The sequence below is a fragment of the Pseudarthrobacter sp. J1738 genome, assembly GCF_050490315.1.
In the GTDB taxonomy this organism is placed as follows: domain Bacteria; phylum Actinomycetota; class Actinomycetes; order Actinomycetales; family Micrococcaceae; genus JBNPEO01.
The window spans coordinates 1-54,530 of the sequence record NZ_JBNPEO010000014.1 but is presented as its reverse complement, the minus strand read 5'-3'; the positions used below and the strand labels follow the sequence as shown (position 1 = coordinate 54,530).

General features: G+C 62.7%; 62 protein-coding genes and 4 pseudogenes (1 of these 66 running past the window's edge). 31 read left to right on the top strand and 35 right to left on the bottom strand.

What is annotated here, in order from left to right; all coding sequences use genetic code 11:
• On the top strand, positions 1-10 hold the end of the coding sequence (locus ACQR35_RS13740) for a DUF1801 domain-containing protein (RefSeq protein WP_430267564.1). 413 nt of this gene lie to the left of the window's left edge; 10 of the gene's 423 nt are visible here — the last part of the coding sequence; the start codon falls outside the window, past its left edge; it ends in the stop codon at positions 8-10.
• A 146-nt stretch (positions 11-156) separates the two neighbouring features.
• On the opposite strand, the gene rplI is transcribed toward ACQR35_RS13740, so the two are convergent.
• The 4 genes from rplI to rpsF all read right to left on the bottom strand — a co-directional run bounded on the left by rplI (position 157) and on the right by rpsF (position 1,920).
• On the bottom strand, positions 157-609 hold the full coding sequence (gene rplI, locus ACQR35_RS13735; protein WP_430267565.1) for a 50S ribosomal protein L9: 453 nt from the start codon (positions 607-609) through the stop codon (positions 157-159).
• 17 nt (positions 610-626) lie between these two features.
• Positions 627-866 carry a 30S ribosomal protein S18 gene (rpsR, locus tag ACQR35_RS13730; protein ID WP_003800144.1) on the bottom strand — a complete coding sequence of 80 codons (240 nt, stop codon included), beginning with the start codon at positions 864-866 and terminating at the stop codon, positions 627-629.
• Between the two features lie 103 nt (positions 867-969).
• Positions 970-1,563: a single-stranded DNA-binding protein gene (locus ACQR35_RS13725; RefSeq protein WP_430270358.1), complete on the bottom strand. Its 594-nt coding sequence runs from the start codon at positions 1,561-1,563 to the stop codon at positions 970-972.
• A gap of 51 nt (positions 1,564-1,614) precedes the next feature.
• Complete coding sequence (rpsF, locus tag ACQR35_RS13720; RefSeq protein WP_430267567.1) at positions 1,615-1,920, bottom strand: 30S ribosomal protein S6; 306 nt, start codon at positions 1,918-1,920, stop codon at positions 1,615-1,617.
• Between the two features lie 233 nt (positions 1,921-2,153).
• Here rpsF and ACQR35_RS13715 point away from each other — a divergent pair, with 233 nt between their 5' ends.
• A complete protein-coding gene (locus ACQR35_RS13715; RefSeq protein ID WP_430267568.1) occupies positions 2,154-2,828 on the top strand; it encodes a DUF1345 domain-containing protein in 675 nt (224 codons plus the stop codon).
• Here the strand turns inward: ACQR35_RS13715 and ACQR35_RS13710 are convergent.
• Together ACQR35_RS13710 and ACQR35_RS13705 are read right to left on the bottom strand one after the other, a co-directional pair.
• Positions 2,817-4,370: a purine-cytosine permease family protein gene (locus ACQR35_RS13710; RefSeq protein WP_430267569.1), complete on the bottom strand. Its 1,554-nt coding sequence runs from the start codon at positions 4,368-4,370 to the stop codon at positions 2,817-2,819. The two genes, ACQR35_RS13715 and ACQR35_RS13710, sit on opposite strands and share 12 nt — an antisense overlap.
• A gap of 1 nt (position 4,371) precedes the next feature.
• Positions 4,372-4,809: a YybH family protein gene (locus ACQR35_RS13705; RefSeq protein WP_430267570.1), complete on the bottom strand. Its 438-nt coding sequence runs from the start codon at positions 4,807-4,809 to the stop codon at positions 4,372-4,374.
• A 163-nt stretch (positions 4,810-4,972) separates the two neighbouring features.
• On the opposite strand from ACQR35_RS13705, the gene ACQR35_RS13700 reads away from it, so the two are divergent.
• Positions 4,973-5,344, top strand: a complete 372-nt coding sequence (locus ACQR35_RS13700) for a DoxX family protein (RefSeq protein ID WP_430270357.1) — start codon at positions 4,973-4,975, stop codon at positions 5,342-5,344.
• A gap of 44 nt (positions 5,345-5,388) precedes the next feature.
• Here the strand turns inward: ACQR35_RS13700 and ACQR35_RS13695 are convergent, their stop codons facing one another.
• The 9 genes from ACQR35_RS13695 to ACQR35_RS13655 form a co-directional block, all read right to left on the bottom strand.
• Positions 5,389-6,696: a M18 family aminopeptidase gene (locus tag ACQR35_RS13695; RefSeq protein ID WP_430270356.1), complete on the bottom strand. Its 1,308-nt coding sequence runs from the start codon at positions 6,694-6,696 to the stop codon at positions 5,389-5,391.
• Between the two features lie 10 nt (positions 6,697-6,706).
• Complete coding sequence (locus ACQR35_RS13690; RefSeq protein WP_430267573.1) at positions 6,707-8,104, bottom strand: amino acid permease; 1,398 nt, start codon at positions 8,102-8,104, stop codon at positions 6,707-6,709.
• A gap of 332 nt (positions 8,105-8,436) precedes the next feature.
• Positions 8,437-8,859, bottom strand: a complete 423-nt coding sequence (locus ACQR35_RS13685) for a VOC family protein (RefSeq protein ID WP_430267574.1) — start codon at positions 8,857-8,859, stop codon at positions 8,437-8,439.
• Between the two features lie 132 nt (positions 8,860-8,991).
• Positions 8,992-9,708, bottom strand: coding sequence for a response regulator (locus tag ACQR35_RS13680; RefSeq protein ID WP_430267575.1), 717 nt, complete (start codon positions 9,706-9,708; stop codon positions 8,992-8,994).
• Positions 9,705-11,021, bottom strand: a complete 1,317-nt coding sequence (locus tag ACQR35_RS13675; RefSeq protein ID WP_430270355.1) for a sensor histidine kinase — start codon at positions 11,019-11,021, stop codon at positions 9,705-9,707. The genes ACQR35_RS13680 and ACQR35_RS13675 overlap by 4 nt, the downstream gene beginning before the upstream one ends.
• Before the next feature lie 14 nt (positions 11,022-11,035).
• Complete coding sequence (locus ACQR35_RS13670; protein WP_430267577.1) at positions 11,036-11,938, bottom strand: ABC transporter permease; 903 nt, start codon at positions 11,936-11,938, stop codon at positions 11,036-11,038.
• A 4-nt stretch (positions 11,939-11,942) separates the two neighbouring features.
• A complete protein-coding gene (locus ACQR35_RS13665; protein ID WP_430267578.1) occupies positions 11,943-12,869 on the bottom strand; it encodes an ABC transporter ATP-binding protein in 927 nt (308 codons plus the stop codon).
• A gap of 167 nt (positions 12,870-13,036) precedes the next feature.
• Complete coding sequence (locus ACQR35_RS13660; protein ID WP_430267579.1) at positions 13,037-14,233, bottom strand: MFS transporter; 1,197 nt, start codon at positions 14,231-14,233, stop codon at positions 13,037-13,039.
• Between the two features lie 49 nt (positions 14,234-14,282).
• Positions 14,283-15,965 carry an ATP-binding cassette domain-containing protein gene (locus ACQR35_RS13655; protein WP_430267580.1) on the bottom strand — a complete coding sequence of 561 codons (1,683 nt, stop codon included), beginning with the start codon at positions 15,963-15,965 and terminating at the stop codon, positions 14,283-14,285.
• A 187-nt stretch (positions 15,966-16,152) separates the two neighbouring features.
• Between ACQR35_RS13655 and ACQR35_RS13650 the strand changes: the two genes are divergently transcribed.
• From ACQR35_RS13650 to ACQR35_RS13615, 8 genes are all read left to right on the top strand, one after another.
• Entirely contained in the window at positions 16,153-16,671 is a 519-nt protein-coding gene (locus tag ACQR35_RS13650) for an Asp23/Gls24 family envelope stress response protein (RefSeq protein ID WP_430267581.1), read from the top strand.
• A complete protein-coding gene (locus ACQR35_RS13645) occupies positions 16,668-16,859 on the top strand; it encodes a DUF2273 domain-containing protein (protein ID WP_430270354.1) in 192 nt (63 codons plus the stop codon). Before ACQR35_RS13650 ends, ACQR35_RS13645 begins: the two co-directional genes overlap by 4 nt.
• A complete protein-coding gene (locus ACQR35_RS13640) occupies positions 16,856-17,209 on the top strand; it encodes a hypothetical protein (RefSeq protein WP_430270353.1) in 354 nt (117 codons plus the stop codon). Before ACQR35_RS13645 ends, ACQR35_RS13640 begins: the two co-directional genes overlap by 4 nt.
• Positions 17,206-17,787 (top strand): hypothetical protein, encoded by a 582-nt coding sequence (locus ACQR35_RS13635; protein WP_430270352.1) that lies wholly within the window; start codon positions 17,206-17,208, stop codon positions 17,785-17,787. The genes ACQR35_RS13640 and ACQR35_RS13635 overlap by 4 nt, the downstream gene beginning before the upstream one ends.
• Positions 17,784-18,422 carry a hypothetical protein gene (locus ACQR35_RS13630; RefSeq protein ID WP_430267585.1) on the top strand — a complete coding sequence of 213 codons (639 nt, stop codon included), beginning with the start codon at positions 17,784-17,786 and terminating at the stop codon, positions 18,420-18,422. The genes ACQR35_RS13635 and ACQR35_RS13630 overlap by 4 nt, the downstream gene beginning before the upstream one ends.
• 159 nt (positions 18,423-18,581) lie before the next feature.
• Positions 18,582-19,055 carry an RNA polymerase sigma factor gene (locus tag ACQR35_RS13625; protein ID WP_430270351.1) on the top strand — a complete coding sequence of 158 codons (474 nt, stop codon included), beginning with the start codon at positions 18,582-18,584 and terminating at the stop codon, positions 19,053-19,055.
• Between the two features lie 8 nt (positions 19,056-19,063).
• Positions 19,064-19,684 (top strand): Asp23/Gls24 family envelope stress response protein, encoded by a 621-nt coding sequence (locus tag ACQR35_RS13620; RefSeq protein WP_430270350.1) that lies wholly within the window; start codon positions 19,064-19,066, stop codon positions 19,682-19,684.
• Positions 19,665-20,039: a hypothetical protein gene (locus ACQR35_RS13615; protein WP_430270349.1), complete on the top strand. Its 375-nt coding sequence runs from the start codon at positions 19,665-19,667 to the stop codon at positions 20,037-20,039. Before ACQR35_RS13620 ends, ACQR35_RS13615 begins: the two co-directional genes overlap by 20 nt.
• On the opposite strand, the gene ACQR35_RS13610 is transcribed toward ACQR35_RS13615, so the two are convergent.
• From ACQR35_RS13610 to ACQR35_RS13590, 5 genes and pseudogenes are all read right to left on the bottom strand, one after another.
• Positions 20,023-22,038, bottom strand: a complete 2,016-nt coding sequence (locus tag ACQR35_RS13610) for a penicillin-binding transpeptidase domain-containing protein (protein ID WP_430267589.1) — start codon at positions 22,036-22,038, stop codon at positions 20,023-20,025. The two genes, ACQR35_RS13615 and ACQR35_RS13610, sit on opposite strands and share 17 nt — an antisense overlap.
• A gap of 109 nt (positions 22,039-22,147) precedes the next feature.
• Positions 22,148-23,488 (bottom strand): NPCBM/NEW2 domain-containing protein, encoded by a 1,341-nt coding sequence (locus ACQR35_RS13605; RefSeq protein WP_430270367.1) that lies wholly within the window; start codon positions 23,486-23,488, stop codon positions 22,148-22,150.
• Positions 23,485-23,877, bottom strand: a pseudogene (locus ACQR35_RS13600) (transposase); the annotation flags it as partial. The gene ACQR35_RS13605 and the pseudogene ACQR35_RS13600, both read right to left, overlap by 4 nt.
• Positions 23,878-24,467: 590 nt before the next feature.
• Positions 24,468-24,572: pseudogene (locus ACQR35_RS13595) on the bottom strand (DNA-processing protein DprA); the annotation flags it as partial.
• Positions 24,572-24,917: pseudogene (locus ACQR35_RS13590) on the bottom strand (recombinase family protein); the annotation flags it as partial. The pseudogenes ACQR35_RS13595 and ACQR35_RS13590, both read right to left, overlap by 1 nt.
• A gap of 7 nt (positions 24,918-24,924) precedes the next feature.
• Between ACQR35_RS13590 and ACQR35_RS13585 the strand changes: the two are divergent.
• The 3 genes from ACQR35_RS13585 (at position 24,925) to ACQR35_RS13575 (ending at position 27,489) form a co-directional block, all read left to right on the top strand.
• Positions 24,925-25,779: a hypothetical protein gene (locus ACQR35_RS13585; RefSeq protein ID WP_430267770.1), complete on the top strand. Its 855-nt coding sequence runs from the start codon at positions 24,925-24,927 to the stop codon at positions 25,777-25,779.
• A 139-nt stretch (positions 25,780-25,918) separates the two neighbouring features.
• On the top strand, positions 25,919-26,530 hold the full coding sequence (locus tag ACQR35_RS13580; RefSeq protein ID WP_430267590.1) for a DUF305 domain-containing protein: 612 nt from the start codon (positions 25,919-25,921) through the stop codon (positions 26,528-26,530).
• A gap of 80 nt (positions 26,531-26,610) precedes the next feature.
• A complete protein-coding gene (locus tag ACQR35_RS13575; protein WP_430267591.1) occupies positions 26,611-27,489 on the top strand; it encodes a F510_1955 family glycosylhydrolase in 879 nt (292 codons plus the stop codon).
• A 131-nt stretch (positions 27,490-27,620) separates the two neighbouring features.
• Here ACQR35_RS13575 and ACQR35_RS13570 read toward each other — a convergent pair whose 3' ends face one another.
• The 8 genes from ACQR35_RS13570 to ACQR35_RS13535 form a co-directional block, all read right to left on the bottom strand.
• The gene (locus tag ACQR35_RS13570) at positions 27,621-27,935 is read right to left on the bottom strand and encodes a hypothetical protein (protein ID WP_430267592.1); all 315 of its coding nucleotides are present in this window, start codon (positions 27,933-27,935) and stop codon (positions 27,621-27,623) included.
• Positions 27,936-27,938: 3 nt separating this feature from the next.
• Complete coding sequence (locus ACQR35_RS13565; RefSeq protein ID WP_430267763.1) at positions 27,939-28,787, bottom strand: cation diffusion facilitator family transporter; 849 nt, start codon at positions 28,785-28,787, stop codon at positions 27,939-27,941.
• Positions 28,784-29,110 (bottom strand): ArsR/SmtB family transcription factor, encoded by a 327-nt coding sequence (locus ACQR35_RS13560; protein WP_400599940.1) that lies wholly within the window; start codon positions 29,108-29,110, stop codon positions 28,784-28,786. The genes ACQR35_RS13565 and ACQR35_RS13560 overlap by 4 nt, the downstream gene beginning before the upstream one ends.
• A 55-nt stretch (positions 29,111-29,165) precedes the next feature.
• Entirely contained in the window at positions 29,166-29,504 is a 339-nt protein-coding gene (locus tag ACQR35_RS13555) for a YnfA family protein (protein WP_430267593.1), read from the bottom strand.
• Positions 29,501-30,739 (bottom strand): MFS transporter, encoded by a 1,239-nt coding sequence (locus tag ACQR35_RS13550; RefSeq protein ID WP_430270348.1) that lies wholly within the window; start codon positions 30,737-30,739, stop codon positions 29,501-29,503. Before ACQR35_RS13550 ends, ACQR35_RS13555 begins: the two co-directional genes overlap by 4 nt.
• A complete protein-coding gene (locus tag ACQR35_RS13545; RefSeq protein WP_430267595.1) occupies positions 30,736-31,278 on the bottom strand; it encodes a Chromate resistance protein ChrB in 543 nt (180 codons plus the stop codon). Before ACQR35_RS13545 ends, ACQR35_RS13550 begins: the two co-directional genes overlap by 4 nt.
• A 171-nt stretch (positions 31,279-31,449) precedes the next feature.
• Positions 31,450-31,827: an ArsR/SmtB family transcription factor gene (locus tag ACQR35_RS13540; protein WP_430270347.1), complete on the bottom strand. Its 378-nt coding sequence runs from the start codon at positions 31,825-31,827 to the stop codon at positions 31,450-31,452.
• Complete coding sequence (locus tag ACQR35_RS13535; RefSeq protein ID WP_430270346.1) at positions 31,811-33,073, bottom strand: MFS transporter; 1,263 nt, start codon at positions 33,071-33,073, stop codon at positions 31,811-31,813. Before ACQR35_RS13535 ends, ACQR35_RS13540 begins: the two co-directional genes overlap by 17 nt.
• 349 nt (positions 33,074-33,422) lie before the next feature.
• On the opposite strand from ACQR35_RS13535, the gene ACQR35_RS13530 reads away from it, so the two are divergent.
• On the top strand, positions 33,423-34,004 hold the full coding sequence (locus ACQR35_RS13530; RefSeq protein WP_430267598.1) for a recombinase family protein: 582 nt from the start codon (positions 33,423-33,425) through the stop codon (positions 34,002-34,004).
• A gap of 594 nt (positions 34,005-34,598) precedes the next feature.
• Here ACQR35_RS13530 and ACQR35_RS13525 read toward each other — a convergent pair.
• Together ACQR35_RS13525 and ACQR35_RS13520 are read right to left on the bottom strand one after the other, a co-directional pair.
• Complete coding sequence (locus ACQR35_RS13525) at positions 34,599-34,967, bottom strand: hypothetical protein (protein ID WP_430267599.1); 369 nt, start codon at positions 34,965-34,967, stop codon at positions 34,599-34,601.
• Positions 34,968-35,089: 122 nt separating this feature from the next.
• Positions 35,090-35,389, bottom strand: a complete 300-nt coding sequence (locus tag ACQR35_RS13520; protein WP_430270345.1) for a hypothetical protein — start codon at positions 35,387-35,389, stop codon at positions 35,090-35,092.
• 530 nt (positions 35,390-35,919) lie between these two features.
• Between ACQR35_RS13520 and ACQR35_RS13515 the strand changes: the two genes are divergently transcribed.
• The 3 genes from ACQR35_RS13515 to ACQR35_RS13505 all read left to right on the top strand — a co-directional run bounded on the left by ACQR35_RS13515 (position 35,920) and on the right by ACQR35_RS13505 (position 38,491).
• Positions 35,920-36,405, top strand: a complete 486-nt coding sequence (locus ACQR35_RS13515; protein ID WP_430270344.1) for a Chromate resistance protein ChrB — start codon at positions 35,920-35,922, stop codon at positions 36,403-36,405.
• 208 nt (positions 36,406-36,613) lie between these two features.
• On the top strand, positions 36,614-37,189 hold the full coding sequence (locus tag ACQR35_RS13510) for a VTT domain-containing protein (protein WP_430267600.1): 576 nt from the start codon (positions 36,614-36,616) through the stop codon (positions 37,187-37,189).
• Positions 37,190-37,459: 270 nt separating this feature from the next.
• Entirely contained in the window at positions 37,460-38,491 is a 1,032-nt protein-coding gene (locus ACQR35_RS13505) for an alkaline phosphatase family protein (protein WP_430270343.1), read from the top strand.
• An 83-nt stretch (positions 38,492-38,574) separates the two neighbouring features.
• On the opposite strand, the gene ACQR35_RS13500 is transcribed toward ACQR35_RS13505, so the two are convergent.
• Together ACQR35_RS13500 and ACQR35_RS13495 are read right to left on the bottom strand one after the other, a co-directional pair.
• A complete protein-coding gene (locus ACQR35_RS13500; RefSeq protein WP_430270342.1) occupies positions 38,575-41,247 on the bottom strand; it encodes a bifunctional lysylphosphatidylglycerol flippase/synthetase MprF in 2,673 nt (890 codons plus the stop codon).
• A 70-nt stretch (positions 41,248-41,317) separates the two neighbouring features.
• Positions 41,318-42,046 (bottom strand): phosphatase PAP2 family protein, encoded by a 729-nt coding sequence (locus ACQR35_RS13495; RefSeq protein WP_430267603.1) that lies wholly within the window; start codon positions 42,044-42,046, stop codon positions 41,318-41,320.
• Between the two features lie 156 nt (positions 42,047-42,202).
• On the opposite strand from ACQR35_RS13495, the gene ACQR35_RS13490 reads away from it, so the two are divergent.
• Positions 42,203-42,886, top strand: a complete 684-nt coding sequence (locus tag ACQR35_RS13490) for a response regulator transcription factor (protein ID WP_400160431.1) — start codon at positions 42,203-42,205, stop codon at positions 42,884-42,886.
• Between the two features lie 91 nt (positions 42,887-42,977).
• Here ACQR35_RS13490 and ACQR35_RS13485 read toward each other — a convergent pair whose 3' ends face one another.
• Both ACQR35_RS13485 and ACQR35_RS13480 read right to left on the bottom strand, forming a co-directional pair.
• Positions 42,978-43,259, bottom strand: a complete 282-nt coding sequence (locus ACQR35_RS13485; RefSeq protein WP_011689709.1) for a hypothetical protein — start codon at positions 43,257-43,259, stop codon at positions 42,978-42,980.
• 130 nt (positions 43,260-43,389) lie between these two features.
• Positions 43,390-44,844, bottom strand: a complete 1,455-nt coding sequence (locus ACQR35_RS13480) for an ATP-binding protein (protein WP_430267604.1) — start codon at positions 44,842-44,844, stop codon at positions 43,390-43,392.
• A gap of 186 nt (positions 44,845-45,030) precedes the next feature.
• On the opposite strand from ACQR35_RS13480, the gene ACQR35_RS13475 reads away from it, so the two are divergent.
• The 12 genes from ACQR35_RS13475 to ACQR35_RS13420 all read left to right on the top strand — a co-directional run bounded on the left by ACQR35_RS13475 (position 45,031) and on the right by ACQR35_RS13420 (position 54,036).
• Positions 45,031-45,369: a hypothetical protein gene (locus tag ACQR35_RS13475; protein WP_430270341.1), complete on the top strand. Its 339-nt coding sequence runs from the start codon at positions 45,031-45,033 to the stop codon at positions 45,367-45,369.
• 158 nt (positions 45,370-45,527) lie between these two features.
• Complete coding sequence (locus tag ACQR35_RS13470) at positions 45,528-46,235, top strand: hypothetical protein (RefSeq protein WP_430270340.1); 708 nt, start codon at positions 45,528-45,530, stop codon at positions 46,233-46,235.
• Positions 46,166-46,849, top strand: coding sequence for an alpha/beta hydrolase (locus ACQR35_RS13465; protein ID WP_430270339.1), 684 nt, complete (start codon positions 46,166-46,168; stop codon positions 46,847-46,849). The genes ACQR35_RS13470 and ACQR35_RS13465 overlap by 70 nt, the downstream gene beginning before the upstream one ends.
• A 91-nt stretch (positions 46,850-46,940) precedes the next feature.
• A complete protein-coding gene (locus ACQR35_RS13460) occupies positions 46,941-47,678 on the top strand; it encodes an ABC transporter ATP-binding protein (RefSeq protein WP_237429493.1) in 738 nt (245 codons plus the stop codon).
• Positions 47,675-48,577 (top strand): ABC transporter permease, encoded by a 903-nt coding sequence (locus ACQR35_RS13455; RefSeq protein WP_011689704.1) that lies wholly within the window; start codon positions 47,675-47,677, stop codon positions 48,575-48,577. Before ACQR35_RS13460 ends, ACQR35_RS13455 begins: the two co-directional genes overlap by 4 nt.
• Positions 48,570-49,538 (top strand): ABC transporter permease, encoded by a 969-nt coding sequence (locus ACQR35_RS13450; protein WP_347887060.1) that lies wholly within the window; start codon positions 48,570-48,572, stop codon positions 49,536-49,538. Before ACQR35_RS13455 ends, ACQR35_RS13450 begins: the two co-directional genes overlap by 8 nt.
• Before the next feature lie 5 nt (positions 49,539-49,543).
• Positions 49,544-50,131, top strand: coding sequence for a hypothetical protein (locus ACQR35_RS13445; protein ID WP_430270338.1), 588 nt, complete (start codon positions 49,544-49,546; stop codon positions 50,129-50,131).
• A 528-nt stretch (positions 50,132-50,659) separates the two neighbouring features.
• Positions 50,660-50,986, top strand: coding sequence for a hypothetical protein (locus ACQR35_RS13440; protein ID WP_286404819.1), 327 nt, complete (start codon positions 50,660-50,662; stop codon positions 50,984-50,986).
• The gene (locus ACQR35_RS13435; RefSeq protein ID WP_412884209.1) at positions 50,983-51,663 is read left to right on the top strand and encodes a curculin domain-containing protein; all 681 of its coding nucleotides are present in this window, start codon (positions 50,983-50,985) and stop codon (positions 51,661-51,663) included. Before ACQR35_RS13440 ends, ACQR35_RS13435 begins: the two co-directional genes overlap by 4 nt.
• A 950-nt stretch (positions 51,664-52,613) precedes the next feature.
• Positions 52,614-53,492, top strand: a complete 879-nt coding sequence (gene lgt / locus ACQR35_RS13430; RefSeq protein ID WP_412884210.1) for a prolipoprotein diacylglyceryl transferase — start codon at positions 52,614-52,616, stop codon at positions 53,490-53,492.
• 78 nt (positions 53,493-53,570) lie between these two features.
• The gene (locus ACQR35_RS13425) at positions 53,571-53,753 is read left to right on the top strand and encodes a hypothetical protein (RefSeq protein ID WP_430270337.1); all 183 of its coding nucleotides are present in this window, start codon (positions 53,571-53,573) and stop codon (positions 53,751-53,753) included.
• A 46-nt stretch (positions 53,754-53,799) separates the two neighbouring features.
• Positions 53,800-54,036: a recombinase family protein gene (locus ACQR35_RS13420; RefSeq protein WP_430270366.1), complete on the top strand. Its 237-nt coding sequence runs from the start codon at positions 53,800-53,802 to the stop codon at positions 54,034-54,036.
• Positions 54,037-54,373: 337 nt separating this feature from the next.
• Here the strand turns inward: ACQR35_RS13420 and ACQR35_RS13415 are convergent.
• Positions 54,374-54,530, bottom strand: a pseudogene (locus ACQR35_RS13415) (integrase core domain-containing protein); the annotation flags it as partial.

Genomic DNA, 54,530 nt, shown 5'->3' with positions numbered 1-54,530 from the left:
CCAGCCCTAATTCGCGGATCGAGTTGGCACTTCGCGTGCATGTTTCTCCAAAACACCCACGCGAAGTGCCACGTCGGCGGAAGGAAGAGGGCGTCAGAGGGCACAAAAAAGCCCCCGTCTCCGGAAAGCCGGGGACGGGGGCTTTTGAGCAAAGTGCTACTTGCTGGCAACAACCTCAAGGTCGATAACAGCGGAAACACCTTCGTGCAGACGCACGTTTGCAGTGTAGGAGCCAACCGACTTGATGTGGTTGGGCAGTTCTACGTTGCGCTTGTCGATTGCACCGAGACCTGCAGCCTCAACGGCGGCAGCAACATCGGCGGGCTTGACGGTACCGAAGAGACGGCCGGACTCGCCAGCCTTAACTTCGAGCTTCACGGTCTTGGAAGACAGTGCGGAAGCCTGGGCCTGTGCAGCTTCAACAGAAGCGTGCGCACGAGCAGCGCGAGCAGCCTTGATTGACTCAACCTGCTTCTCGCCACCCTTGGTCCAAGTCAGTGCGAAGCCGCGGGGCAACAGGAAGTTACGTGCGTAACCGTCCTTTACCTCAACAACGTCGCCAGCAGCACCGAGACCGGTGACTTCGTGGGTCAGAATGATCTTTGCCATTTTAGTTAATCCCTTCCTTAACCGCGGCCAGCGCCGGAGTAAGGCAGCAGAGCAACTTCGCGGGCGTTCTTGATTGCCTGGGCGATTTTGCGCTGTTCCTGCACGGTCACACCGGTGACGCGACGGGCGCGGATCTTTCCGCGATCAGAGATGAACTTGCGCAGCAATGCTACGTCCTTGTAGTCGATGACAGTGATGTCAGCGGCCTTCAAGGGGTTGGACTTTGGTTTGGGCTTACGGAGTTCAGCCTTAGCCATCGTGGAGCTCCTTTTCTGTGGAGCCCGTGGATATTGATCCACGGGATGGTGGTAGCACCGCGCTTTTCAACGCAATGCTGATGATTTTTGCTCTAAGAAGGCTTTAGAACGGAGGTTCGGAGTCGGGGCCATTGCCCCAGCCACCGGCGTTGGAGACACCGGGCGTTGCCCAAGGGTCATCCTGCGGAGCGGACTGCTGTCCACCCCAACTGCCACCGGAGTTGCCGCCAGAGTTTCCACCCTGGTTACCTCCCCAGGTGCCACCGTTTCCGCCAGCTACTGCTGGTGAGTTACCGCCACCGAAGCCACCCTGTCCACCCTGACCGCCGGAGCGCTGAGTGCGGTTGACCTTGGCATTGGCGTAACGCAAGCTGGGGCCGATCTCGTCGACCTCAAGCTCGATAACGGTGCGCTTTTCGCCTTCTTTAGTTTCGTAAGAACGGCTCTTCAAACGGCCTTGAACGATGACCCGCATTCCCTTTGTGAGGGATTCGGCAACGTTCTCTGCGGCTTCACGCCAAACCGACGCGCGGAGGAACAGGGTTTCCCCGTCCTTCCATTCATTGGATTGACGATCGAAGGTACGCGGCGTAGAAGCGATGGTGAAGTTGGCTACTGCAGAGCCGGACGGTGTGAACCGCAGCTCGGGATCGTTGGTGAGATTACCAACAACCGTGATAGTTGTTTCGCCTGCCATCTACTGCCTCCTTGAGAGTTCTTACGGTGTAAAGATCAAAAGGTGACTGAATTACTCAGCAACAACCTTCTGGTCTTCGGGACGGATGATCTTGGTGCGCAAGATGGTCTCGTTGAGACCAAGCTGGCGGTCAAGTTCCTGAGCGGTAGCCGGCGCAGCGGTGAAGTTCACCACAGCGTAGATACCTTCGGACTTCTTCTTGATTTCGTAAGCCAAGCGACGACGGCCCCAGATATCAACCTTTTCGATGGTTCCACCATCGGTGGTGATGACATTAAGGAACTTCTGAAGCGACGGCTCAACGGTACGCTCGTCGACCTCGGGGTCGATGATTACCATCAGTTCGTAAGGACGCATATGTGAACCCACCTCCTTTGGGCTAAGCGGTTACGGTCTTTCCGTAACAGGAGGTTCATTTGCGATGCTCCGTGCTGGCACCTCTTCAGAAACGAAGGCGGGGCGCAGCACAGACTTCAATATCTTAGTGCATGTGCTTGGCTTTAGCCTATTTGCAGCCGGCAGCTGGGAAAAGGGCCAGAAGCCCGTATGTGGATAACTCTTCGAAATTCGTTCGTGGCTAAGCTGGCAGCATGGCCACCACACCCGATGGCGCCCGAGATAATCAGGCAGCCCCGCTCCGTCACTCAAGGCTGCGCTTTCTTGTGATGATTTTGGGCGGATTGGCCGTTGCGCTGACACTTGGTTTCACTGGTCACTGGCTTGACGCGCCGGCGGCAGGATGGGCCACTGCCGCTGCCATATACACCGCCTGGGTATGGCTTGTGATCGCACGGATGGACCCACAACAAACCAAGGCGCACGCCACAGCGGAGGACCCTTCGCGCGGCGTGACGGACCTTTTGGTCCTAGGCGCGAACGTCGCCTCGCTGGGCGCGGTAGCCGTCGTCGTGATTAATTCACATACCCAGAACGACGGCGGCAAGCTGGGTGCCGCGGCACTGGCACTTACGTCGGTGTCAATGTCGTGGGCGCTCATTCATACGCTGTTTACGCTCCGCTACGCCTCGCATTACTACGGCGGCGCCAAGGACGGCGGGGTGAGTTTCAATCAAGACGAGCCGCCCCGTTACACCGACTTCGCCTACCTAGCCACGAGCCTAGGCATGACATATCAGGTCTCGGACACCAACCTTGAAAACTCCCGAATTCGGCTCGAAGCACTCAAGCACAGCCTCCTGTCATTCCTCTTTGGCACCGTCATTCTGGCCGCAACGCTCAACTTGGTCATTGGCCTAGCTAACTAGGGATGCATCCACGGAATCAGACCGGTCAGAAACAATCGGAGCATTCTTGGGTTGGGACGCACGGATGAACCGCGGGCCCTCCGGACCGTAGGCATCCGCTGGCTCAGGGAACAAGCACAACGCTAGTGGATACAGAACTGCCGCTATACCGATTGAAATGGGAATACTCAGGTCTACACCTGCCGCGAGGTTGCCCAGTGCTCCAACAAATTGTCCGGGTATGTTGACGAACAGTAGGCCCATTGTGGCGGCAAAGATCCACACGCCCATAGCTCGCCAGTTCCACCCCTTGTTGAACCAGTACCTGCCCCCGTGTTGCCGACGGTTGAAGACCTGAAGAGAATCCGGATCGTACCAACCGCGCCGGGTCACGTACCCCACTGTCATGATGATCATCCACGGCGCAGTGCACGTGACAATGAGGACCGCGAAAGTTGAGATGCTCTGGACTATGTTGAACGCGAATCGACCCACGAAGATGAAAGCAATCGCAACAGTGCCGATCAGCAAAGTTGCCTGCACGCGGTTGAACCTAGGGAATACGCTCGAGAAATCCAGGCCTGTCCCGTACAGGGCAGTGGTTCCCGTGGACATCCCACCGATCAGGGCGATCAAGCATACCGGGAGGAAGTACCAAGACGGCGAAACAGCCAGCAAGCCTCCTACATAGTCCGAATTTTCGAAAAACTGAGGAGCTTGCGTGGCAATCACGGTGGCCGTCACCAGTCCGAAACCGAAAGGCACCAGAGTGGCGACCTGGGCCATAAAGGTTGCGAACATGACCCGAATCTTTGGCGTTTCAGCGGGAATGTAACGCGCCCAGTCGCCTAGGAAAGCGCCGAAAGAAATCGGGTTGGACATGACGATCAGTGCCGAACCAATGAATGATGGCCAGAACAACGCGTTGGTAGCCGCATCCGAAGAGGCACCAAAAATCCCGGCGTATGACGCATCAAAAATGCCAGCGAAGGCAAAGACGCCGAGGATAAACAGTGCTGAGGCGGCGACGACGGCGATCTTATTGACCCAAAGCATAAACCGGAAACCGTAGATGCAGACGGTCAGAATCAAGATGGCGAACGCTCCATAAGCCAGGCTTAGAGAAAGCGGGTTCTGCGGAAGGCCCAGCAGACGATTTGCGCCACCCACTAGCGCATCTCCCGAGCTCCACACCGAGATGGAGAAGAATGCGAATGCCGTCAACAATGAGAGAAACGACCCCACCACACGCCCGTGAACCCCTAGATGACCTGAGGACGATACTGCGTTATTCATTCCATTCGTAGGCCCAAACACCGCCATAGGCGCCAAGATGAGACCGCCCACCACCACACCAAGGATCGTAGCAATCGCGGCGTCCCTGAATGAGAGACCAAACATGATTGGGAAGGAACCCAGAACCGCCGTAGCGAATGTATTGGCACCGCCGAAAACCAGACGAAACAAGTCAAGTGGTTTTGCATCTCGATCTTCGGCTGGAATGGGCTCAATGCCATGCTTTTCAACTTCCGCCACACTGGACGGTTTGGAAGGTGCACTCATGTTAGGGTCTCACTTCAGCTAGAGGAAATACGGGGACGTTCTGGTCCTCGTGTGGAGCGGGCGAGAGGTGCTCATGGACCGCGAGTAGCTCGCCGTGCTCATTGCGCGCGAAGACGATAGTTTCGCGCTCCTGGAGAACCTCCCGAACACCGTTAACTTCAATAGTGGTTTGGACGTCGTGGACAAAGATGCCAGCGTCCCCAGCAAGGTGAATACGGCTGTTGGAGCTCACGCAGCCGAGCACTTGCCAGCCACTCTCGATCCACTTCTGCCAGAGCTGCTGATAGTCATCACGCGAAGCGATGCGCTGCGGTTCGGTATAGAACACGAACGTGGCGTCCAGGGCAAAGCAGGCGAAATACCTTTCGGCATTGCCCGCACCGAAGGCTCCGATCAAATTCTCAGCCGCCGCAATGACGTCTTGTTCAGTTACATTCACGGAAATTCCCCCTTTGAATCACTTATGTGCTGTCGGTCACATGCCGCGTGGTAACCAGTAAACATCAGGCAGTGCATATTAGGCAACAAGTATTACGTGGGAGAATTGCGACTGGTGATCGGCCTAGCTAACTAGTGCTGCGCCCACTTAGAAGGACACGGTTATGAACGTATTTCTCTGGATTCTCCAAGGCCTGCTAGCTGTGCTTTTTGTGATGGCGGGAACCCTAAAAACCATCCAGGCAAAGGAAAAACTGGCCAGCAAAATGGGCTGGGTGGATAACGTCTCCGCGTCCACAGTGCGCTCGATTGGTGCAGCAGAAGTCTTGGGCGGCTTGGGCCTGATCCTGCCGGCAGCAACGGGTATCGCCACGTGGCTGACGCCCCTTGCCGCCGCCGCGCTGGCCGTGGTGATGATCCTTGCCGCCGTGACCCATTACCGTCGCGGCGAATACCCGGCCATCATCTTCAACGTGATCCTGGCATTACTTTGCGCAGTGGTTGCGTGGGGCCGCTTTGGTCCCTGGGCGCTCTAGAACCTGGGCTTTGTAGAATCCAGGCGCTTCGGGACCAGGTGACGCTACGCAGCGGTCCTGAAGAATAGCTCGGCCACCTTGGCGAGGTGATGCGGATCTTCAACGCCGCACATCTCGCGGGCCGAATGCATCGAGAGCAAGGCAACTCCAACATCCACGGTCCGGATTCCCAAGCGGGTGGCAGTGAGCGGGCCAATCGTAGAACCACACGGAACATCATTGTTGGAGACGAACTCTTGGTACGGCACACTCGCCTCGCCGCACAACCGCGCCCAGAACGCAGCCCCCACCGCGTCCGTGGCATAGCGCTGGTTCGCGTTGATCTTCAGCAGCGGGCCACCGTTGAGTACGGGATGGTTGGCGGGATCGTGCCGCTCGGAGTAGTTGGGGTGGACTGCATGTCCGGCGTCTGCAGAAACACAGAACGACGCCGCAATCGCTTGCCGCCGCTGGCTCATCGTCGCGCCCAGACCATCAGAAAGGCGCGTCAGAACGTCCTCAAGGATCGGCCCGCAGGCACCTGAGCGCGAACCGGATCCGATTTCTTCGTGATCAAAAGCGGCCAGTACCGCAATCGGTGCACCCGCCTCCGCAGGTGACTGAGCGTGGGCGATCAACGCGGCCAGACCCGCATGAGTTGCCGAGAGGTTATCCAAGCGGCCGGATGCGAAGAACTCATCCTTGCCGCCAAACACCCGCGGCTCCTGAGTGTCAGCAACCACCACGTCATAACCAGCAATGCGTGCCGGGTCCACCGGAGCACCCTCGGCATTGGCTGCCAGCAATGCCAGCACGTCCTCCTGCCTTGGGTCGCCCAGCCCCCACACGGGATTCATGTGACGCTGCTTGTCCAAGGTCATACCGTCATTCACGCCACGATCCAGGTGGATGGCGAGCTGCGGGAAGCGTAGCGCAGGGCCAGTTGCCGCCAAAACGTCAGTGCCGTCGTCGAGCACTAAACGCCCGGCGAGGCGCAGTTCGCGGTCCAGCCACGAGTTAAGTAGCGGACCGCCGTACACCTCAACGCCGGCCTGCAACCAACCGTGAACACCGGTGGTGGGCTTCGGCTTGAGCTTGAAGGACGGCGAATCCGTGTGCGCGCCAAGGATGTTGAACGGTGTTGTGGGGCCGGCGCTGTCGGGCGTCACCCAGGCGATGAGTGCACCGTCCCGGATGATGTAGTGCCCGCCGGCCGCCGTCGTTCCCCAATCCTTACTCTCATCCAGTGCCGTGAACCCCGCGGCGTCTAACCGACGCGCAGCTTCGCGCACTGCGTGAAAGCTCGACGGCGAGGCGCTGACATACGCGCCGAGGTCCTGGATGTGGGTAAGAGCGGAGGATTCTGAAGCCATAGCTTCGAGTTTAGACGCCAGCGTCTACGCGTGCGGCCTCGTCGGCACGTGCGTTTTGGCTGCTGCCCTTGCGGTAACGCCAGACGCCGATCCCTACTACAACCGCGGCCAAGGCTACGGAAAGGAGGAGTTCGTCGCGTGTGTCCTCCAGGATCACCATGCCAATAAGCAAGGCAACAATGGCGATGATGGCGAGCCACGTGAGGTACGGGAAGGCCCACATTTTCAGCGGCAATGCTTTAGCTGCAGCACCCATGCGCTTGCGGAGAATCAGTTGCGAGGCTGCAATAACCAGCCACACAAACAGGGCGATGGCACCGGAAGTGTTGACCAGGAACAGAAACACTGTGTCCGGGGCGATGTAGTTCAGGCCAACGGTAATAAAGCCCACCACGGTAGAGGCTAGAACGGCCGACGCCGGGACGCCAGTTTTGGATATTCGGGTCCAGGACTGTGGGGCGTCACCGCGGCGTGCGAGGGAGAAGAGCATCCGGCTGGCGGTGTAGAGGCCGGAGTTCAGGCAGGAGAGAACTGAGGTCAGCACCACGATGTCCATGATGGTGCCGGCGCCGGGGATGCCGAAGAGTTCGATCACTGCAACGTAGGGGCTCTTGGCGACGGAAGCATCGTTCCACGGCAAGAGGGTAACAACGATGGCGATGGAGCCGATGTAGAACACCAAAATGCGCCAGACAGTAGACTTCACGGCCTTTTTGACGGCATCCACGGGATTCTCGGATTCGCCGGCAGCAATGGTGGCAATTTCTGCTCCGAAGAAGGAGAAGACAACAACAAGAACGCCAGCTAGAACAGCGCCCGGGCCGTTGGGGAAGAAACCGCCGTGGTCCACAAGGTTGCTGAGGCCTGGAGCCGGGACGCCGGGGATTAGGCCCAAGATGGCGGCGATACCAAAGAGGAGAAACAGAACGATTGCCGCCACCTTGATCGAGGCAAACCAGAACTCAAATTCGCCATAGGACTTTACGGAACCCAAGTTGGTCAACGTCAAGACGACCATCAGGAGCAGCGCCCACACCCACTGATCGATTCCTGGAACCCACCGGTGCATAATCGCAGCGCCGGCCGTGGCCTCGATACCGAGCACAATGATCCAGAACCAGGCGTAGAGCCAGCCGATGCTGAAGCCGGCCCATCGGCCCAAAGCTTTGTCCGCGTAGGTGGAGAATGAGCCGGTTTCCGGGTTGGCTGCGGCCATTTCGCCGAGCATTCGCATCACAAGAATCACCACAATGCCTGCAGCGGCATAGGCCACAAGAATGCCCGGCCCAGCCTGCTGAATTGCAGCGCCGGAACCAACAAACAGGCCCGCTCCGATCACGCCAGCGATGGCGATCATGGACAGGTGCCTCGGTTTCAAAGTCTTCGAGAGTTCTTGCTGAGCTTGCACGGGTACTCCATAGATCGCTATTCACACCCCATCAGCATCATTCGCGGTATTCGCGTGTGCTGTGGGCCACATCGAATTCTCACACTATGTGCGAGGGCAGCGGATCCACTGGTGCACCTGCCCAAAGTTACGCAGCTTTTACAGGGTGTTTTCACAAGGGAACGCACTTTCACTCAACGAAAGTTGTCTATCAAGCACTTTGGTCACGTGACGAGTGCCTCACTCACCAGCATGATCCAGCGCTCTGGTGCCAACAATCCCGCTCCCCTTCCTGCCCCCTTCCGCCGAATGGGTTGATAACGTCCCTTAGAACTTCCTCAAAGCGACGTTATCTACCCATTCGGCAAAGGAAGCGGCGCGGCAACGAGCTCCACTTCAAAACCATCGGAGTTCTCCATAAAAGCCGCGTAATTTCCAGCACCACCGGCGTATGGATACTTATCGGCAAACATAGCGGCCCAACCGTGCTCAAGGGCCTCGGCGGCCAGTGCATCTACTTGCGCCGCTGTGCCTGCGTGAAAGGCAAGGTGGTTCAGGCCTGGAAGCGTGCGTTCATGAGCGATGCCGCTTAAATCCGGTGACTCTTCAAGCACCAGATAAGTGGGACCAAGCCGCCAACTCCGCCCCTTGGGCCAGTTTTGGAATTCCTGGTAGCCAAGTTTTGTCAGCAGCCAACCCCACTCTTCCTCGGCCCTCGCAAAGTTGGGTACCCACAGCTCAACGTGGTGCAGCGCGCCGACACTCAGTTCAGTCATCCAGCGAATCTCCTTTTCCGTTGCTTCGCGTGAGTTGCTTTGAGTCCGTAGGTTCTGGCCTAGGAGCTCGCCGAGTGGGTAGATAACGTCGTTTACACGGAGTTCTAAGGGCCGTTATCTACCCACTCGGCGCTAGTAGTCCGGGTTGCTCGGGACCACTAGGCCGGTCTCGTACGCGTACACAACTGCCTGAACCCGGTCACGCAAATGGAGTTTGGTCAGGATCCGGCGCACGTGGGTTTTCACCGTGGCTTCGGAAAGGAAGAACTTCGCAGCGATTTCCGCATTGGATAGCCCCTCAGCGAGCGTCCGCAGGACCTCAGTCTCACGCGGGGTTAGGTCGTCCAGCAGCGGATCCCGGCGCGCCGCGCCAATGCCGGGCACTCCACCCTCACGCCGCACGTACGTCTCCAACAATCTTTGCGTCACACGAGGCGCCACTACGGCATCGCCACTCGCAACCAAGCGGACTGCGTTGACCAGTTCCTCCGGCGCCACGTCTTTGAGCAAAAACGCCGAAGCCCCAGCCTGCAATCCCGAGAAGGCATACTCATCAAGGTCAAAGGTGGTCAGAATAATCACCCGTGCGCAAGCGCCCGAAGCCACAATCTCCCGGGTAGCTTCAATTCCGTCCTTGACCGGCATCCGCACATCCATGAGCACTACGTCCGGATTTAACGCAGCCACCTGACGAACCGCTTCAGCACCATCGGAGGCCTCACCCACCACCTGCAAATCCGGTTCACCCTCCAGGATGAGGCCAAACCCCATCCGCAGCAAGGGCTGATCGTCTACCAACAGAATCCGGATGGGACCACGGCCCTCAAACGAGTCTTCGCTATCCATCATGCAGAATCTCCTTGGTAGTTGAGTACTGCCGTGACGTTCCAGCCACCGCCAGTTTTGGGGCCAGCCTTAACCGACCCCGAATATATGCCGGCCCGTTCATGCATTCCGGCGATCCCACGGCCCGTCCCTTGGGAAGAATTATCGCTTCGCGCACCGTCGTCATCCACCCGGATAGTCACGCTGTTATCAACACGCGCAATCACCAAGTCAACCCTGCGCAGCCCCCGGGCATACCGCAAGGAATTAGTAAGAGACTCTTGAACAATCCGGTACACGGTCAGCCTAAAGGCAGTGTCCTCCGGCAAAGCTGGGCCTGTGTAGGAGTAGTGCAGTGGCAATCCGGCCGTCCGGAAACCCTCCAGCATCCGCTCTAGATCCCCCGCAACGGTGAGGGGCCCACGCGGTGCGGTGTCGCCGTCGGCCGCTTCCCGCAGGACCCCCAACACCCGGCGCATGTCCGCCAGCGCTGTGCGTCCCGTCCGGGACAACTCCGCCAGAACCTCTGCAGCCCGCTCCGGAGACTTCTTCATCACCACGGAGGCACCATCGGAGAGTGAAATCATCACCGTGAGGGAGTGGGCAACAACATCATGCATCTCCCGGGCAATCCGGTTACGTTCCCCCAAGACCCCCAGCTCAGCCGTTCGGGTAGCCCACGCAGCCACCTCAGCCTCATGCTCGCGGCGCTGCTTTACGGCCATTCCCACTCCAGCGGCAATCACGTTGGAGAGCATAATCGTGACAGCAACAACCACCACCACATAGCCCAAATTCTCCGGCCGAATGCCCTCATCGGATCGGCCCCACGAGCCAGCCTCCACAACAACGTCCGGCAATGAAGCGAAGAAAAAATAACTCAACACCAGCGCCAGGGAGGCCACGAGGGTGGCTATCAAAGCGGTCACTCGGCGATACACCACGGCTACTGCATACAGGGCAAACCACAGGCCAGAACTGACATTCGAGCCCCAGAAGTTGCCGATAGCCGAGACAACTTCCAGCGCCGCCACCACTGCCAGAACCGGGACGGGCCAACGTCTCCGGAAGAACAACGCCACAGCAATCCCTGCCATGGCGAACGGTGAAATCAGATGCGACTCCGTGGCAGCGCTCGCCAAGCTCAATAGCGCCAGAAGCACATAAGTCGCCACTACGGCCGCATCCATAACACGTGGATGTTCAAAGAAATAGCGGCGAATTTTGCCCCGTCGCCGCGCGCTAATTTCAGCGAAAGTGCTGGCAACTGCCGCCCCAGCAGCTGAACCCGGCGCCACGAAGGTACCGGGTCCAGCCGCTGCTTTTTGGTGCTTCACGGTAACTGGCTTCTCTAAACGTCGCGCTTCTTGAGCAGAACGACTGCCGGGATCACAAATACCAGCACCCAACCCAGGAAAATCAAGCCAGCTAGTCCTGGATCAACCACACCGTCCGCGTGCCCGAGGGCTAGGAATCTTCCGCCGCTCTCAGCGGGCAAGTACTGGGGAACGTACTTCCAAAACTCCCCCGGCACCAGAGACAGGAAGCCCGCGGCAATGCTGACCACAAAGAAAATAGCGATCAGAACCGTCACGCCACCAGCCGAATTACGCAGCAGCGTACCCAGTGACAAACCGATCAGGGCCACGCCAGCAACATAAAGTCCGCCCGTAAAGACCGAGTACATCACCCCATCCGTACTCCAGTCCATGTCCACCGGCAGAGCAGCAAACATGGGCTTGGAGAGGGCAAAAGTTACGACGCCGGCAATGGCGGCCAGAATGTAGGAAATCACTACCAAAATGATCGCCTTAGCCGCGAAGACTGGGAGACGTTTGGGCACCGCCGTGACACTGGAGCGGATCATGCCTGTGGAGTATTCACTCGCGATAAACATCACCGCAAGGGTTCCCAATACAAGAACACCGATCTGCATTCCCGCATTCGGAAGGTTGTATAGCTCTAGGCCCGAGCCGGCAGGCATGGTTTGAGATAGCTGCTCTTGGGTCAATTCCATACCCTGAGCTCGGGCTTGTTCTGCCTGATTGTTAAGGAAGGTGTACCGCACCAGCGCCGAAAGCACACCGACTCCCACCATAGCCACGAAGGAAATGAGGATCAGTAGGCGGGTAGAGAGCAGCGACCAGAGTTTGATCCACTCGGAACGCAATACACCAGCAAAGCTCACACCGGATTGGGCGCGCTTGCCGGCTGAGGAGGGAACAGTGCTATTCGCTGTAACCGTTGAAGACATGGTGTTACTTTCCTTCCGGGGTGGACTCGAGGTGAGAGTGGTACTCAACCTCATCCTTGGTCAGTTGGAAGTAGGCGTCCTCGAGGGACGTCGCTTGTGGTGTGAGCTCGTAGACCAGAACTCGATTGTCCAGGGCCAGCTGGGCGATCTCTTGAGGCTCTAGCCCAGCAACTTCAATGGTTTCGCTCTGCTTCTGGGTAACTGTCACGCCTGCACGGGCCAAAAGTGCGCTCAACTCCGTCACTTGTTGTGTGCGGACCAGAATCTGGCGCTGACTGGTGCCCTTGATGACCTCGGCCATGGGAGCGTCAGCAATGATGCGGCCACGGCCAATCACAATCAGGTGATCTGCGGTTTGTGCCATTTCTGACATTAAGTGCGAGGACAAAAACACTGTTTTACCCTGGCCGGCCAAGTAGCGGGCCAAGTTACGAACCCACAGCACACCTTCTGGGTCCAAACCGTTAACCGGTTCATCCAAGATCAGTGTTTGTGGGTCACCCAAGAGTGCGTTGGCAATACCCAGCCGTTGGCCCATGCCTAGCGAGAATCCACCAGCCTTCTTTTTGGCAACGTCACTCAGGCCAGTCATTTCAATAACTTCGTTGACCCGTGAGGTGGGGATGTTGTGAGTGGCGGCCATGGCGCGCAAGTGGTTGTACGCGCTACGGCTGGTGTGCACGGCTTTGGCGTCCAAGAGTGCGCCCACTTCATGCAAGGGTGAACGTAAGTCAGCGTAGCGATGGCCGTTGATGATGGCCTCGCCCGAGCTTGGTTTGTCCAGCCCCATAATCATGCGCATGGTGGTTGATTTTCCTGCACCGTTCGGGCCCAAAAAGCCTGTGACCTTGCCCGGTTGGACGGTAAAACTGACACCGTCCACCGCAGTTTTCTCGCCGTACTTTTTGTAAAGATTGCTGACTTCGATCATCGCCGGGTTCCTTTCCATTCAATGACCTGCTGGGAAACGCCGGCTGCACTGCGGTGCATCAATCGCAGCATTCCGGGGTCTACCTCCACGCTACCGAGGTGAAAGGAAGGAATCGTCTACCGCGCGGATGATTCTGCGGCTAATCCACTAGTCCGCCAGGATGACGGCTAAACGGTGGGAGCGTTGCTGGACTCTGAAGTCAGGGGCCGGGCCGCGCCAGCAAGAAGGAGGGCCAAGAGGATCGGCCCACCAATGGCCAACAGAGCCATCCGAATTCCGGTCAGGTCCCCGAGGTAGCCCAAAAGCGGTGGCCCGGCCAGGAAAGCAATGTATCCCAGCGTGGACACCACAGAGACTCGTGCAGCTGCGCGGCGGGGATCATCCGCCGCTGCAGACATACCCATAGGAAAGGCCAGGGCAGCACCGGCGCCCCACAAGATGGCACCAATCACGGTGACCCACAGCGTGGAAGTGAAGACAAAAAGCGCTAGGCCTGCGGCGGCAGCAATCATGCTTGCCCGTAACACCGGAACCCGGCCAAAGCGGTCAATAAACCGTCCACCCACAAAGCGCACCGCAGTCATTCCTGCAACAAATACGGCAAACAGGAGCGCGCCAGTGGATTCACTCGTGTGCAACCCGTCCACTGCCGCCTTGGCGATCCAATCGTTTCCGGCACCTTCGGTCAACGTTGCCCCCAGAACCACCACACCAATCAAAATGGTCCGGCCCTCACTCCAGGCACTGGGCCCGCGGTTGGAGGCACCGGCGTCGTCCGTTTTTGGTGTTGGCTGGTGTGGCAGGAAGTAGCGTGGCGCTACGGCACCTACTGCCACTACCACGGCAGCAATTACCAGCAAATGGAGCGGCAAACCCACACCTAGATGGGACAACCCGGCCCCGGCCAGCGCGCCAATAAAGGCCCCGCCGCTGAACGCGGCATGAAATTGCGGCATGATGGTGCGCCCCAAGCGGTGCTCAACGTCCGCGCCCTCAATATTTTGGGTAACATCCCACAGGCCAATACCAATACCCATAAAAAACAGTGCGACGGCGGTCAGCGGCACCGATTCCAGCCACAGAGCCGCTGAAATCCCCACAGCCGCCAACGCCGCCAAGGCGCCCGCGGCGCGCATGGTGTTCGCTGTTCCAATCCGCCCAATCACCAGACCGGCGGTGGGCAATGCAAGCAGCGAACCGATGGCGGTACACAGCAAAAGCGACCCCATTTGGCCCGCGGTGAGGTGCAAGGTTTGAGTCACCGCGGGGATTCGCGAAGCCCAGCTGGCAAAGACCAAACCGTTGGTGGCAAACACAACAAAGGTGGCGATCGCGGCCGACCGCAATTGAGGGGAAGAAGTCACCCGTCCACTCTATGCAACTGCTTCAAGGATCGGGACGAGAATCCGAAAATTACCGCCTGCGATCCACTCGCTTTTCATCCCACACAGGCTCGGCGGATTCATAGACTTTCCCGTCCGATCCGAACACCAAGAACCGGTCAAAAGTACGCGCAAACCAGCGGTCGTGAGTGACGGCTAGGACTGTACCTTCAAAGTGCTCGATGGCCCGCTCCAAGGCCTCAGCCGAATGCAGGTCAAGGTTGTCAGTGGGCTCATCCAGTAACAGCAAGGTGGCCCCGGAAAGCTGCAGTAACAGAATCTGGAAGCGGGCTTGTTGCCCACCGGATAGGGATTCATATTTCTGCTCAGACTGCCCGGCCAGACCGTAACCATCCAAGGCGCCAGCCGCGGCTTCACGGGCCAGGCCGGAACGGTGCTCGTCTCCACGATGCAAAATATCCAGCAGTGTGCGGCCTAAAAGGTCCGGGCGGACATGGGTTTGGGCAAAGAAGCCAGGCCGGATGCGGGCCCCCAGTTTGACCACACCGTTGTGCGGCACCTCCGCTATATCAACCTCGGACACCGGCAAATGTTCGCGCTCAGGATCCGTACCGCCCGTGGCGAGCAACCGCAAAAAGTGGCTCTTGCCGGACCCATTGGAGCCAAGCACTCCCACTCTGTCGCCAAACCAAATCTCGGTGGAAAACGGCTTCATCAACCCGGTCAGCTCAAGCTTTTCTGCCACTACGGCGCGCTTGGCCGTCCGGCCACCCTTGAGCCGCATGTTCACGTTCTGTTCCATGGGCAAAGCCTCGGGTGGGCCAATTTCAAGGAACTTCGCCAGCCGAGTTTGAGCTGCGTGATACCGGTTGGCCATGTCAGAGCGGAACGCCGCCTTGTTTTTGTACATGTTGACGAGCTCTTTGAGCTTGATGTGCTCTTCATCCCAACGTTTGCGTAGCTCTTCAAAGCGCGCGTTCCGGTCTGCGCGGGCGTCAACGTAGGAGCCAAAGCCTCCACCATGCACCCATGCGCTGGCACCATTGATACCGGGCTCAAGGGTGACAATTCGCCCCGCCGCGTTATTAAGAAGTTCCCTGTCGTGGCTGATAAAAAACACTGTTTTGCGGGACTCGTTGAGCTTTTCCTCAAGCCAGCGTTTGCCAGGGACGTCCAAATAGTTGTCCGGCTCATCCAAAAGCAGCAGATCGTCGGGACCTGAGAAGAGTGCTTCGAGCACCAATCGCTTTTGCTCACCTCCGGAAAGGGTCGACGCGCGGCGGTGCTGTGCCCGGTCAAACGGAACCCCCAGCGCAGCCATACAGACCTCATCCCACACGGTTTCGACGTCGTACCCACCGGCGTCTCCCCAATCCACGATCGCTTGGGCGTAGCGCATCTGTGTGGGTTCGTCGTCGTGTTCCAACATGGCTAGTTCAGCGTCATCAACGGCTTTCGCGGCGGCTGCGAGTGCCGGTGGCGCTGCCGAAACCAGTAGGTCGCGGACGGTTGATTCGTCACGGACTTGGCCCACAAACTGGCGCATAATGCCCATATTTCCGGAACGGCCCACCACGCCTTCATCGGCTACGAGGTCGCCCGCGATGATGCGGAAGAGCGTGGTCTTTCCGGTTCCGTTGGGGCCGATCAGGGCGGTTTTGGTGCCGTCCGGGACCTTAAAGGTCACGCCGTTCAGGAGTTGGGTGCCATCCGAAAGGAAGTAGTCAATGCCGGAAATATCAATGTGGGCCACTCGTCAATCGTACGGGTGGCCGCGGGCCTGCCGGTCATTGCCGGTTCAAAGCATCATTCATACGAGGATCAACCAGGTGGCGCAGATCACATGAATTAGCCCGTGAGGAATTCCGTGCTCGTGGCGTCTTACTTATAGCGGCCCACTTCCGGCCGCGCAGAACAGTCAGATCATAAGGAGCAAAACGATGAGCACTTCAAGCGTTTCACCTCAGCAAGTTTCCTCGCAGAACAAAACGGCTGCATCCAAGGCTGTTTCAAACGGTGGAACCACCACTGTGGAAGATTCGGTTGTTGCCAAGGTTGCTGGAATTGCTACCCGTGACATCCCGGGCGTTTACGCCTTAGGTGGCGGCGCGGCACGCGCTTTGGGCGCTCTCCGCGATGCAGTGGGCCAGACTGACCTGACCCAGGGAATCTCCGTTCAGGTAGGTCAGACTCAGGCCGCCGTGGACTTGTCCATGATCGTTGAGTACCCGCACCCGCTCCAAGACGTGGCCAACAAGGTCCGCGAGGCCATCACCAGCCAGGTAGGCAAGATTGTTGGCCTGGAGGTAGTAGAGGTCAACATCACCGTGACCGATGTTCACGTCCCCAATGACGATGATGAGAACAGCGAAACCTCGGCCAAGAAGTCTCACCCCGCTGCTGGCGAACGCTCACTCGAGAGCACTTCAGCGAACGGCACTGAGAAGAAGCTCGCATGAGTCCGCAAGTAACTGGTGCGCTGCTGGGTGCCGTTCTGGCGCTCAGCGCACTGTCCTTCGGGTTTTGGGGGTTCGTTTTGGTGGCAGTTTTTATGCTGATCGGTGCTCTGGTGCCTCGGCTGAGTCGCGGACGGTTTGATCTCGGCGCTGGAATTAACGCCTTGCTCGGCCGCCGTTCCTCATCATGACCAGGGAGCTTACAGCCGGGCACACCCGCATACGTACTACAGCGTTAGTCCGGCTTGCGGAGGCCCTGACCGCCGAGGCTTTTGGCATCGACCGCAGCAAGGCGGGAGCCAAATTAGCTGACGACGGCGGCAGGGTCGCCATCAGCGTCAACGTCCAGTTACCGATCCCGCACCTCACGGCCGAGAATTCTGCGCTCAGCACTAGCCGGCGGGCCACTGTTTACGAACGCGCCCAAAGTGCGCGCACCAACGTTGGCGATCGTTTTACTGAATTGTCCGGTTCTACAGTGAGCCGGATTGATTTCCGGATCCTCGGCTCCGGAACCGAAGAGAAAGCACCGCTACGATGAACCCCAGCTACCGGATTCAAGCGCTGCGCCGCCTAGCCCTGCGTTCACCGCGGTCTGGAGCCAGCATTGTTTTGGCACTGGTTTTGTTAGTGCTGATCCTATGGTTTGTGGTGAGTCAAATTCTTCTCTGGACAGGGTCCGGCGCCCTAGTGATGAAGCCCTCTATCGCATTAGAAAATCTACTCAAGTTACCTGCCGTTCTATCCCCCACAGGGATAGTGGCGGCCGCGGTAGGAGCTGGAATTCTTGGGCTGTTGCTCTTGTGGCTGGCCCTCAGTCCCGGCAATGGCGGCAAGCGAGCACTGAACAGTGAACGCTCAGCCGTGGTGGTTGATGATCAAGTGATTGCCTCCGCCGTGGCCCGGACCGCGAGCCTCGCCGGCAATCTTGGGCAGGATCAAATTCACACCACTGTGGATCGCCGCTCCGCCCGGGTCCAAGTACGTCCAACCTCCGGGGTGCGGGTGGACGCTGGGCAGATACAGGACGCAGTGAGCAGCGAGATCAACCGATACGGGCTAAACACGCCTTTGGATGCTCGCGTGACGATTAACGAATCAGGAGCCCTTGGGCAATGAGAACCTCCCCCCGCATCATCAACCGTATGGCCCTTGGCCTCACCGGGATGGTCCTGTTGAGCTTTTCCGTGGTGGCGAGCCTCGCTGCCACCAACCCTGATGTAGCCAACATTTGGAGCTCCACTGGGGAAGGTCTTTGGGCGCAGCTTCGCGAGCAGCTCAACGCCGCACCCATTACCGGACCGTCCCCCTCAGTATTGCCCGGCAGTTGGTGGACAGCAGCACTGATTGTTGTTGCACTGGTGGTTGCCCTGCTGCTGATCCGTTGGATTGGACGCCAGGGCAGTGGCCGGGTTCGTAACCTTGGTCAGCAGCACACCTCACCCAAGCACTCAGAGGGCCTCAGCGGTACTACAACAATCGACACCAGTTTTGCCGCCCAGGCCATTAAGAGCAGCCTTTCCGAGCACCCGGCCATCCTCAACGTGAACGTGAGCGGCTGGAAATTTGGGAAGGGCAGCAGTCTACGCATCGACGTGACACCACGCAAAGGCACCTCACCGCGGGACGTAAGTACCGCCGTCGAACAGCAAATTAGCGGACTGGACCAGCTTTTGGGCGAGTCCTTTCCCGTGCTTATCCGGCTCCGGCGCGGGCTGCGCAGCAGCGTGGCCAGCTCCTCTCGCGTGAACTAGGGCCATCACGTGGCAGACTACGAACAAGCGCCGGGAACCAACTGGCCATCGAGGAGGACTGTGCCGCCCAGCCAGGTTCATGAGGACTGGATGTCCCATGCCCCGGACCACTTGTTGGCCGAACGGGCGGCCGACGACGACGCCCTCGCTTTTGGCTAATTGGCTCGCCGGTACGGACCTTTGATGCGCGCGTACGCCCGCAGACTCACCGGATCCGCCGCTGACGCCGATGACGTGGTGCAAGAATCGCTGCTGCAAAGCTGGAACGGGCTCGATTCACTCGAGGACCCCAAAGCCGTCAAAAGCTGGATGATGCGCATTACCGCCCGCCGCGCCATCACTTTGCTGTGGAGCCGGAAACCTCACGAACCGTTAGAGCCCGACGGCGGACACCTCGCCGATTTGGGTGCCGGTCCCGAACGCCACGCCGTTGCCGGGGCCGGGGTTGAGGCACTGACAAAAGCCTTGGATCGCCTACCTGCCGCCCAGCGTGAATGCTGGGTACTACGTGAAATGGGCGGTCACAGCTACGAAGAAATTGCCGAGACCCTAGGCATCGGTGTGGATAGTGTCCGCGGCCGAATTGCACGGGCCCGGACATCGCTCTTGACGGAAATGGAGGCCTGGCGGTGACAACACCCATGGACAACACACCCGAGTGCGGTGTCACGCTGGAACAACTCAGCGAGCACCTGCAAACGGACGCACCGAGCACCACCGGAAGCCCTGCGGCCGGGCTTGAGTCTCACATTCGCCAGTGCCCGCAGTGCCGCCACCGAGTGGCAGCACTGCAACAACTTAATGGGTTCACCAAGGAACTCATTACCCATGAAACCGAGGAAGCCGGCGGCCCTGACACGTCTTGGTTGGAGGAAATGTTGAGCAATTTGAACCTGGAAACCAAGGCGGGCCGGAGCATTCCGCTCGCTTCCAGCCGCGAAAGCGATGCGCTAAGCCAAACCGAAGGTTCCGTGATCGCTTTGATCCGCTCGGCCGGGGACGCTGTTGCCGGAATCGCGATTGGCCGCTGCAGGCTAGTCGGTGATGTGACGGTTCTTGGCGAGCTCATCACCATCAACATCACTGTGACAGCCATCTGGGGACACACAATTACTGAGACCACACGGTCCCTTCGCAGCGCCGTAGCCCAGGCACTCGCAACACATACGGAACTAAACATCGAAGGCATCAACATCACAGTTAATGACATCACCGGTGGCGTAGAACAAAAGGAGGACGACTATGTCTCCGCAGGCCATTGAACCAATGGAAACAGTTCCAGCCCCGGCCAACCCACACGAGCAAGTCCTTCGTGTAGTCAAGGGTGTTCCGGGAGTTGTGGATGTGTTTCCGCCAGCCGCTGTGTGGACGCTTCTTCGCGCCGGGGCCCGGCAGGTTCTGGGCCGGGAGGCCGTAGCGGTAGAACAGTTGCTTTCTTTAGAAATAGGTGATGCCGCAGCAGCTATCACCGTTCGGATCGGCGTGAGCGAGGAACTACCGGCACCAGCTGTGGTCCGAGCTGTTGCCGATGCTCTCCACACAGAACTGCGCAATAGCTACCCTGCGCTCAGCCCGAAGGTCTCGGTTCAGTTGTGCACTATTAGCCCGCAGCCGTAAGGAACTTCTGCAACAGTGGGCCAGAGGTTGTGGCGCCTAAACCACCGTCTTCCACAAATACGGCGACGGCAAGGTCGCCGTGTGTGGCGATGATCCACGCATGTGTTTTGGGCGGGTTGTCAGTACCGAATTCAGCTGTCCCAGTCTTGGCACCCACTGGGGCACCCGGTACTTGAGCGAGGAATCCGGCGTGACCGCTGGTCACCACTGCACGCATCATGTCAGCGAGCTTGGCCGCTTCGTCTTTCGTGACCGGGTTGGTCGCCGTGGCGGCGGGGCTTTGTGCTGAAACGCTGGCCGTGGCTGAGGGGTTTTCGGCAGAAGCTGAAGCGGACGCTGTTGCGTTTCCGGAGGTGGACGCGGCGTCCGGGTTGAGCACGAGCCGCGGCTGGACGGGAGCGCCCTTGGCCACTGCACCGGCCAGCATGGCTGCAGAGAGTGGGGACATCAGGATCTTGCCTTGACCAATCATGGAAGCTGCGTGCTCGGTGCCCTCAGCTTCCCCGGGAACTGAACCCAAAAAGGCGTCAGCTCCAAGTGTTGGTGCCTCAACAGCAATCCCCAAAGACACCGCAGCGGCTTCAAGTTGGGCCTGATCCACGTCAGTGCGGGCGTTAATAAACGCGGTATTGCAGGAGTGGGCAAATGCATCCCGTAGGGTCACTGATCCTAGCGAAGTGCTGGGATATCCCTCGGCGTTTTTGAACTTTCTGCCGTCCACCGTGAGGGTAGCGGGGCAGTCCACCTTAGAATCGGGGGTTTTCCCCTTCCTCAATAGGGCGAGGGAATCTACCGTCTTAAAAATCGACCCCGGCGCGTATTGCCCCAGCATTGCGGTGTTGTAGCCGTTACTCCCTGGGCCACTCGCCGCTGCGAGTACATCACCCGTAGACGGACGCAGGGCGACGATCGCCGATGCTGGTCCCACCGAAGTGAGCGTGTTTTCGGCTAGCGTCTGCAGCTTCGCGTCCAAGGTGGTTTTAAGCGCGACGCCGGGTGCTGGAGCATTCGCGAAAACCTCCACGCGTGGGTCTTGGGGGAGGGCTGCCAGCTCAGCGGCGGTCTTACCCGCCGGCTGGCGCACTACGCTGACACCATTTATGCCGCGTAATTGGGAATCGTATTGTGCTTCGAGGCCGCTGGTGCCGGCCATGTCACCGGCTTTCAGGGCGCCCTGAGATTTTTCGATCTGTTCTGCTGAAACTTCTGACACGGTTCCCAAAACGGCACGAGCAAATTCACGGGTGGGCGCCAGGGCCAGGGAATCTTTGAGCGCAATAGCGCCCGGAATGGCCGCGATCTGTTGGTCGGTAATAGTCCTGTTGTTGTCATCGCGCAGGGTGATTGCCGGGACGAAAGCCTGAGCCCCGGCGGCTTTGAGCTGCGCGGCGTACTCGGCCGGGTCCACGCCCACCAAATTAGCTAGCGCCTTTGCAGAGGCCTCATGGGACGCGGCGTCCACCTTTTGTTTGTCGATCCCAACCTTGAGGACGGGCCGGTCCATAACTAGGGGCTCATCGCGTGCACCCAAAATATTGCCGCGCGGTGCGGCAGTGGTTTTTAAGGCAAGGACTTCGGAGTCCTGAAGGTCCGGCAACAACACATTTGGGCTCCACTCGGCCCGCCACGCATCACCATCTTTTTTTAGCCGCGCGGACGTGGAGTACTTCCACTCGTTGCCTTGGACCTGCCATACGTAGTTCAGCGGAACTGTGGCGGTACTGCCGTCGAGCTTGAGGTCGCCAGCCGAAACGGTTGGCTTCTGCGGCTCAAGTGCCGCAAAAACGGCTTTGACCTGCTCATTTACTGCCGCCGGTTCCTTGCCTTCCCACGCGATCTTGCCGACGTCGAGCCCTGACAGGGCGCCAACCAAAGCCTTGGCGGCATCTTGCGCACCGGCGCGGCCGTCGTCGCACGCGCTGAGCCCGGCAGCCAAAAAGGCGGCGGTAAGGGCGATGGTGATGGACCGGAGTTTGAGTGTTTTCCCCACGCTCGTCATTGTGCCCTGACTCACCGACATTGCTACCTGACGGCTCCAGCAATACAAGTACGGCGGCCAGCAACCATCAGGTCACCAACCGCCGCCCAGGCTAGATCACAGCCTCAAACTAGGGAGCACACATGAATTTGGCATCCCCCCAAATCCCGTGGGCGCCGTCGATACTGCCGGACGGTTCAACCACGAGGTCCACGTAATTAACCCCGGTCAGATCCACCGACACAGATTCTGGCGCGAAGCCCGGCGTGTAGGTTCTGGACTGGTATTTATCCGCCCCATCGGCCTTCACCTTGAAGATGATGGTCCCGGCAAAACCACTCTCTAGGCCCACCTCCGAGGTAAATTTGCTGCATTTCCCGCCGAGGTAATACGTGATCTTGGAGACTGCATGCACCCCCAAACCCTTGGCATATGTGGGCTGCTTGCCCGTGGCCGGATCCGTGTAGTTGATGGTCAGCGGCACGTCCGGTGAGCTCTCGTCGTCCTTATTGGCAACGTTTTTGCCGATGACACCCCAGCCGGTGCTCGCCTCAAGCCACGGCGTTTCCGAGGCATACACCTCACCATGTGGCACCTCGGGCATCGGCTGTGTAGTGACCTTCCAGTCAAAGAACTTCACCCGCCCCTCGGTGGGCAGAACCACGGAAACCAATTCCTTGTTCGAATTCAGGCGCAACACATTGGAGAACACCTGGTACTTGTATTGTGTGTACTCCGGCGAGGGCCCGCTCGCGTTGTTGCGTCCCGCCTCTGAAATAGCGACGACGGCGCCGTTCAGCTGAGAGGGTTGGAGCCAGTTGGGGAAGAAAATACTTTGCTGTTCTGAAGTTCCGTCCGCGTAGTTCAGCGTCAGGGTGGGGCTAATTCCGGCACCAACCGCAGCTGAACCAAGCACCGACAAGTGGGTTCCTTGGCCCTTGACCGCAATAGTCTGGCCATTCAACGCCGCAGCATTGGGGACATCCGGGCCAGCTTCGGGCCAGGTGTAATCCACTTGAGTAGCTTTGCCGGCGTTCACGGTGACAGTCTTGCCGGGGGTGACTCCACCGGCGGGGATGGCCGCTGACGCCAACTGCTCAGCAGAGAATGTGGCCCCGCCGCCGTCGAAATCACCCAAGGACTTGTTAGCCACAGTGGTGACCGAGACGGAATTGAAGGCGCTGGCTAGGCTACCGTAGGCCACATCAATAGTGTTGGCGCTGCTGACGCTCTGTTTTCCATTGGACTCGTACGTGGCGGTGACCTTGATAACTGCGGGTCCGCCCTTAGACGTAGCGCTTGGCGTGGCAACAAAGGTGGCCTTGACGCTGGCTCCGCCGGCAACCGTTGTAGCAGTTGCACCTGTTGATGCCTTGAGTGTCCAGCCCGCCGGCAATTCCGGAGTCAAGACCACGGAAGACTTGGACTGCTTGCCCGAGTTGACGAACTCAGCGGTAAAGGGGCTCTTCAGAATTGAGAGTGTAGTTTCGGTCTGAATCCGCCTGATTCCAGCAGTGATCTGGCGACGTAGTTGGTGAGGTTGCGGAAGCCGAGGGCAGAGCCTCGGAGGTGTTCCAATCTTCCATTAATCGCTTCAGTGGGACCGTTTGAGGTCCCTGGCCGGTCGAAGTAGGCCAGCACATCATCGGCTCGTCGTTTCAGGGTCCGGCCGAGTGTTTTGAGTTCAGTGAGCGCAGTCGGCACGCCAGTGCTGACGGAGTCAACCACGGCCTGCATGAGCATCTTGCCTTGGGCACTGTCTTTCTCCCGGTAGGCAGCAATCATGCATTGATAGATGCCCCACGTGGCCTCCACCTCAACATGCGCATCAGCGGCAAACAAGTCTTCCAGGCGACGCTTCTATGTCTGTCAAGCGGCGGAAACGGGTGTGGGCGCGGGACATGTTGTTTGGCCGGTGAGGGGGCGGTTCAGATGACCGGCCAGCTCCCCTTCTCCCCCGTTGTTTTGGCTGCTGGCGAAGCTTGCGGAGCTGTGGCCGACGGAGGCCTGTCTACCCGCAGGGCAAGGGGCGGAAATCTTCGTAAGGAAATCAGCGACGAAGGAGCGCCGTCGAAGAATTCCTCACCGCAGGCCCCGACGAAGGAGGGGCTAGACCGGCCGGAGCGGACACGTACAATCCGACAGGACAGCAGCCAAACGTCGTAGACAGAACTGGGCCAGAGGCGGCGGAGCCCTGCGGAGCCGGTACTGGACCCACAGCCGGCCGCGCCAGCGGACGCCCTTTCCTGGGTGAGCCCTGCGAACCCTCCTTCAGCACCCGGGGTCTCCATTCGGCGTCGCTGACTTCGGCGGCCGCGCGCCCCGGTCGCCGGCACTGAGCGTGCGAATGGCGGTCCGCCACCTGTGACCGCCCCGGCAACGGGACGGCCACCTGAAAGGATTAGTCTGCGAGGAGTCCGGCCAGTTCGGCCGCATCAGCCCCCAGCCCCCGCCCCGCCTTCTTTCAGGAGCCTGTGGCATCCTGCGGAGCTGGCGCTGCGCACGCTCCCGGCGACGGCTGCGACGTGCCGGGCAGTGGTTTCGGCGTGGTGTGCTTGGACAGTTTTGGCTGCTTGCCTTTCAGGCGCCCCTTCGCTTTTGCGACCGCCATCCCTTCGCGGGTGCGTCCGGATCAGATCCGCTTCAGACTCGGCCACCATTCCCAGAACGTTGACAGCAGCCGGCCTACCGGGTCAGCCGGGTCGTGACTGTTGCCGCCGCGACTAAGCACAACCCCTTTGCCCGTCAGCTCGTCGGCAATGTCCCTGGCATCAGAAAGGGAGCGCCAGCCGATCGAGCTTGGTCGCCACGAGCGTATCGCCGGCCCGACACACCGCCATCGCTTCACGGGGCCCGAGGCGCACCCGGTTCGCTCCCGTAAAACCGTGATCGACGAAGATCTACCGTGTGGTTCATCGTGCGGGTCTTACGTACATGGCCCGGGCCAGCAATGGCCCGGAACTGTCAGTTTCAGAAGTCGTCTGCACCGCTTCTGGTTTGGGCCCCGCGGAGGGACCTGACTTTGCATCGCGGGGTGGGAACGTCACAACCGACTTGCTTGCCAAATATACCCCCTATGGGTATGTTTTGGGTATCGTCAGTGAAGTGGTTCTCGCCGGGGTCGTCCTCTCGCCTGCCGCCGGGGCCGTGCTGCTGCCCGTTTCCACCATCGTCGTGGCCCTGAACGCGCAGCTGCTGCGGACTGAAACTCAATCCCGCCCCGTTCCGCTGAACCCGGCGCCGCCCGGGCCGGTAATCTTGAAGCCAACCAGACCGCGCGGAAGGAGGAACACCATGACCGCCATCTCCGCCCGCCGCGCCAGGGCGTTCCTCCTCCGGGCCACCCTTCTCGCGGGATTGCTGGCGATCATCGTCGGCATTTTGGGCATGCACATCATGACCGGCACGCGTGACATGCCGGCGGCGGCCACCGGTCATGAGACCGAGGCGCCGCATGCAATGCAGGCGTCTGGGCACCCCGGCCACGTCGCGGACATCACGAACGTCCAGGGCGTCTCTGCAGCTCCGGGTATCACGCACGCACCAAGACCGTCATGCGCCGATACCGGCGGGTGCACGATGATGTCCGCCATGGGCGGGGACTGCGTCCCTTCTCCCGGGACCACGACACTGGCAGCTCCGCCACCGGGCACCACAGCCCTAGCTTCCAGCGGCGGGCCCATCACCGGCGCCCCCGCCATCGGGTACGGGTTCATTCCGCGAAGTCCTTCTCCGGGCCAACTTTCGATCAGCCGGACGTAAACGGCCAAGCTGCGCCGTGTCCTGCCCGGCGCGCCCCCGTTTACCCGATACGCACCTGCCGGCTGTCCAGGCCGGTTGTGGGCGTGTTATCCGCAGGCGTTCAACAACGCCGATTTGATGATTGAAGGACTTGAACTCCATGAAGAAAACTCTGACCATTTCTGCCCTTGGCCTTGCCTCCGTCATAGCCCTTGCGGGCTGCGCCGGGACCTCCGGAACTACACCTTCCAGCTCCATGCCGGGCATGGGCCAAACCGGGATGGGGATGTCCTCGAGCTCTGCCCCGGCCGCCTCGGACCACAACGCGGCGGACACCATGTTCACCCAAGGGATGATCCCGCACCACGCCCAGGCCGTCGAGATGAGCGACATGATGCTCAAAAAGCAGGGCATGGATGCCCGGATCACCGCTCTCGCCACCAAGATCAAAGCCGCCCAGGCCCCCGAAATCGAGCAGATGACGGGCTGGCTCAGGACCTGGAACGAACCGGCCCAGATGGCGTCCGGCCATGGCATGGGCGACGGGATGATGGGAGAGGACGATCTGAACAAGCTCAACACCGCCAAGGGCGCCGAAGCGGCCAAGCTGTTCCTGACCGGGATGATCGCCCACCACCAGGGCGCCGTGGCGATGGCCCAGACTGAAATCAGCCAAGGCAAAAACCCCGACGCCATCCAGCTGAGTAAGGCAATCGTGACCTCACAGACAGCCGAAATTAAGGAAATGAAGGACCTGCTGGCCACCCTCTGACCGCTGTCCTCCGGCGCCGGCCCGTCACGGGCCGGCGCCATTCGCCGTTGCCCTGCCCCGGCTGAATCCCTGGAGTCCCCATGCCCCGCCCCTCCCGTCCCTGGCGCCGCGCCGCAACCGTCCTGGCAGCCGGCGCCAGCCTCATCCTCGCCCTCTCGGCATGCAGTCCCTCCTCCGGCACGACGGCACCCTCACCCGCCGGCACCGGCAGCGGCCTGCCTGACGCCCATGTTCACGGGCTGAGCGTCAGCAGCGAAACCGGCCAGGTGCTTCTGGCCACGCACGATGGCTTGTTCGACGTCACGAAACAACCAGCCACCAAAATCGGCGCCACCAACGACCTGATGGGTTTCACCGGCGGCACGGACCACGGCGTCCTCTACGCATCCGGACACCCGGGGGAAGGCTCCAGCCTTCCCAATCCGATCGGGCTGATCAGATCCACCGACGCCGGTAAATCGTGGGAACAGCTCTCCCGTCAGGGTGAATCCGACTTCCATGCGCTCACCGCGACCAAATCCGGGATCGTCGGCTTCGACGGAGCGCTGCGCACCAGCCCGGACGGTAAAACCTGGACCACGGGGGCCGCGGATTTCGTCCCGGCCGTCCTCGCCGGTAACCCCACCAGCGACACTGTCCTGGCCACCATTCCACAAGGGATCCGCCGCTCAACCGACGGCGGTAAAACCTGGACCAGGGTGGAATTCGGACCCGTGGTCCAGTTCGCCGCCTTCGCCGGCCCCGCCGAGGCGGTGGGAGTCGAACCGGACGGGACGGTCCACTCCTCCGCGGACGCCGGCGCGACCTGGATCCGCAAGGGCGAAATCCAGGACACGGTCCAGGCTGTGGCTGCAGTGAAGGGCCCGGATGCAAAGTTGGTGATCTGGGCCGCGACGGCCAGCGGGATCGTGGTCTCCACCGACGGCGGAGCTACGTTCCGGTCCGTCGGTGCCTCCTGAGGGCTCGATGCGTGACCCGTTCATGGTCCTCTTCGGGGGATCCCTCGTGTCGGCCGCCATCGAGCTCTGAATTATCTTGAATCGTCCGGGCCGGCGGGCACCGGTCAGCGGGGTGCGCAACCGCCTATCCTTCAGGCGTCTGAGCCGACGCCACGCACGGCGGTGCGCAATATCTCGGCGGAAGGAAGCCCCGCCATCCTGTCTTCCAAGCGATACACGCGACAGCTCAGGGCAGGTGCGGACTCGGCAGGCAACAAGTCCCGTCCGTCCGCTATGAACGACGGGGAGCCGTGGAAACGCAGCGCCCCGGCCTCTTCCTCGGACGTTACTTCACGGACCGTTATGCGTCCGGTGTCTTTTCCTTCGGCTGCCAGGGCTTGACGGAACAGTTCCAGGGCCGGACCGCTGTTCGGGCAGCCGTGGATGGTGCGCAGTTCATAGTCCATGGCTCAGCCGTTCCCGGGGCCCAGGGACAGGCTGACAGTCGTCGGTTCAGTGCTGGAACCACAGCCTTCGCAGCAGCCGGGAGCCTCGGCCACCTCAGCGTCACGCGTCGGTGTTACGCGTGCGTCCGAATTAGAGCGGCCACCCTCGTGGCTCGCGCCTGCGCACGTTTCCGGGGCCCGGCAGCACTCGTCCGTTTCGGTCTCGGGCGCATCGTGGCTGTGCGGAACGGCGCAGCAGAGATCGCCGCGCCAGGCGTTGACGCCTTCTCGGACGGCGATCGCGGCGATGACCAGAGCTGCACCGGCGTCCGCCCACCACCAGCCCAGCGTGCTGTTCAGCACGAGCCCTGCCAGCAGGACAGCGGAGAGGTACGTGCAAAGCAGCGTTTGCTTGGAATCCGCCACTGCGGTCCTGGATCCGAGTTCCCGTCCGACCCGGCGCTGGAGCCAAGACAGTACCGGCATGATGGCCAGGCTCAGAGCCGCGATCACGATGCCAGGGGTGGAGTGCTGCGCTTCGCCGCCTCCGGCCAGGGACCGGACCGAATCCACCGTGACGAACAGGGCCAGGGCGAAGAAGGAGAACGCGATGATCCGCAGGGTCAGGTGTTCTCGCTGTTCAGGGTTCTTGGCGGAAAACTGCCAGGACAGGGCGACGGCGGACGTGACCTCGATCACCGAATCAAGTCCGAACCCGATCAGAGCGGAAGAATCAGCCACGTTGCCTGCCCAGAGGGCAACGACGGCCTCTACGACGTTGTAGGTGATGGTCGCGGCCGCGAACAGGCGGATACGACGGCTCAGAACGGCGCGCCGGGACGCGGTGGGTGCGGGCTGGAGTGCCGTGATCATTTTAGGCACGTCCCGTCCGGCGCGCAGCAGGCTGGATCCACGGCCAGCACCACACCAATCAAGTCCGTGATGGCGTGGCCCAGCCGGGCGTCCGCGAGCTCATACCGGGTCCGCCGGCCGTCCGGGACGGCCACCACGAGGCCGCAGCCGCGAAGACAGGTCAGGTGATTGGACATGCTCTGCCGTGAGACTCCGAGGGAATTGGCCAGGTCCGACGGGTACGCGGGCGCATCGGCCAGTGCCAGGAGAATCCGTGCCCGGGTGGGGTCAGAGACCGCGTAGCCGAACCGTGCCAGCACCGGGGCGTGCGTGAGGGTTTCCATAAACCCAAAGTACATCGACACGTGTATTCATGCAATTGTGTACTGGAAGCAGGGATCAGCCGGCGTTGCGCGGCGCGAACATGATCACGGCCACCCCGAGCAGGCAGATCACCGAACCGGTAATGTCCCACCGGTCGGGCCGGAAGCCGTCAAAGATCATGCCCCAGGCCAGGGACCCGGCGACGAACACGCCTCCGTAGGCGGCGAGGATCCGGCCGAAGTGGGCGTCGGGCTGCAGGGTCGCGGCGAAGCCGTAGATCCCCAGGGCCAGGACCCCGAGCCCCGCCCACCACCATTCCTTGCCCTCGCGGACCGACTGCCACACCAGCCATGCCCCACCAATTTCAGCCGCTGCGGCGAGGATGAACAGGAGGACGGTTTTTGCGATACTCACGGGTTCATCTTGGCAGTGTCTGGCTGCTCGCCGGTGGCGGGGTCTCCGGTAACCGTGTGGGCGCGGGGTTCCGGGCTGCGGTTCAGGCGGAGAGCGCCGGCAGCGGCAACCACGAGGGCCAGGGCGCCAAGGCCGAGAGGCAGCCCGGCGAGCGTGGCGATCCCTCCGACCAGGAGGGGGCCGCCGGCGTCTCCGAGTTCGCGTCCGAGCTCAGCCGAGCCCATGGTTCGCCCCATCCGTTCCGGAGGAGTGGTATCGGCCAGGTGGGCGAAGCCCAGCGGCGTGGCAACACCCACGCCTGCACCGATTGCGGCGGCGGCCAGGAAAATAGTGACGGGCCCCGGTGCCAGCGCGAGGATCGCGATACCGGCGGAGGTGAGCAGCAGCCCGGTTCTCATGCCGCGGGCATCGCCGATCCGGCCCCGGTCGCGCGACCTGCCGATCCAGGGCTGGATCAGGACCGAGGCGATGGCCAGAACACTGACGGCGGCCGTTCCTGCGAAGGGTCCGAGCCCGTACCGGGTGGCCAGCGCGGGAAGGAACCCGATCGCGGATCCCAACGCAGCGGTCGAGGCCGCCAGCACCAACGTGGGGATCAGGAACCGCCGCTCCGTGACCTGGCGCGCCAGATCCAGCACCGTGTAGCGCCGGCGCGGGAGAGGCTCCAGATGAGGCACGCGCACGATCACCCACACCGCCGTGACGGCAGCCAGCACCGAGAGGGCGGCAAACAGCAGCGCGAACCCGCCGGCGAAAATCAGGCCCGCCCCCAGCAATGGTCCGATGACGTATCCGAGGCTCTTCCAGGACCCGTACCGGCCAAAATACGTGCCGGCGTTCCTGCCCCCGGCCAGGCGGGCGACCATCGCCGAGGATGCCGGAGAGAACGCCGAGGCTGCCGCACCCTGGCCGAGACGGGCCAGGCCGAGCATGAGCGGATTGGCAGCCCACAGGCCGATGAGCGAGAGCAAAGCAAAGGCCAGAAGGCCACCAACAATGACCGGTTTCGCGCCGATCCGGTCACTGAGCGCACCGAAGACCGGCTTCAGGAACACCTCCGCGAGGTCGTACACGGCGAGCAGGATGCCGAGATTCAGCAGCGTCAGGCCGATGTTCTCGCTCTGGGCACCCATGCCGGCTGCGATGCTGTGGGCGCCGAAGGCCGTCACGAACCCGGCAGCGTACAACGGCGCCGAGGACGTCCGGGCCGCCAGGGCGGGAGCAGGACCATTCATGAGTGCAGCTCCTGATAAACGAGCCCGGAAAATTCCTCCAAGACAACGGCGCAGGCAGCCAAATCCTCATCTGCTCTGGCTGCCGATGGGCTGCCGAAGACGTCCCTCGCGCGGATCGTGCGGAACCACCGCCTCAGCCGTTCCAGGTTCTGTTCTTCCTCTTCCAACTCGGCCAGCGTGAACTTATGCTTGGAGATTTCCCGGGCGATTTCGTCCTTGAACTTCCCACAATCAGCGACGAACTCCGCCCATTCATCCTCCCTGGCAGCGTCGAACAATGCACGGAGCTTCGCAGCATCAGCATCAGTGGAGCCCGTGGTCAGCAGGATCAGCTCACCGCCGCCGGAACGGGCCAGAGCCCGCGCCTTGTCGGCACCTTCCCTGCACACCGGCACATCGGGGGCCGTCCATGCACCTTGTCCGACCGGAACCGCACCGAACCGCCGCAGCTCGCGCCAGACGGCGACCCGGTGCCGGGACGGTTCAGAGGGCACCTGCACGAGCATCACAAGCCAGGAAGATTCCAATGTGTTAGTCACAGGTGCAATTGTAACTGCTGTTACATATCCCCTGCCCGTCCGCATGCGGATGCACCTAACGCGTGAAGCGCAGCGGTATTTGGCGTTGTTTTGTCAGCGCTATTTGGCGGGTCCAGCTCAGTGGTCAGTGCTTTCGATGGCGGCGGCGGGTTACCGGCATGGGGAGAGGCGTCAGTCGTGGGCCGGTTCCCCGGTCATCCGGTGGTCGGCGTGGTTGATGGTTTCGCGGATGAGCCGGACCAGGTGCCCGTCGTGCAGGGAATAGATGACGTGCCGGCCGTCCTTGCGGGTGTCCACGAGGCCGCTGAGCCGGAGTTTGGCCAGGTGCTGGCTGACCACGGTCCGGGGCGCCCCGGACGCGTCGGCGAGTTCGGTGACGGTTTTCGGTCCGGTGGAGAGCTGCCAGAGCAGGTGCAGGCGGGTGGGTTCGGCGAGCATCCGCAGCGTGCCTGCGGCTGTTTCGAGCAGCTCCGTGCCCGGGGTGACCGGGTGGGCCAGGGAGGGTTCCCCTGGGACGGTGTTCAACGCGCTGCTAGGCCTGCTGCTCAACGGTCTGCTCCTCAGTGGCTGGTTCCTGGGATGCCGCGGCGGTGTGCCGTGGCCAGGACAGGAATGCACCCGCACTGCCTATCATCGCAACAATTGTCAAAGCCAGCGCGGCCCAGCCCAGTCCCGCGGCCGCCCCGATCCAACCGGCCAGCGGGTAGGTCAGGATGTAGCAGGCGTGGGAGAGGGAGAACTGCGCCGTGAAAACATAGGGCCGGGTTTCCTCGGTGGAGGCATCGCGCAGCAGCCGGGACGAGGGGGTGAGGATCGTGGAGTTCGCCGCCCCTAGCAGGAACCACAGCCCCAGCAGCAGCCACCATCCCGCACCACCGACGCCCAGGAGGGTCAGGAGTGTGGCGCCGGCCAGCACGGCGGGGATCAGCGCTGCGCCGGTGAGCATCACGGCACGGTCCCCGAACCGGTCCAGAACCCGGGGCGCGGACAGGGCGACGATCATGGAACCGACACCGAAGCAGGCCAGGGCCAGGGCCAGGTCGGTGTCGGGGCGGTGCAGGACATCCCGGACGTAGACCACGGTGTTGACCAGCACCAGCGCCGTCGGGGCTGCGACCACCAGGTTCAGTGCCAGCAGGGACCGCAGGCGCCGGTTGCGCCAGAAAATCCGTGTGCCCAGGGTGGTCCGGTGCCACAGGGACGTCTGCGGCCCGGCCGGGGCGGAAATCCGGGGCAGGGCCGTGATGGTGACCATGAAGGCCGAGAACAGGAACCCGGCCACGGTACCGATGAACAGGTTGTTGAAGCTGATCAGCGTCAGCAGCAACGCCGCAAGGGCCGGGCTGACCAGGGCTTCCATGTCGTAGGCCAGCCGGGAGAGGGACAACGCGCGGGTGTAGTCGCGCTCGTCCTTCAGGATGGTGGGGATCAGCGACTGGAAGGCCGGGGTGAAGGTCGCGGAGGCGGACTGCAACAGGAAGATCACCACGTAGATCTGCCAGGTGTCGGTGATGAAGGGCAGGCACAGTGCCATCGCCGCGCGGATCAGGTCCGCCCCGATCAGCACCGGCTTCTTCGGCAGCCGCGCCACCAGTGCGTTGATCACCGGGGCCAGACCCACATAGGCCAGCATCTTGATCGTCAAAGCTGTGCCCAGCACCGCCCCGGCGTTCCGGCCGGCCAGGTCGTAGGCCAGCAGCCCGAGGGCCACCGTGAGCAGCCCGGTGCCGATCAGGGCCACGATCTGGGCCGCGAACAGCCGCCGGTAGGTCACATTCCGCAGAACCGCTAACATCGGGCCAACTCTCTTAAGTGCATACGTGCGCGTCCATGCACCCACTGTAGTGGACTTTCGTCCTTACGATGTTTCACCCTCGGCCGCAATTGGATGCAGGGGCGCTCCAGGGGTGTGCGGACTCCTCTCGTACGGCCCCGTCTTGTCGTTATCGATAACGAAGGATTTCAAGAACAGGTTGATTTGAGAATCGTGGTGTTCGCAGCGAGCTGTTGCAAACGGGCATCTTCTTGCGGAAAACCGCCGTTAGGACGAAAAACCGAGCTCAGGGCCGGTCGTTCTCACAAATAGGTCTCAAAACGGTACGGTTCACCAATGTGCCGGACTGAGTTTTGAGAAGAGAACACCCATGACCGCACACCGAATCGGCTACGCCCGAGTCTCCACCCGGGACCAGAACCTGGGCTTGCAGATCGGCGCCCTGAAGAAGGCCGGATGCGACAAAATCTACGAAGACACGATCAGCGGCACCAAGTCTCACCGCCCCGGACTCGACCGGGCGCTAGACACCCTGCGCGACGGTGACACCCTGGTGGTGTGGAAGCTAGACCGCCTGGGCCGGAGCGTGAAAGACCTCCTGGACTTCGCCGGCGGCCTAAACAACCGCGGCGTAGGCTTCGTCAGCCTCACCGACGCGATCGATACCACCACGGTCTCCGGGCGCTTTTTCTTCAACGTGATGGCATCCCTGGCCCAGATGGAACGGGAGCTCATGGTCGAGCGCACCCAAGCCGGACTCCGAGCCGCGCGCGAACAGGGACGAGTAGGTGGCCGCAAACGCATCATGACGGAAGCCAAGATCCGCTCAGCCCGCAAACTACTCAAGCAGGGAACACCGCCCCGGGAAGTGGCCACGAGCCTCGGCGTCTCCGTCCCGACGCTCTACCGGTGGGTCCCGGCAGCAGGCGCGACTGGGGCTTCGACGCAATAGTCGCTGCTGTTTGGTGCAGGCGACTTCTGAAAAGTGACGGTTGGTGCAGAGGACTATTGAGCGGAATGCAATTCCGTGCAGGGGACTTGTGACATCTCCGTGTCCGTACTCGTCTGCACTACGCCGGAATTCCGCGGGAGCGAGTGCAGAAGACTTCTGAAAACGACAATTTTCGGCGGTAGATGGCGGTCTTTTTGCGGCGATATTCGTCGCCTCGCTGCCGCGAGGGAATCGCCTATCGAACGCCGGGCCGGTTATGAGGATGGCGTCCTCCGGGCGCCGGTATGTGCTTGTAGAGGGAATTTCGGTCGGGCCGTGGGAAGCGCTTTCTTCGTGCTTTGCCTGATGCACGCCGCCCTCACCACCACGCTTCGGGCTTCATGGTTCCCGGGTTCGGTGGTCTCTCGTTCCTGCGGCCAGAATTGGAACGCTGTGGGTACTCGGATAGCTGTAAGGGTCCCTACAGGGGCCGAAGTGGGCCGGCTGTGGCCGGTTGGTGATCGGTGGGCTCCAGCAGACCTGCGCCGGGTAGTGGTCATTGATCAGACAGCCCTGGCATGGTCCGGCGTCGTCCCGGTTTGCGTTCGGCCGGGCTTAGAGCCCGGTTAGCAGCTCGCGGGCTCTGTCGAGGGCGTCTTGGCACGTGCGAACCATTTGCCCGGGTGTGTTCGAGGTTCGGTAGAGGTCGCGTGCCCATTCGAATTCGGCAGCTGCCTCGCGGTAGCGGGCTTCGTCGAACAGTCGCCTGCCGATCTGGTATCGGACCATGGCCTCGCGGACGCGGGTCCCGGCCAGTTGTAGTGCTTCTTCGTGGACCCGGGCCGCCTCATGCCAGGCGTATTGGCGCTGGTAGGCGCGGGCGAGCACCAACAGGGGTAGGAGCCGGTCCCGGGCTGTTGCCGCCAGTGCGTGGCCGGCGTGTATGGCTTCCTCTGGCTGGCCGAGAAGCGATAAGATCCACACCCGTTCAAGGGCAGGGCAGGAGTCGAGGCGGGCCCACAGCGCCTCCCTGTCCAGGACGATTTCCCGCAGCGTTATCGGGTCCGTTCTCCACAGACTTCCCTGGACCTGGTCGGGGTCGGGTATCACAGGACCGGTGCTGCTTGATCAGAGCCCGGGACGGCGCGGCGCCTCCAGAGGTCCCTCTCGAGGGTGGTTCCGTACGGTACGTCGGGGCTGGCCTCCACCGTGAACAGCGACTGGCCGAGGCGGGTCATTAGGATTCCTCGTCTGTCCCCCGACTCTGCGGTGTCCCGGACCTGCTTCACGGCGACGGCCAGGTCCCCCTGGAGACAATGCGGATTTTCTACGACCACGACCCGGACAGCGGGGCTATCCGGCGCCGTGGACAAAGGTCCCCCGGGTGCAGGGTTGGCGGTGGTCATGTGTACCCAATCTCCTAGATCTGATCACATTCTGACTAACCATCGGTACCGGCCGGGATGGAAGGCACGTGCTGGTCAGCCGGACGGCAGTTGCACGATCTGCGCCAGCATAACCGAGCTTCCTGTAGGGTCCACCCACAGGCGGCGTCAATTCGGGGCGCTGTTTCGGCGGCTTCACCGGGGTCGGACGCACCAGTCCTTCGACGCTGTGCGGGCGGCTGGTCGGCCATTAGGAGCTACGGACCGGGCGCACACTTACCGGGGCCGCAGTCTTCCGGCGACCGCGGCGGAGGCTTTTTCTTCCTGCTGTGCTGCCGCTGAAGTACCGAGGGCCTGTGATGTCCGCGCGGGCTGCGATGCATGTAGGGCTCTCCCGTCGGAATGCCCCTGCTTCGGAGTCTCTTTGGCCGCCGGGGCAGGTTGTACGGCGCGGATAGGGGTGGCGGACACCTATTGTTCCGGGCAGTCCGTGCGCACACTGGATTCGGAGCGGCCGGGTGTGGCCAACGGCGCCCGATAAGCTGGGGTCCATGACGTGGTTGGTGCTGATAGTCAGGCTCCGTGGCGCTGCACCCCGGTATCGGCGCCGCGTTTACGCCGCTCTCGCTGACGGCGGAGGTGTCGCCGTTTCCGGGGGTGTCTGGGCTATCCCGGATACCGTGATGCATCGTCCGGCCGTGGATGCCGCCGTAAGGCATGCCCTGGCCGGCGGCGGTGACATCGTTGTCATGGCCACCACGACGGACAATGGCGCCAGTCATGAGGTGTTCGAGGTGAAACTTTCCGAACGGCACACGGCCGAGGCAGAGGCTATCACCGGCAGGTGCACAGGTCTTGCTGCCGCGGCCGCGGCCGGGTGCGGGCGGGGTGGGCTGTCGACGGATCTACATGCCCTTCAACGGGACGTCCGTCGCTTGGCGCGCCTGGACGTGATCGGGCTTGAGGTCGTCGCGTCAGCTGAAGCGGCTGTGGCCCGGGCAGGGAATTTACCGGCGGCGTGTGAGTGCCGGGTTTGAGGAAGGGGCCCGGTCGTTGCGGATTGCACCGGGCAGCTGTTCTCAGCGTCTGCTCAGCATTGTTGCCCTATGGTGAGGGCCATGGTTTCTTTGGCGTTGCCTGCCGGTGTGTTGTCCCGACCCGTTGCCGGGCTGCTCCCGCCGTGGCTTGATCCGAACGAGTTCCTGCGTGATCCTGCCTTGGCTCCATGGGTCGTCGGGGTCGTGTGTGTTCCTGTTCGTCGAGACCGGTCTTCTGGTCGGGTTCTTCCTGCCGGGGGATTCGCTTCTGTTCACGGCGGGATTGCTGGTGGCCACCGGCACTATTCAGGTGAATATTCTGTTTCTGGCGGCCGCCGCGTTCGTGGCCGCTTTCGTAGGCGACCAGGCCGGGTATCTGATCGGCCGCAAAGCGGGGCCTGCGGTATTTCGGAAAGAGGATTCCCGGTTTTTCAAACGCAGATACGTGGACCAGACGCACCGCTTTTTCGAGAAGTACGGACGCCGGGCCGTTGTTCTGGCCCGCTTTGTTCCGGTGGTGCGGACGTTCCTTCCGGTCACGGCCGGCGTCGCCGGGATGAGTTACCGTTCCTTCTTCGCCTTTAATGCCATCGGGGCTGCCTTGTGGGGCGTAGGGGTGACGTTGCTCGGGTTCTGGCTGGGCCGCTACGAGTGGATCGGTTCGAACATTGACCTGATTTTCGTTGTCATCGTTGTAATCTCTTTCGTCCCCATCGCAGTGGAACTGCTCAAGAGCCGACGACGCACCGCCGCCGGGCAGGAACGGCAGCACGAAAGATCCTGAGCAAGGTAAGGGACGCAGGCGCCGGGGACCTTGCCGAGGCTCTTTCCGGCGGCTGCTGCTTCACCGGTTGACCGCAGGAAGATCAGAGCATCCCAAAGTCTCATTTCTGGCAGGCTCAGTCGCAGGGGCCGGGAACTTTGCGGCGGCGTCACCGCAGGGGTATCCGTCGAGGAAAATTCTGAGGACAGGAGAGGCAGCGTGACAGCCCGAACTCGTTCGCTATGGAAGAGCACGCTCCCGCGGCGGTCCCAGACCGCCACGCTAATGGCGATGGTCGCCCTCGTCGTCACGGCGGCGGCCTGCCAGTCGCAGGGTGGGCCGGTGCAGGGACAACGGTCCGGCACGCCGGGCCACGTGTTCGTGATCAATCTGGAGAACAAGGGTTATGACCGGGTGTGGGGCAGCGGCTCCCCGGCCCCGTACCTCTCCGGGACCCTGCGCGCCCAGGGCGTGCTGCTGACCAACTATTACGGCATCTCGCACAACTCGCTGCCTAATTATCTCGCCCAGATCTCCGGGCAGCCGCCTAACATGAGCACCAAGAAAGACTGCCCCGTCTACACGCCGTTTACCGGCACGGGTGTGGATTCGCAGGGACGGCTGATGGGCGACGGGTGTGTGTTCCCTGCCGAGGTGCCCACCATCGCCGGCCAGCTGAACGAAAGAACCAAGACCTGGCGCGGCTACATGGAAGACATGTCCGCACCCTGCCAGCACCCGGAGCTCGGTGCCGTCGACGAACATGTGGCGGCCTCCCCCGGTGACCAGTACGGCACCCGCCATAACCCGTTCGTCTACTTCCGTTCCCTGACCTCCAGCCCGGAGTGCGCGAAGAACGTGGTCAACTACTCCAGGCTCGGAAAGGACCTGCAGTCGGTCAACACCACGGCCAACCTCTCCTACATCACCCCCAACCTCTGCCACGACGGGCACGACAGTCCCTGCGTGGACGGGACCGCCGGCGGCCTCGGTACGGCGGATGAATGGTTGAAGAGCCAGGTGCCGGCGATCCTGGCCTCCCCCGCCTACCAGCAGGACGGCATGCTCGTGATCACCTTTGACGAGGCCGACGGCGGGGCCGTCGGCCCCTCGACGGGCGTCACCGGCGGCACAGCAGGAGGAAAGGTCGGCGCCTTGGTACTCTCCCCGTTCACCGCCCCGGGCAGCAGCTCGGACCGCCCCTACAACCATTACAGCCTGCTGGCCACCATGGAAGACAGCTTCGCCCTGCCCCGTCTCGCGGGCGCCGGCGAACCGGGGGTCAACACCTTCGGGACCGACGTTTACCGTTCCGGTCCCTAGGAAACGCCGCTCCGCAAAAAGGGGGTGAAAGGGGCCCTTCGTTTTGCGGTCGGGTTTTGCTCAGGCGGAGCGTGCGCCGGTTGTTACGGCCGCGGCGGGTTCGGGGCGTGAGGTTTCACCGTGTGCTCCTCACCGGGGTTTCGGGAGGGTGACTGGTGGCCGGTCTGGTTGATGGGCGGTTTTTTGTATGTGGCGCGTCCGAGGATGTGGCGGGCCAGTGTGAGGGTTTCGCGGAGTTTGATGGCCGGGAGGTATGCGCGGGTGATGGCGTTGCCGATGGCCGGAAGGGCGGCCGCGTCAGGGTAGAGCATGTACAGGGGTTCGTAGCGGGGCTGGAATTTCGCTTTGAATGCCAGCAGGGACCTGAACCCGTAGACAGGTTCCAGGGCCTCGCCGAGCCGGCCTAGGAAGCGGTCGAGGCCGCCGGTTCCTCCCGTTTCGGGGGTTTCCGCGGTGGATGGTGTGGTGCCGGCGTGCCGGGCCAGTGGTGCTCCGGAGAGACTGATATAGCGGCAGCGCTCGGCTTGGAGGTCCAGGGCTGCGGAGGCGATGAGGAATTCAATGCCGGCACGGAACCCTGTGCTGCGGCGCCGCATGAAGTCCAGGGTCCAGCCTTCGATAGCGCCGTTGCGGTAGACGGGCAGCCAGGAAGTAACGGCGTGGATTTGGTGGGTGTCGTCGATGGCGAGCAGCAGGCGGACGTTGGGGTCGTTGAGTTCGTCCAGGCCGCCGAGGGTGAAGCCCATTTCCGGGACTTTTTTATCGGCTACCCATTCTTCGGAGATTTCCTGGATCTGGGCGGCCAGGGTGAGGGGTGCGTCATGGTAGGTGGTCCATTCGGCGCGGATCCCGTTTTTGGCCGCGTTATTCAGGGCCGTGCGGATGTCCTGGAATTTTTTTCCTTTGAAGGACAGCGTGTCCAGTTCCAGAATGGTTTCCTGGGCTACCTGCACGGATCCCCAGCCAAGAGAAGCTGCGTGGTCGCGCAGGTGTTGGGGTACGGAGTAGAAGCACGGTGTCCAGCCGTGACCGGTGCAGAATGCTGTGAACTCCGCCAAAGAGGACTTTCCCTGGTGCCCGGGGCCGACCGGGCCTCCAAGGGTCAGGGCGATCCCGGCGATGGTCCGGTAGGCAATGAAGCTTTCTCCGGTGGCGGAGAACCAGTAGGTGTTCCCCGGCCAGGTTGTCATCCACGACAGGGTGCTGCCCTGCCCTGTTTTCAGAATTTCCCGGGCCCGGGCGGTCCCGGCGGCGTGCTGGGCCGGGACCGGGTGCAGGAATGTTTTGAGGATCAGGACGGCGGTGACGGCCCAGAAGACGGTGCCGGTGCCTTCATAGAGGATGACCGCGGGGGTGCTTTGGGGGAAGAACGCCGGGGAGAGATCGAACAGGTATCCCAGCGGCAGGAACCTGTCGGGAATATCGGCCAGCAGGTCAAGCGGCGCCGGAACGGGCGTGAAGCCGGGGGCCAGGAGGATGCCGGCGAGCAGGTAGACCGAGGCCAGGGCGGCGGCTGTTTTCCCGGCGCTGACCGCGAGGCTCCGGTAGGTTCCTGCCGGGGCGGTGAGGGGGAACAATTTGCGGGTCAGCAGCAGCACCAGCGTCAGTGCCACCGGCAGCAGCAGCGGCAGTATCAGGGCCAACGGGTGTGTGTAGCCGGGGACCTCGATAGGGCCCGCCGCTTCGCCGGCAGCGGTGTTTGCGGGCACCGGGGACAACGCTGCAGCAATGGTGATTCCTGCCAGAACGGACAATGCCAGCTCGATCAGCACGGCGCCGGCCCAGGCGAAGCGGCGTCCCCGCCGCAGCCCGTCGGAGAGCAGCAGCAACAAGAACGACGGGAGGACGGCCATGAAGATCCCGCCGGCACCGGCGCGCAGCTGCAGTTGCGCCCTCGCGCATTCCTTGACCTGTCCAGGGTCTGTGCAGAGGCTTTGGAGTGTCTGCGGGTCTACGGGCTGGATGTTCGTAAACAGGAACCGCAACACCGAGAGGGGCCCGGCGGCGTGCGGGGCCAGGCCGGCGACGACAGGTCCGACGGCGGACACGGCCACCAGCAGGGCGACCAGGACCCGGCCTTCGTGCCGGGAGGTCACGGGACGGCCGAACCGGGGTGCCCTGCCATGCAGGACCGGGCCGAGGAGGGCGCCGGCAACGGCGGCTCCGAGCCGGACCAAATCCGCGAACCCGCCTGTATAGAGGGCCAGCAGAATCAGCAGGGCGAAGACGGCCAGGCGGATCCGGCGCCGCCAGAGGGTGGGCATGGTCGCCGTGCCGGCCATGAGTGCCCCGGTGATGAGTGCACTGGGGCCGAGGAAGAGGTGCCCGCTCATTTCGCGTGTCCAGGCACCCATCACCTGGTGCGCGGCGGCCAGGAAGCCAAGAGCGGCGGCGATTCCCAGGATCTGGGAGCCAAGGGCGGCTGCAGCGAACCGCGCACTGCCCATCCGTGGTTCCAGGGCCAGCCCCACCACCAGGGTCAGGGCACTTCCGAGCAGGTACCCGGTCAGGTTATGCGCCCAGAAACCTGAGGCGGGCAGCGCCCACCAGTGGCCGGGCACAGAGTGTGCCGCCGCGGCCACGTTCGGGCGCAGGGTCCCGGACGGGCCGTCGATGAGACTGGACGACACCGTTCCGGCGGCCCAAAAGATGAAAATCCAGCCAAGTGTGGCCGGCGCGCGGCGCAGCTGCCGGAGCGCAAAGGCCAGTGCCCTTGGAATGACCGGTTTCCCGGGCTCCTGAGGGGTCGCAGCCACAGGGTTCCTTTCAACGGAGGGGTAGCACGCTGACACGGGAGTGGCCCTCCAGGGCCTCTTTCCGCCCGGGTTACCCCCGGGTACGGTCCGTGGCCGTGCGGTCTAACTTCCGGATCAGCTGCACGCGGCCGATCCGGGGTGCAATGAGGGTATTCCATACCGGCAACCAGGCCAGGACCGCCGCGGTGCTGATGAACACCGAACCGACCACGTCACTGAGGTAATGGACCCCGAGGTAAAGGCGGGAGAACGCGACGACTGCAGCGAAAAGCGAACCCGCGACCAGCGCTGCCAGCCGTTGACCCTTGCTGCGGGCCAGGACCAGCACGGCGGCGAGGACCAGGGAGACGGCGAAGGCCGTGTGGCCGGAGGGGAAACTGTTGTGGCCTGTTTCAACGACCAGGGACGCTGTCACGTCCCCCGGCGGCCGGGAGCGGCCCACCAGTGCTTTGACCGCTGATGAGGCCAGCCAGCCGGCGGCGACGACGGACCCGAACGCCACCGCCTGCACCGGGTTGCGGCGGACCCCGAGCAGATACAGGCAGATGACCAGGACGAGCGTCACCGCTCCTACCGGTCCCAGTCCGTAGTGGATGGCCTCGCTCAACCCGGTTAGGGCACTGTTTCGGCCGTGGCTCAGGGCAATGTCCAGTCCCAGTTCCGGTGACACCGGCCCGAAAGACTTCGCCACCATTCCGGCCGCGGCGGTGGTGGCGAAGATGGAGGCAGCCACGGTGACCCACCACCAGGACTGAAGTCCGGGAAATATTGTGCTCCGGCGGGCCGGGGAGGTATCCATGGTGCAGTCCTGACAGTTCGAGTGCTGATGCGCGGGGCGTGCCACCAGCTTGCGGCACCGGCTCTGAGAAGAACCTGAGAGGGGCTTCGACGTTTCTCAGGTTCCGCACAACAGGACTCCGGGATAATGCAGCTATCAAAGGAAAGGGGTGCGGACATGCGGGTTCTGCTGGTCGAGGACGAAAAGATGCTGGCCGAGACGGTCCGGCGCGGGCTGGTCAACGAGGGGTTCGTCGTGGATGTCACCCATGATGGTGTCAGTGGTTTGTGGGCTGCGACGGAGAACCCGTATGACGTGATTTTGTTGGATCTGATGCTTCCGCTCAAGAACGGTTACGACGTTCTGAAGGAGTTGCGGGAGCGGCTGGTCTGGACCCCGGTGCTGATGCTGACGGCCAAGGACGGGGAATACGACCAGACGGACGCCTTCGATCTGGGAGCTGATGATTACCTGACGAAGCCTTTCAGCTTTATCGTCCTCGTTGCCCGGATCCGTGCCCTGATCCGGCGGGGCGCGCCGGAGCGGCCTGTCACCCTCACGGTGGGTTCGCTGACGTTGGACCCGGGCAGCCGCAGCGTGCGCCGGGGCGATACCGTCATAGAACTGACGGCCCGGGAGTACGGTCTGCTGCATTACCTGATGCGCAGCCATGGCCAGGTCGTGTCCAAAGCCCAGATCCTCGACAACGTCTGGGATCCGGCGTTTGAAGGCGGCGACAACGTGGTGGAGGTCTATATCGGCTACCTGCGGCGCAAGATCGATACCCCGTTCGGGCTGCAGACCTTGGCCACGGTCCGGGGCATGGGGTACATGCTGGGCGCCGACCGGCCGGCCGGGTGAAAAACCTCCGCCCTTGCCCTGATTGTCCTGGTCCGGCGCGGTGCCTGAGGCCGCCTGCGGAGGTTCCGGCGCCGGTCGGGCCGGGGCTGGCTTAGGCGGTGCCGGCGTGGAACCGCCGGTGTGTGTGCGGGGCGGCTTCGCCGAATTCGAGTTCCTCCTCGATCAGCCGCTCATCGGTGTGGACTTCCTTGGGGTAGCCGGTGAGGACGTCCAGGTCAGAGCCGCCGGGGCTGTGTACTGCCGGGGCGGCAGTGTGGGCAGGTGTCGCCGGCGGCGGGGTTTTTCCGTGCTCCGCCGCGGACGCCGAGCCCATGCCGAGGCTCAGAGCGACGACGACCGCCAAAGCGGTGCCGGGTATGCTGCGAAGGTTCATGGGGACCACACTTCCTCACCACTGCTGAGGAACCGCTGTGACGATCCGTCCCGCAACCCCGGCTTCCGCGGTCCGGATACCGCCGGTGCCAGGCCGGGGCTCCCGGATGGCTGCGAAGCCGGCCGGACACTTACGGGGTATCCGGCGCCCGCGGGTCTCCCGCCGTGACCGGGTCCTTTGGTTGGCGGGGTTCAGGTGCCGGGGCGAAGCCCAGTTCGAAGCGGCATCCGCCGCCGAGGGTTTCGCCGGTGCGGATCCAGCCGTGGTGGGCTGTCATGATGCCGGCGGCGATGGCCAGGCCAAGGCCGCTGCCGCCGCTTTCGCGGGACCGGCTCTGATCCAGCCGGACGAACCGTTCAAAGATCCGGTCCCGGTCGGCCGCCGGCACCGGCGGGCCGTCGTTATCGATCGTGATCTGTGCCCCGCTGCCGGTGTTGCGCAACGTGATGCTGATCCGGGACGCGGCGTGCCGGTCGGCGTTGTCCAGGACGTTGCGTATGACCTGGGTCAGGCGCCGCGGATCCCCGGTGATTCGGGCGGGTTCGAGGCTGACTTCGATCCGGCGGGTGCTGGTGGAGCGCAACCGGCGGACTTCTTCGTTCAGGACATCGTCGAGGTCCACATCTGTAGTTTCCAGGCGCAGGCCGCCGTCGTTCGTTTTGGCCAGGGTCAACAGATCCTCGACCAGATACCGCATGCGGGCCGTTTCGCCGGCGAGAACGGTTTTCATGTGTTCCCACGTCGCCCCCGAGGTGTCGGCGGCGGCGATCTCCACACCGGCACTGAGGGTCGCGAGCGGGCTGCGGAGTTCATGGCTGGCATCCGAGACGAAGCGGCGCTGTTCCTGGTCCGAGGCCTGCAGCCTGCCCAGCATCATGTTCATCGTCTCCGCCAGCGCCTGGATCTCATCACTGGTCGGCGGGACGTCAACGCGGCCGTCCAGGTTCCGGGCGCTGATCCCTGCGACCTGGCCGCGGATCCGTTCAACCTGCCGCAGGGACCGGCCCACCAGCACCCAGACCGACACGCCCACAACTACCAGTAACAGCGGGGTGGCTCCGAGGATGAACCAGGCCACGGTGGACACCGTATCCGCCTGGACCTGCACCGTCGCGGCCACGACGACGGTGTAAAGGCGACCGCCGACGTCGGCGCCGGTCGCGACGATCAGGAAATCATCATCATCGCGCAGACTGGGCAGCCCGGACACATCCTGCGTGAGAGTCTGCCCGTGACCGGGCCGCAGGGAAGTGAGGGCAACCGTCTTCGCCGCCGGCACCGAGGCGGCAAAAACCGCCCCGCCGGGAGTAAGGATCTGCACATACTGGCCGGTGTGGGCGGTCGAGACAATGTATTGGCCCGCTTCGGCGACATCCTGCCCGGAGATCTGCGCGATCACATCCGCCGCCTGCCGCCGGGCGGCCGTTTCCGTTGAAGCGACCAAAGAGGTCTGCAGCAACACGAGCAGGACCAGCCCGCCCACGGCCAGAGCGGCCGCGACCACCAGAACCGCAGTTGCCGTGGCGCGCTTGCGCACACCCCACCGCGCGCCGCCGGCAGAGGGCAGAACCCGGTCAGTATCCATAATCCAAGGATGGGCCCGGCACGGTGCAGATACCAAACCCCTCCCGTGGCAGGGTACCGGATCCGGTTCAGCGGGATCTCAACCGGGTTAAGGGTCCTCTCAGGTCCCGCGGGACACACTGGATCCATAGCCCCCCGCACCGGGAGGCGCCGGCGGACCCGCAACCCGCCACGAAAGGAGCCGGACATGAACGTCAAAGACCTGAAAGCCAGGACAAAAATCATCATCGTCAGCGCAGGAGTCCTCGGCCTGGCAGGACTCGGCATCGGGGCAGCAAACGCTGCCACCCCCTCCCCGTCACCGACCACCACCCAGTCCGTCACCGCGGATACCCCCACCCCGGGTGACACGGCCGACACCCCGGGCACGGTGGAGAAGGACACCCCCGGCGACGCCGCCGACGCCCCGGGCGCGGCCGAGGGAACCGAAAAGGCAGACGCCCCTGAAGCCCCCGGTGATACCGGACCGAACGTCGAACAGACCGGTGAGCACACCGATCCGGGCGACGCCCCCGGAACCCCGTAACACCGGGCACCCAGGGAAGAAACCAGCCGGCGCCACGGACCCCCCAGCCCTCACCGCCGGCATACCAGGACCCGCGAAGCACCCCGGCTTCGCGGGTCCTCCTGTCCCCGGTAACAAACCCCCGGCGTCCACAATGTCCTGACCTGTTAGAGGACCGCATGATCACCCTGACCGGAGTGGAGCTGTTGAGCGGGGCAGTCCCGGCCTGCACCGCTGTTGCTGCCGCGGCGGCCGCGCTCTTCCTGCTGATCCGCCGCCGGCGGCGCTGGTGGATGGCCACGGGCGGGGCCTTTCTGGCCGCGGCACTGCTGGCTGCGGGGACGGGCTGGGTTCTGGTCCACGCCGCGGGGGTTTCGGCCCAGGAGCTGCCGCTGCCCGTGACCGTGTGGATGGGGCTCGCGTACTGGGCTGTGCTGCTGGCCGGGCTGAACCTGGCCGGAAGCTCCCGGCGCCGCAGAATCCTGGCACCGGTGGCCATGACGGCGCTGATTCTGGTGGCGGCGTTACAAGTGAACGTCTACTACGCCGCGTACCGGACCCTGGGTGACATGACCGGGGCCAGTACCGCCGCCATCGGGGCGCTGCCGCAGGCCGCGCGCGCGGTACCCCGCACCATGCCCGGGCCGGCTCCCGGCCCGAAGACCGGCCCGGTGGCCTCGACCTGGGTGAAACCGCCGGGGCTCCCCGCGGCCGGGACGATAAGCTCGGTGCAGATCCCGGTATCGTTTCAGGTTTCGCTGCACGCCCCGGGTACGTCTACCTCCCCCCGGCCTACCAGGCCCCGTCCCGGCCGGCGATGCCTGTCCTGGTCTTGGTGGCGGGCCAGCCCGGCTCACCGGCGGACTGGATCACCGCCGGAGGAGTAGCAACAACCATGGATGCCTTCGCAGCAGCGCACGAAGGGCTCGCCCCGGTTGTCGTCATCCCGGATGTCAACGGCTCGGCGCCGGGGAACACCATGTGCATGGATTCGAAGATCGCCAACGCCGGCACCTATCTCGCCACTGATGTTCCGGCGTGGATCAAGACCACCCTGAGAGTGGATCCGGTCCCGGCCCGCTGGGCGGTCGGCGGGTTCTCCTTCGGCGGGACCTGCGCCCTGCAGATGGCGGCACTGCACCCGGACATCTACCCTTCCGCGATCGACCTCAGCGGCGAAGCCGAACCCGCGCTGGGCCCGGACCGGTCCGCAACTATCGCCCAGGCGTTCGGCGGCAACACGGCAGCCTTCGATGCGGTCTCGCCCCTGAAGGTCCTGGCCGCCGGGCACTACAGCCACAGCAGGATCTACCTTGCCGCCGGGGCGCAGGATGGAACGTTCTCCGGATACCAGGCCCGGACCGCTGACGCGGCCGCCAAAGCCGGCATGAGCGTCAGGACCGTCCTGGTCCCGGGCCAGGGGCACTCCTGGGAGATCCCCCGACAAACGATGGGACCGGCCCTGGACTGGCTGGCTCCGGCCCTCGGCCTGAGCCGCTGACGCCCGGGGGCTCAAGAACGAGCGTCCGGGGTTCAGGGGTTCAGGCCCGTCCTCAGGTTTCTCTTACCGGCGTCGTCATAAGTTGCGGTGTATGACGGACATGGCAATCGAAACCAGCTCACTGGCTAAGGCTTACGGATCCAAGCAGGCCCTCCAGGCCCTGAGCCTCGAGGTACCTCGAGGGGAAATCTTCGGGCTACTCGGACACAACGGGGCGGGTAAAACCACCACCGTGAACATCCTAACCACCCTGCTGCCGGCTACGTCCGGCACAGCCCGCATCGCCGGCCATGACGTGGCCACCGGCGCTGACCTGGTGCGCCGCTCGATCGGTTACCTGCCGGAGAATGTCCAGTTCTACGACAACCTCACCCTCACCGAGAACCTGACGTTCTTCGCCAGGCTCTCCGGGATAGCGGCCCCCGCAGCCCGGATCGAAGCGGCCCTTGAGGCCGTGGACTTCACCGGCCACGGCCACGAGAAAATGTCCACGTTCAGCAAAGGGATGCGTCAACGCGCCGGCATCGCCCAGGCCATCCTGCACGAACCGGCGGTGCTGTTCCTGGACGAACCGACCTCCGGGCTGGACCCGCAAGGGGTGGCCAACCTGCGGGAAATCATCATCGGCCTCAACCAGTCACTGGGAATGACGGTGTTCATGAACACCCACCTCCTGGCCGAAGTGACCAAAACGTGCACCAGCATCGGAATCCTCAGCTCAGGGCGGCTGATCTACCAGAACTCCGTCGCGGCCACCCTCGGGGCCTTCCCCGACCAGGCATCCCTGGAAGACATCTACCTCCACATCGAAGCCGGCACCCCGTCATGAATCCCTGGGCCGCCACCGTCAGTCATGAACTGCGCAGCGCCGGACGTGAACGTCTGCCCCAGTTGCTCCTGGCCGTGTTTATCGGCATGACCGCAGTCTCGGCGTTCATCGGCTCGGCCGCGAAGGCAACCGTCACGAACGTGTACAACTCAGCCGCCGGCCAGGGACTGACAAGTGCCCCTAACCCCTTCGGCAACGTCCCGGCCCTCTACTACGCCCGCAATACCGTCATTTACATCCTCCTGATCGGGGCTCTCCTGGCCGTTGTGACCGGTGTGCAGTCCGGGATGCGGGACCGGCGTGCCCGGACGATCGACCTGGTCCTGACCCGGCGCCTGTCCCCGGCCGGGTACCTGGCCGCGAAATTTACCGGCATCAGCCTGGGACTCCTGGGCGTGCTGGCGGCCTCGGCGCTGATCAGCATGGCCTCCATCAGCGCGGTCACCGGCAGCATCCCGGCACCCGGCCAGCTGCTCCGGCTCACCGCCCTCTTTGCCCTGGCATGGATCTTCCTGCTCTTCTTCGTGGCCCTGGGCATGCTGGCCGGGCTCCACGCATCCAGCTACACCGCCGCGCTCCTGGTTCCCATCGTGGTCTGGAGCGTCATTATTTTCGTCCTGCCCCTGCTCGGCACCGCCGTTCACCCGGTCTCGCTGTTGAACCCGGTGACACCTCCCGCGGCCCCGCAGACCGGGATCTTCGCCGTCACCGGCTCCCTCACCGGCCCCCTGTCCCTCGGGGAGCAGTTCAAACACGTCGCTTCGATCCTGCTGCAGGACCCCCAGGCCAGCGGCACGATGACCGGCGGGATCATGGTCATCCTGGCCTTCCTCGCCGTCGGGGTCACTCTGATCGTCCTGACCGGCCGCGCGAGCATGCGAAAGGAACTCCATGACTAGCCTCCTCACGCTCTGCGGGAAGGAAATCCGGGACTTGTCCCGAAACCGTTCCATGCGGCTGCTGATCACCTTCCTGGCCCTCATCGTCGTGCTCTCCGTCCTCGTAGCGGCCGCAGACTTCCGTGCCAAAACCGCTGACTACACCAGCTACCTGGCCGCCCTCAAAGCCAGCGGCGGCACCGTCACCGCACCGCCCCCGGACCTCTTCCCGCTGCAGATGCTGCGGGCAGCGATGGAGTACCTGGAAATCGTCGGGGCACTCTTCGCCGTGATCCTCGGCTACGGACTGATCGCCAAGGAAAAAAACAACGGCACCCTGCAACTGATCTTCACCCGTCCCCTAGGACGCCACAGCTTCGCCGCCGGCAAAATCCTGGCCGCCTTCACCATCTGGGCCGCCGTCACCGCAGCCCTGTTCTCCGTTATCACCGGGGCCCTGCTCATCGCCGGCAACGCCCCCCTGACCGGCACAGACCTCACCCGACTAGTACTCGCCGCAGCCCACACCACCATCTACCTGACCATGTGGTCGCTCGCCGCGCTGGCCCTGGCCGCCCTCACCCGGACCCCGGCCACCGGCCTGGTGCTGGCCCTGGTCCTCTGGCTCATCGTCGTTCTGGTGATCCCCCAGATCGGCGACACCATGGATCCGGACAACCAGATCCCCGGAGGGCTGTTCGCAAGCCTCCAAATCGACAAAGCACACGAACACGCCGTTATGGCCAACTTCACCGGCTACGAAACAGCCCGCGACCTCATCGAACAAACCTCCCTCACCAAACAATACGAACGCCCCCTCTTCGCCTGGCTCGGTATCAAAAACCAATACAACCAACAGAGCCCCGCCTATGTATGGGCTCAGACCTTCAACCACACCCTCTGGCTCCTCGCCGGCTTCACCGCAGCAACGGGCTCCGCGGTCCTGGCCGCCACCCGGCACAAACTCCTCCGAAAGGCCTAAGAACAATGAAAACGCCCGCCCTTAAAAAAATCCTCCCTCTGGCCCTCATCACCATCGCCATCCTGGCCACCATCCTGATCTGGCAAGGGGCCTCCGGCCCCGGCAGCCCCACGGCCGGCACCACCGGCACCGCCGCGGCCGGCCCCGCAGCGACCGTACTTCCCGTGACAAAAAACCCCATCACCGCCACCGGGACCGCCGCCGGACTGACCATCAGCAAGGCCAAGGCCGAAGACAACACCGACCCGCAAACCAACGCCGCAGTTCCGGACCGCCTTCAGTTCACCCTGAGCAACTCCACCCCCGCGCCGCTTACCGGCCTGGAGGTGTACTACACCATGAAAGACACCGCCACCGGACAGACAGAGTCCTACTACCAGAAACTCGACGGGCTGACCCTGGCACCTGATACGTCAGCGACAGTGTATTTCGACAACGCCACCGGCACCGGGCACTACCCGGAGAACAAATACAGCCTCTACCGAACCTCCACGAACGAAGTAAAAATCAGCGTCGAAGCCGCCGCACCCGGACTCGCCCCGGTCACCGCCACCGCCACGAAAGCCAAAGGCACCGGAGAAAAAATCGACTAACCCCCTACCGGTCAAGTACTGGTGCAGGAATAAGACTCAGGACGCCCTCAGGAACCGCCAGCCATGCTGGTAGTACCGGAACGAAACCGCAGGAGGCACCATCATGCAGATCCCTAATAGCCCGAACCCGGCTGCCTGCCCCGGACCTCCGCGCCCGGCGGACAGCAGGGGGCCAGCTCATGACCTGGATCATCCGCCGCGGCCGCGTGGTACGTTCGAAAAAGGACCAAAGCCAAACCTCCGGGCGGCCCAAAGCAACACCTCCGGCCGCCACGTATCGCCCGGCACGGCGGGACCACCTAAACTCCCGCCACGGGCCGGAGGCCGGCACCAGTCAAAACCTGCACAATTCAGGGATCGTCATCGATGACGCGTACAGACGGCCGCCGCAACTGACCACCCAAGCGCGGCAGGGACAGGCGACCAGCCGGCCGCACGGCCCCGCCCGTCCATGCGCGGACAAAAGATCAAAACCGATTAGCCGAAGCGTCCGCATCGAAGAAGAAGAAAAAGAAGAAGGATAACCCCATGAGTTCTCAGCAACCCCTGACTGCACTGACTGAGGCAAATGCCAGCCACGCAGAACGTGATGACGACACCTCCATGACACTGGACTCACAGGCGGAGGACATTATCCGGACCGTCCTGTCAGGAACGGACCCAACAGCCGCACCCGCCAGGCACCGGCTGCGCAGTCTGCTCGCCGTCCACCCCGGCGACCACATCGCTGTACTCAGACACCACCTGATCCAAACCCGCGCACCGCTGTCTCCGCCTCCGGACCGGGCCGCCGTAAACCAACGCCCGGAGATGCGTCCACGATTCATCACCACAACCGACGGGGAACGGCCATGACATTGCACCCGGAAACAGCACTCCGCCCCGGCTCCGCAGCAACCTCTCCGAACAGCCGCTACCGGCTGCTCTATCAAACGGACGGGAACCTCGTCCTTTATGGCCCCGACGGGCCCCTGTGGGACTCCGGGTCCAACGGCCGCGGTGCCGGGGCATGCATCATGCAGGCCGACGGGAACCTAGTCCTCTACGGCCCCAATGACGAATACGTGTGGGACACCGAAACCGATAACAACCCCGGAAGCCGGCTCGTCATCCAGGACGACGGAAACGCAGTCATCTACCGGCCCGACGGTTCCCCGCTGTGGGCTACAGAAACATGCCAGCCGCCAGGCAGCGCCGACTCCCACGTCCTGCAGTCAGGATCAACACTCACCCCCACCCACGGAATCAGATCCGCCAACGGGCTCTACGGACTTCTTTACCAGACTGACGGGAACCTCGTCTTTTACGGCCCCGACGGACCCCTGTGGGACTCCGGGACCAACGGCCGCGGCGCCGGGGCATGCATCATGCAGCCCGACGGGAACCTCGTCCTCTACGGCCCCAACGACGAATACGTGTGGGACACCGAAACCGATAACAACCCCGGAAGCCGGCTCGTCATCCAGGACGACGGAAACGCAGTCATCTACCGGCCCGACGGAAACCCAACATGGGTAACGGGAACCCACTAAGGGCCGCAAGAGGGCGGCATTCCGTACCCGTCACTGGCACTGCGAACAAAATCGCCGGCGGCGGCCCGCCGGCAATCGTAGGGTGGAAAAGACACCCGCCTCGACGACATGGCCGCCAGGGCACCTCGCGCCAGGAAATCGAGCTCCAATCCGTGGCCCTGCAGGGGAGACGCGCCGGTACAGTCTGGCGGCTGACTCAGAGTGGAGTGCAGGAGCCGCTCGCCTTTGCCGCACGAACGATAAGTGGGCACAATTTCTGCTCCGAATGCGAAGCACAGCCACCGGCCTCCGGGCAGCCACAAAAATGCCGTAGTCACCGTCCACTGGAAAGTGGACGGTGCAAAGTACACCACGTAGATTCGCGTGTATCCGATATGCCCTTCGGGGCCGGATGCCCGCCCCCAGGTGCAGGGTGCGGTGGAAGCCACTGAAGCAGTCCGGTGGAAAGAACGCACACGCGCAGAATGAGGCGATATGCCCACCTCACACATCACGCAATTTCTCCTGGAAGCAACAATTCCGGACCAGACTCAGGAACCCCTCGGGTCCGACTGCCTCTACGGGCTCTACACCAGCTGGTGCATTCTGCATCGCATCAGCCCCCTCGAGGCCCGCCACTTCCGCGACGCGCTCCAACACCACGGAGTAGAACCAGGCAAGACTCGACGAAGAATCGCAGGTCCCGCCGCCGCCGACTACATAATCTCCAGCTACCCGCCGTTTTCCAGCAACGCTCTATAACGACCACGTATCGGCACCACGACCGCGCACCGCTCGCCTGATGTCCCCTACCCCGACATCGTCCGCGCCGCCGGCACGTTGGGCGGAGGCCACCGAGCGATGACAGGTTCCGCCGACTGATCAGCACGACAGCGGAGCAATTACCGCCCGGCCGCGCCGAACCATAGGCTTAGACTTCACGTTCCCCGTTCACCATCCGGCAGGATCCCATGGCTGCGCAGGCCCCAACAGAGTCATTCATCCCATCACCGACCGTCAGTGCGTTCCATCTGGGACCGCTGACCATCCACTTCTACGCGCTGTGCATTCTTGCCGGCATCGCACTCGCCCTCTGGCTCGGGTCCCGGCGCTGGCAGCAGCGCGGCGGCCAACCGGGTCAGGTGCTGGACATCTGCCTCTGGGCGATTCCGGCCGGAATCATCGGCGGCCGGATCTACCACGTCATCACCGACCCCGAACTGTATTTCCTCCCCGGTCGGAACCCGTGGAACGCCCTCGCCATCTGGGACGGCGGCCTCGGCATCTGGGGTGCCGTCGCCTTTGGCTGCGCCGGCGCCTGGATCGGCTGCCGCAGGCTGAAGGTCTCCTTCGTCGCTTTCCTGGACGCCGTCGCCCCCGGCGTCCTCTTCGCCCAGGCGCTGGGCCGCTGGGGAAACTGGTTCAACAACGAACTCTACGGCGACCCCAGCACCCTGCCATGGAAGCTCCAGATCCACCAGATGGACCCTGCCTCCGGGATCGCCGCGACGGACGCGTCCGGGGCGCCTGTGGTCTTAGGATTCTTCGAGCCGACGTTCCTGTACGAGTCGTTGTGGTGCGTGATCGCCGGGGGTGCAATCCTATTCCTCGATGCCCGCTTCAGGCTGGGCGCGGGAAGTGTGTTCGCCCTCTACGTGGGCGGTTACTCTGCCGGGCGCTTCGTCTTCGAGTTGATGCGCTCCGACTACGCAAACCTGATCCTGGGTCTGCGAGTGAACACCTGGGTCGCGGCCTTGCTCTTTGCCGCCGGCTCGACATTATTCCTTGCGCTGTTCCGCCGTCCCCGGTCCAGGACCGGGCCGGCGCCCTTCGACCCGGCCTCGGTTTAGGCCGGACCCGGCTCGACCGTAATCTTTTGCGCGCCGGTGCGAATATGGCGATACCCGCAGCAGCGGAAAATGGTCGTGATGATCAGGTCGATAGCGCCCGCCGCGGTGGATCAGCTGGCGGGATCGTACCTGACCTTCGGAGACGTCGGCCAGCCGTTGCGCACCCACACAATTTTGGACACCAGGACTGTCTGGGAAGTAGCTTCTCGCCGTCCGGGCGCAGCTCTCCGGCTGGCGACCATCAACACGTCTGGCGGGTGACTTCTAGCTCGGCGCAAAGTCCACTGACCGTTGTTTCGGGCTCGCCCTGGACATTGAGCGCGGAATTGGTTTTGTCAGCCTCACCGACTCGATCGACACCACCACCGCCTCCGGACGCTGCTTCTTCAACGTGATGGCCTCCCTGGCTCAGATGGAACGCGAGCTCATGGTCGAACGCACCCAGGCGGGCCTCCAGGCAGCGCGCGAACAGGGCCGGGTCGGCGGACGCAAGCGTGTAATGACTGAGGCCAAGATCCGCTCAGCTCGGAAGCTCCTCAGCTAGGGAACGCCGCCCAAGGAAGTTGCTGCCAGCCTCGGGGTCTCGGGGCCCACGCTGTACCGCTGGGTCCGGGCCTCGAACCCTGAAGCAGTTGCAGTCCCGCAGCTCGGTCTTTGGTGCAAACGACTGTTGAAAAAATGCATGACGGTGCAGACGACTTCTGCAACTGACGAACGTAGCGGCGCGTTTCCTGGGCACGGTGATCGACCGGCTTACGTGAGGTGTGTCAAGGATCCGGGACAGTTCGTTAGTTTCTTTTTGGTTAGGCAGCAGCGGGTAGCTGCTGGTTTTGGGTCATGAATTTGGCCATGGCCGCAGCTGGTGGCAAGCCGTCATTGTGGGTGTGGGGTCTGTGCCGATTGTAGAAGACCTCGATGTAACGCATCGTTGCCCGCCGTGCGTCTTGCCGGGTGGGGAAGCTGTAGTGGTGGTAGAACTCGTTCTTCAGTGACGAAAAGACAGACTCGGCCACGGAATTGTCCCAGCACACTCCTTTG

Excerpts from the sequence above, each read along its gene's own strand:
- rplI (WP_430267565.1), bottom strand. The coding sequence starts at position 609 with ATGGCAAAGATCATTCTGACCCACGAAGTCACCGGTCTCGGTGCTGCT.
- rpsR (WP_003800144.1), bottom strand. The coding sequence starts at position 866 with ATGGCTAAGGCTGAACTCCGTAAGCCCAAACCAAAGTCCAACCCCTTG.
- ACQR35_RS13725 (WP_430270358.1), bottom strand. The coding sequence starts at position 1,563 with ATGGCAGGCGAAACAACTATCACGGTTGTTGGTAATCTCACCAACGAT.
- rpsF (WP_430267567.1), bottom strand. The coding sequence starts at position 1,920 with ATGCGTCCTTACGAACTGATGGTAATCATCGACCCCGAGGTCGACGAG.
- ACQR35_RS13715 (WP_430267568.1), top strand. The coding sequence starts at position 2,154 with ATGGCCACCACACCCGATGGCGCCCGAGATAATCAGGCAGCCCCGCTC.
- ACQR35_RS13710 (WP_430267569.1), bottom strand. The coding sequence starts at position 4,370 with ATGAGTGCACCTTCCAAACCGTCCAGTGTGGCGGAAGTTGAAAAGCAT.
- ACQR35_RS13700 (WP_430270357.1), top strand. The coding sequence starts at position 4,973 with ATGAACGTATTTCTCTGGATTCTCCAAGGCCTGCTAGCTGTGCTTTTT.
- ACQR35_RS13695 (WP_430270356.1), bottom strand. The coding sequence starts at position 6,696 with ATGGCTTCAGAATCCTCCGCTCTTACCCACATCCAGGACCTCGGCGCG.
- ACQR35_RS13685 (WP_430267574.1), bottom strand. The coding sequence starts at position 8,859 with ATGACTGAACTGAGTGTCGGCGCGCTGCACCACGTTGAGCTGTGGGTA.
- ACQR35_RS13680 (WP_430267575.1), bottom strand. The coding sequence starts at position 9,708 with ATGATGGATAGCGAAGACTCGTTTGAGGGCCGTGGTCCCATCCGGATT.
- ACQR35_RS13670 (WP_430267577.1), bottom strand. The coding sequence starts at position 11,938 with ATGTCTTCAACGGTTACAGCGAATAGCACTGTTCCCTCCTCAGCCGGC.
- ACQR35_RS13665 (WP_430267578.1), bottom strand. The coding sequence starts at position 12,869 with ATGATCGAAGTCAGCAATCTTTACAAAAAGTACGGCGAGAAAACTGCG.
- ACQR35_RS13650 (WP_430267581.1), top strand. The coding sequence starts at position 16,153 with ATGAGCACTTCAAGCGTTTCACCTCAGCAAGTTTCCTCGCAGAACAAA.
- ACQR35_RS13645 (WP_430270354.1), top strand. The coding sequence starts at position 16,668 with ATGAGTCCGCAAGTAACTGGTGCGCTGCTGGGTGCCGTTCTGGCGCTC.
- ACQR35_RS13640 (WP_430270353.1), top strand. The coding sequence starts at position 16,856 with ATGACCAGGGAGCTTACAGCCGGGCACACCCGCATACGTACTACAGCG.
- ACQR35_RS13635 (WP_430270352.1), top strand. The coding sequence starts at position 17,206 with ATGAACCCCAGCTACCGGATTCAAGCGCTGCGCCGCCTAGCCCTGCGT.
- ACQR35_RS13630 (WP_430267585.1), top strand. The coding sequence starts at position 17,784 with ATGAGAACCTCCCCCCGCATCATCAACCGTATGGCCCTTGGCCTCACC.
- ACQR35_RS13620 (WP_430270350.1), top strand. The coding sequence starts at position 19,064 with ATGGACAACACACCCGAGTGCGGTGTCACGCTGGAACAACTCAGCGAG.
- ACQR35_RS13615 (WP_430270349.1), top strand. The coding sequence starts at position 19,665 with ATGTCTCCGCAGGCCATTGAACCAATGGAAACAGTTCCAGCCCCGGCC.
- ACQR35_RS13610 (WP_430267589.1), bottom strand. The coding sequence starts at position 22,038 with ATGACGAGCGTGGGGAAAACACTCAAACTCCGGTCCATCACCATCGCC.
- ACQR35_RS13580 (WP_430267590.1), top strand. The coding sequence starts at position 25,919 with ATGAAGAAAACTCTGACCATTTCTGCCCTTGGCCTTGCCTCCGTCATA.
- ACQR35_RS13575 (WP_430267591.1), top strand. The coding sequence starts at position 26,611 with ATGCCCCGCCCCTCCCGTCCCTGGCGCCGCGCCGCAACCGTCCTGGCA.
- ACQR35_RS13570 (WP_430267592.1), bottom strand. The coding sequence starts at position 27,935 with ATGGACTATGAACTGCGCACCATCCACGGCTGCCCGAACAGCGGTCCG.
- ACQR35_RS13565 (WP_430267763.1), bottom strand. The coding sequence starts at position 28,787 with ATGATCACGGCACTCCAGCCCGCACCCACCGCGTCCCGGCGCGCCGTT.
- ACQR35_RS13560 (WP_400599940.1), bottom strand. The coding sequence starts at position 29,110 with ATGGAAACCCTCACGCACGCCCCGGTGCTGGCACGGTTCGGCTACGCG.
- ACQR35_RS13550 (WP_430270348.1), bottom strand. The coding sequence starts at position 30,739 with ATGAATGGTCCTGCTCCCGCCCTGGCGGCCCGGACGTCCTCGGCGCCG.
- ACQR35_RS13535 (WP_430270346.1), bottom strand. The coding sequence starts at position 33,073 with ATGTTAGCGGTTCTGCGGAATGTGACCTACCGGCGGCTGTTCGCGGCC.
- ACQR35_RS13530 (WP_430267598.1), top strand. The coding sequence starts at position 33,423 with ATGACCGCACACCGAATCGGCTACGCCCGAGTCTCCACCCGGGACCAG.
- ACQR35_RS13520 (WP_430270345.1), bottom strand. The coding sequence starts at position 35,389 with ATGACCACCGCCAACCCTGCACCCGGGGGACCTTTGTCCACGGCGCCG.
- ACQR35_RS13515 (WP_430270344.1), top strand. The coding sequence starts at position 35,920 with ATGACGTGGTTGGTGCTGATAGTCAGGCTCCGTGGCGCTGCACCCCGG.
- ACQR35_RS13505 (WP_430270343.1), top strand. The coding sequence starts at position 37,460 with ATGGTCGCCCTCGTCGTCACGGCGGCGGCCTGCCAGTCGCAGGGTGGG.
- ACQR35_RS13495 (WP_430267603.1), bottom strand. The coding sequence starts at position 42,046 with ATGGATACCTCCCCGGCCCGCCGGAGCACAATATTTCCCGGACTTCAG.
- ACQR35_RS13490 (WP_400160431.1), top strand. The coding sequence starts at position 42,203 with ATGCGGGTTCTGCTGGTCGAGGACGAAAAGATGCTGGCCGAGACGGTC.
- ACQR35_RS13485 (WP_011689709.1), bottom strand. The coding sequence starts at position 43,259 with ATGAACCTTCGCAGCATACCCGGCACCGCTTTGGCGGTCGTCGTCGCT.
- ACQR35_RS13480 (WP_430267604.1), bottom strand. The coding sequence starts at position 44,844 with ATGGATACTGACCGGGTTCTGCCCTCTGCCGGCGGCGCGCGGTGGGGT.
- ACQR35_RS13475 (WP_430270341.1), top strand. The coding sequence starts at position 45,031 with ATGAACGTCAAAGACCTGAAAGCCAGGACAAAAATCATCATCGTCAGC.
- ACQR35_RS13470 (WP_430270340.1), top strand. The coding sequence starts at position 45,528 with ATGATCACCCTGACCGGAGTGGAGCTGTTGAGCGGGGCAGTCCCGGCC.
- ACQR35_RS13465 (WP_430270339.1), top strand. The coding sequence starts at position 46,166 with ATGCCTGTCCTGGTCTTGGTGGCGGGCCAGCCCGGCTCACCGGCGGAC.
- ACQR35_RS13460 (WP_237429493.1), top strand. The coding sequence starts at position 46,941 with ATGACGGACATGGCAATCGAAACCAGCTCACTGGCTAAGGCTTACGGA.
- ACQR35_RS13455 (WP_011689704.1), top strand. The coding sequence starts at position 47,675 with ATGAATCCCTGGGCCGCCACCGTCAGTCATGAACTGCGCAGCGCCGGA.
- ACQR35_RS13450 (WP_347887060.1), top strand. The coding sequence starts at position 48,570 with ATGACTAGCCTCCTCACGCTCTGCGGGAAGGAAATCCGGGACTTGTCC.
- ACQR35_RS13445 (WP_430270338.1), top strand. The coding sequence starts at position 49,544 with ATGAAAACGCCCGCCCTTAAAAAAATCCTCCCTCTGGCCCTCATCACC.
- ACQR35_RS13440 (WP_286404819.1), top strand. The coding sequence starts at position 50,660 with ATGAGTTCTCAGCAACCCCTGACTGCACTGACTGAGGCAAATGCCAGC.
- ACQR35_RS13435 (WP_412884209.1), top strand. The coding sequence starts at position 50,983 with ATGACATTGCACCCGGAAACAGCACTCCGCCCCGGCTCCGCAGCAACC.
- lgt (WP_412884210.1), top strand. The coding sequence starts at position 52,614 with ATGGCTGCGCAGGCCCCAACAGAGTCATTCATCCCATCACCGACCGTC.
- ACQR35_RS13425 (WP_430270337.1), top strand. The coding sequence starts at position 53,571 with ATGATCAGGTCGATAGCGCCCGCCGCGGTGGATCAGCTGGCGGGATCG.